Raw genomic sequence first — 49,698 nt, 5'->3', positions numbered from 1 at the left:
GTGGTGGCCATGCCCCGGGCGGAGGCGGCGTACGCGGTGACGTCGAGGCGCGCTACGCGTTCGCGTCGAGCAGGCCCTGCACTTCCGCCTTCAGCGCGTTGAGGCCCGACTGCACGTCGACCTGGCCCGCGAGGATGGTCGCGACGCCGGCACCGATCGCCGTGTCGATCTGCGCGGTCACGGGCACGCGGTCCCACGCGGCGCCGCGTGCGTGCTCGGAGACCTCGGTGCGGAACGCCGTCTGGAACTTGTCGGCGGCCAGCTCGGGGATCTGGTCGGCGACGGACTTCGCGGCCGGCGCCACGGCCGACTGCTTGTAGAAGGCCGTCGCGGCGTCGACGTTCGTCGCCGCGTACGTGATGAAGTCGCGGCTCGTGAGCTCGCCTTCGCCGGCGCTCGCGAAGAGGCCGCTGCCCCAGGCGCGGTTGTACGACTCGTTGCCGCCGGCCGTCGGACGCGAGATCGCGCCGATGTTGTCGATGATGTTCTGCGCGGCGCCGTTCGTCTTCACGAAGGTCGAGGCGAGCGGAGCATCGTCGTAGAGGGCGGCGCGCCCGCTCGCGAACAGGATGCGCGCATCGCTGCGGGCCACGTTCGTCTGCGTCAGGCCCTCGTCCTGCAGCGACTTGTACCAGGTGATCGCCTTCACGCTCTCCTTGTCGCCGATCGTGCACTCGAAGTCGTCGGTGACGACCGGGCTGCCGAAGCCCCACATCCAGTGCGTGGCATCCTTCAGGTCGGGGTTCTTCGTGACCGCCGCGTACGGGATCAGCGAGGAGTCCTGCGACTTGATCTTCTCGAGCGCGGTCGCGAACTGCTCGATCGTCATGCCCGACTTGATGCCGACGCTCTTGGCGATCTCGCCGTTCGTGATGATGCCGATGCCGGCCGCCGTGAGCGGCAGCACGAGGAGCTTGCCGTCCATCGTGTACGCGTCGAGCACGCCCTGCGGGATGCCGAGCCCCTTGGCGAGGTCGGTGAGGTCGGCGAGCACGTTCATCGGCGTGAGCACCTGCCATCCGCCCGACTGGCCGACGCCCATGAGCTTGCCGGCGCGACCGGTGAGGGCGAGCTGGGTCGCCGCCTGGTCGTAGGGATAGGTGACGGGCGAGACCGTGACGCCCTCCGCCTTGGAGAAGTCCTTGAGCACCGCCTCCCAAGCGGGCTTCAGCGCCTCCTCGCCGAGCGAGTTGCCGTAGAAGTTGATCGTCTTGGCCTTGGTCGCCGCATTGGCGGCGGCGGAGGCTCCGGGCGCGGCCGGGGTGGCGCAGCCGGCGAGGGCGAGTGCGCCGAACGCGGCGAGTGCAGTGCCACCGCCGAGGAAGGCGCGGCGGCTGAGCTGCGAGGTCGAGATGTTCATGGGGACTGCTCCTTCGTCGGGTGTGGATTCGATGCGGTTCGGTTGATCACGGGCTACCCCTTGACCGCCCCCGACGCGAGGCCGGAGACGAAGTAGCGCTGGAGGAGGATGAAGATGATGGCGAGCGGCAGCGAGGTGATGAGCGATGCCGCCATCAGCGCCGGCCAGTCGGCAGTGCCGTCGCGGATGAACGCCTGGGTGAGGCCGGCCGGCAACGTCTGCTTGTCGGGTCCGGCGAGCGTGAGCGCGAAGAGCAGGTCGCTCCAGCCGCGCATGAAGGCGAACATCGCCGCCGTGATGAGGCCGGGCACCACGAGCGGGAAGACGATCTGGAACATCGTCGCGATGCGCGAGAGGCCGTCGACCTTGGCCGCTTCGAGGATCTCGTCGGGCAGGCCGTCGATGATGCCCTTCAGGAGGAACACCACGAGCGGCAGCGTGAACGTCGTGAACGAGATGATGAGCGCCGTGTAGGTGTAGAGCAGGCCCGCCGAGCTCAGCATCAGGTACAGCGAGATCAGGAGCAGCGCACCCGGGATGAGCTGCCCGATGAGGAACATGAACATGATCGCGTTGCGCCCGCGGTAGCGGAACTTCGAGAGCGAGTAGGCCATGATGCCGCCGACGAGCACGGAGAGCACGGCCGTGCCCGTCGAGACGATGAAGCTGTTCGCGAGGTTCTGCAGCAGCGCGTCGTTCTGGAAGAACCCGATGAAGTTGTCGAGGGTGGGGTCGACCGGGAAGAGCGGACGGTCGAGCGCGAACACCGCCTCCTTCTTCATGAACGCCGTCGACGTCAGCCAGTAGACCGGCAGGAGGCCGAACAGGGCGAGCAGGATGAGCCCGATGCGCCCGGGGATCGACAGTCTCGGGCGGATGATCGCCTCTCCGATGTCGCGGGCGTGACTCATCGCTTCTCCAGACGTCGGTTGAGCAGCAGGTATGCGCTCGAGATGATCGCGAGCAGGATGAGCCAGAGCACGCCCATTGCGGAGGCCTTGCCGAGCTCGTAGCTGCCGAACGCGAGTTGATAGAGGCTGACGGCGAGCGTCGTGGTCGAATCTCCGGGGCCGCCGCCCGTCATCACGAAGATCGTGTCGAAGTTGCCGAAGTTGTAGATGAACTCGAGCGTCGCGACGAGGGCCACGGGGCCGACGATGTGCGGCAGCGAGATGTAGCGGAAGCGCTGCGAGCGCGTCGCCCCGTCGATCGTCGCGGCCTCGAGCTGCTCGCTCGGCAGGGTCTGCAGCACCGAGAGGGCGACGACCATGATCCAGGGGAACGAGTGCCAGGTCTTCGCGATGACCACCGCGGCCATCGCGCCGGTGGGGTTGCCGAGCAGGCTCACCTCGGGCAGGCCCACCATCGTCAGGAGGTGGTTCAGCACGCCGTAGCTGTCGTTGAAGATCCATGCCCAGAGGAAGGAGACGACGACGCCGGGCAGGAGCCACGGCAGCATGAGCGTGCCGCGCAGGATGTTCCGCCCGCGGATGCGCGCGTTCAGGAGCACGGCGAGTGCCACGCCGAGGAGCACGGGGAAGATCGTCGCGAGCGTCGCGAAGGTGAGCGTCGTGCCGAGGCGCGCCATGAACTCGCCGAAGATCGCCGTGTAGTTGTCGAAGCCGACGAAGGTGCGGTCGGGGCGCAGGAGCGACTGGTCGTAGAGGCTCGTGCCGATGCTCGAGACGAGCGGGTAGATCGCGATCACGAGGAAGAGCAGGACCGCGGGGAGTGCGATCATGAATCCGAAGGTGCGATCCTTCGCACCGAGTGTCGAGCGCCGCCCGGATCGCGGCTCGGTCGTCTCGCGTTTCGCGGGCCGGTCGAGGATGGCTTGCTGCATTGCGTTCACTTCCCGAGAGATGGCGACCCTGCTTAGGGCCCCTGTGCGTCGTCGTCACAAGTGGTCAACGCTGACGTGCGGCCAGTAAACCACAATGCGGATCTGAAATCCACAAAATGCATGACTCACCCATATTTGGATTGCCTCGGCCGATTCCGCTCACTACACTGACGGCAACGGCGCAGCCCGAGCGGCTCGGAACGACGCGCGGCAACTGCATGGAGAAGGAGAGTCCCGATGGCATCGGAATCGGTCGGCGGCACACAGACCGTCGAACGGGCTATGTCCCTGCTGGCGTGCTTCACCGAGGAGGCCGGCGAGCTGCGAGTCTCTGAGCTCTGCGCCCTCACCGGTCTCGGCCAGTCGACCGTGTCGCGCATGATGTCGGCACTCGACCGCATGCGGTTCGTCGTCCAGGACGACCGGACGGGCCTCTACCGGCTCGGCCCCGCCGCCGTCTCCCTCGGCACGATCGCGCTCAACGGCTCCCCGATCTTCCGCGCCTCGCGCCAGATCGCCCAGAACCTCGCCCACCGGCTCGGCATCGGCGTGAACGTCGCCGAGCTCAGCGGCTTCACCTTCACCTACCTCTGCAACTTCGAGGGCGCACTCGCACCGAAGTCGTTCGCGATGGCGGGCCGCACCGCGCCCCTGCACGCGACGGGGCTCGGCAAGGCGCTCCTGTCGGGCATGCCGTCCGCGCTCGTCGACGAGTACTTCGCGAACGGGCCCCAGCGGTTCACCCCGCACACGATCGTCGATCGCGACGCCATGGAGGTCGCGCTCGAGGAGACCCGCAGCCGCGGCTACGCCACCGAGATCGAGGAGCTCGCCTTCGGGCGGGCCTGCATCGCCGCACCCGTTCGCAACCGCGCCGGCGAGATCGTCGCCGGGCTCTCCGCGAGCGGCCCGCTCTCGGTGCTCGACCTGCAGGCCCCCCACCAGGAGATCGCGCTGCAGGTGATCGAGGCCGCCGACGAGATCTCCGTCGCCCTCGGCTACAGCCCCTCCCACTCCGCGACGGCGTTCGCGTCCCTCTGAGCCCCGGCCTGAATCCGACCTGAACCTCAGCCCGAACCTCCGCCGCGGCATCCGTCGACGGCGTTCTCGATCATCCACGTCACCGGAGACCCTGTGAGAATCGCGCGCGTCCAAACGTTCCCCCTCTTCATCTCGAAGGAGGATGCCGACGACTCCTACGCGGGCGAGGCCGCGGTCGAGCACCGCGGCTACATGATCCGGCCGCCGTGGCGGAGCCTCTACTCCCCCGGCTACGAGACGCTGATCGTGAAGATCGAGACCGACGACGGCCTGGTGGGCTGGGGCGAAGGACTCGCCCCCGTCGCCCCCGAGGTCGCTGCGGCGATCGTCGACCACCTGCTCACTCCGCTCATCATCGGCGAGGACCCGCGTTCGGTGCGCACGCTCTGGCACCGGATGTCGGAGTCGATGCGCGAGCGCGGACACCTCACCGGACATCAGGCCGACGCGATGGCCGCCGTCGACATCGCACTGTGGGACCTCTGGGGCAAGGCGACCGGGCTCTCGGTCTCCGAGCTCGCAGGCGGACGGTTCGCCGACGTGCTGCCGACCTACGTGTCGGGGGTGCGCGGCGCCGACGACGCCGAGATCGCCGAGAAGACCGCGGTGCTCGTCGAAGCCGGCGTCCGCCGGTTCAAGATGCACCTCGGCACCGATCTCCGCACCGACCTCGCGACCTACGACGCCGTGCGCGGCGCGCACCCCGACCTGCAGGTCGCGCTCGACGCGCACTGGAGCTACCGCCTCGGCGAGGCGAAGGCACTCGGCCGCGAGCTCGACGAACGCCACGCCTGGTTCTTCGAGGCGCCGCTCGCTCCCGAAGACGTCGTGGGCCACCGCGACCTCGCGGCATCCATCGAGACCCCGGTCGCAGTCGGCGAGGCGATGCGCAGCCGATTCGAGTTCACGGACTGGCTGGCCCGCAGGGCCGTCGGTCTCACCCAGCCCGACATCGGACGCACCGGCATCACCGAGGGGCTCGCGATCGCGGCCATCGCCGACGCCTTCCACGCGCAGGTGGCACCGCACCACTCGGCCGCGTTCGGCATCGCGATGGCCGCCGGCCTGCACGTCGCGGCGAGCTCGCCGTCGCTCCTCGCGTTCGAGTACCAGCCGCTCACCCTGCCGGTCGCGAACCGGATCCTCACGACCCCCCTCGAGGTCGCCGCCAACGGCGACTTCACGGTGCCGACCGGCCCGGGGCTCGGCGTGAGCGTCGACGAGGACTTCGTGCAGGAGTTCGTGCGCCGCTGACCAGCATCCGTCGCACCCTCTGGGGCAGCGCGCCGCCTCGCTCTCGCGGCGCGCGCCCCGGCTCGGGTTCGACCCCGTCCCCCACTGCGAAGATCGAGCGTGCGCGCGATCTTCGCCGCACGAATGGGGGAAACATGAACGACGTCCGACCGGGAACCGTGCTTCCCGTGCCCGACCGCCCGTATCAGGGACCGGTCGCGTACGACGCGAAGAAGCTCGACGAGAAGTTCCCGCCCATCGAGCCGGCGCGGCCGCCGGCCCAGGCGCCGAACGTGCTCGTGATCCTGCTCGACGACGTCGGCTTCGGGGCATCCAGCGCCTTCGGCGGTCCGATCCGCACGCCCACCGCCGAGCGCCTCGCGGGCGAGGGCCTGCGCTACTCGCGCTTCCACACCACCGCCCTCTGCTCGCCGACCCGCGCCGCACTGCTCTCGGGCCGCAACCACCACTCCGTCGGCATGGGCCACATCACCGAGACCGCGACGCCCGCGCCCGGTTACCGCTCGACACGACCGAACACCGCCGTGCCGCTGCCCGAGATCCTCCGTCAGAACGGCTACAACACCGCGCAGTTCGGCAAGTGCCACGAGGTGCCCGTGTGGGAGTCCGGCCCGACCGGGCCGTTCGACCACTGGCCCGCGCAGAGCGGCTTCGAGCGCTTCTACGGCTTCATCGGCGGCGAGACGAACCAGTACACGCCGGCGCTCATCGACGGACTCACGACGATCGAGCCGCCGACCGACCCCGACTACCACCTGATGCCCGACCTCGCCGACAAGGCGATCGACTACGTGCGCCAGCAGCAGAGCCTGACGCCCGACAAGCCGTTCTTCGTGTACTTCGCGCCGGGCGCGACCCACGCACCGCACCACGTGCCGAAGGACTGGATCGCCAAGTACGAGGGGCGGTTCGATCACGGCTGGGACGCGCAGCGCGAGCAGACCTTCGCCCGGCAGAAGGAACTCGGCGTCATCGCCGCCGACTCCGAGCTGACGGCCCGGCCCGACGGCCTGCCCGCCTGGGACGACGTGCCCGACGAGCAGAAGCCCGTGCTCGCACGCCAGATGGAGGTCTACGCGGCCTTCCTCGAGTACGCCGACCACCACACCGGCCGACTCGTCGATGCGCTCGAAGAGCTCGACATCCTCGAGGACACGCTGATCTACTACATCATCGGCGACAACGGCGCCTCGGCCGAGGGCGGCATCAACGGCGCCTACATGCTGACCACGGCCTCGAACGGCGGCGGCCAGTTCGAGACGGTCGAGTTCTGGAAGGAGCACCTCGACAAGGTCGGCGGCCCCGAGGCGTACAACCACTACTCGGTCGCCTGGGCGCACGCGATGTGCACCCCGTACCAGTGGACCAAGCAGGTCGCCTCGCACTACGGCGGCACCCGCAACGGCACGATCGTGCACTGGCCGAGCCGCATCGCGGCGAAGGGCGAGGTGCGCGAGCAGTGGCACCACGTCATCGACCTCGCGCCGACCGTGCTCGACGTGGCGGGCCTCGCCGAGCCGCACACCGTGAACGGCGTCACGCAGGAGCCGATGCACGGCGTCTCGATGGCGTACAGCTTCGACGACGCCTCCGCCGACGACCGTCACACCACCCAGTACTTCGAGCTCATGGGCAATCGCGGGATCTACCACCGCGGCTGGACCGCCGTGACCAAGCACCGCACGCCATGGGACGTCGTGTCCAAGGCCCCCGACTTCTCGCTCGACGTGTGGGAGCTCTACGACACCACGACCGACTGGACGCAGGCGAAGGACCTCGCGGGCGAGCAGCCCGAGAAGCTCGCCGAGCTGCAGCGGCTCTTCCTCATCGAGGCGGCGCGCCACAACGTGTTCCCGATGGACGACCGCGCCGCCGAGCGCATGAACCCCGAGATCGCGGGCCGTCCGACGCTCGTCAAGGGCGACCGCCTGCGGCTCTACCCCGGCATGGTCCGGCTCGGCGAGAACGTCGCGATCAACGTGAAGAACCGCTCGTTCTCGGTCACGTCCGAAGTGGTCGTGCCCGACGACGGCTCGCTCGAGGGCGCGATCGTCGCGCAGGGCGGTCGCACGGGCGGCTGGTCGTTCTTCGCCGAGGACGGCAGGCTCGGCTTCCACTACAACTACTGCGGCCTGCAGCGCTCGACCACCCTGTCGGAGGCCGCGCTCGGCGCGGGCGAGCACCAGGTGCGGGTCGAGTTCGCCTACGACGGCGGCGGTATCGGCAAGGGCGGCGACGTCTCGCTCTTCATCGACGGCAAGGCCGCGGGCACCGGCCGCGTCGAGCACACGCACGCGCTCTACTTCTCGTTCGACGAGGGGCTCGACACGGGTTGCGACACCGGCATGCCCGCGTACGAGGGCTACAAGGAGTGGGGCGGCGCGTTCAGCGGCACCCTCGAGTGGGCCGAGGTCGCACTCGGGGTCGACGACCACAACCACCTCGTCGACCCCGAGGCGCACCTGCAGGCGGCGTTGCGTCACCAGTAGCATCCGTTGCGTTCGCGCGCCGCATTCCACGTGAATACGGCGCGCGACGCAGGAATCGTGAGGCTTTTTTGCGGTTCCGTCGAGGTATGTGAAGATTTCCCGTGGCCCGCCGGCTCCCGGCCGGCCGAGCCGAAAGGGACCTCCCGATGCACCGCACCGAACTCGACCTCGCAGCGAACGAGCCGCGCGACCCCGCCACCCGCATGCACTCGACCTCCGACGAGACCTCGCACCTCGTCGACCTCGTGCTCGCGTACTCGCGCCGCCGCATCCTAAGCGACGACACCCCGCTCGACAAGCCGGTCACCGAGCCCGAGCTGCGTCGCCTCGCCGGCCGCACGATCGACGAGCAGGGCATCGGCGCCGCCCGCGCGCTCGCGCTCTTCGAGCACGTGCTCGCCCCCGCGTGCATCACGACCGACCACCCGCAGTACCTCTCGTTCATCCCGACGGCGCCGACGAAGGCCGCGACGGCCTTCGACCTCGTGGTCTCGGCGAGCGCCCTCTACGGCGGCTCGTGGCTCGAGGGTGCGGGCGCCGTCTACGCCGAGAACGAGGTGCTGTCGTGGCTCGGCCGCGAGTTCGGCCTGCCCGCCGGCGCCGGCGGCGTCTTCGTGCAGGGCGGCACGCTCGGCAACCTCTCGGCCCTCGTCGCTGCCCGCGAGGCCGCGCGCCACCGGCTCGGCGACGGCGCAGCGGATGCCGCGGTGCCCGCGCCGCCCGGCGGCCGCTGGAGGATCGTCTGCAGCGCCGAGGCGCACTCCTCGATCGCGTCGGCCGCCCGGGTGATGGACGTCGACGTGGTGCCCGTGACCCCGGCCGACGACGGCATGCTGCGGGGCGACGACGTTCGTGCGGCACTCGAGGAGCACGGGGCATCCGTCTTCGCCGTCGTCGCGACCGCGGGCTCGACGAACTTCGGCATCGTCGACGACCTCGCCTCGATCGCCGCGCTGAAGGCCGACTTCGACTTCTGGTTCCACGTCGACGGCGCCTACGGCCTGGCCGGCATGCTCTCGCCTCTTGCCCGACACCGCTTCGCGGGCGTCGAGCACGCCGACTCGGTGATCGTCGACCCGCACAAGTGGCTCTTCGCCCCCTTCGACGCGTGCGCCCTCATCTACCGCGACCCCGAGCAGGGTCGCCGCGCCCACACGCAGCACGCCGAGTACCTCGACACGTTGACCGAGGGCGGCGACTGGAGCCCGTCGGACTACGCCGCGCACCTCACGCGCCGCGCACGCGGACTGCCGCTCTGGTTCTCGCTCGCGACCTATGGCGGCACGGCCTACCGCAAGGCGATCTCGACCTCGATCGCGCTCGCGCAGCGCATCGCCGACGAGATCGATTCGCGCGAGGGGCTCAGCCTCGTGCGCTCACCGCAGCTGTCGGTCGTCGTGTTCGAGCGCGACGGCTGGACGAAGGCCGACTACGACACGTGGTCGGCGCGCCTCCTCGACGAGCAGCGGGCGTTCGTGACGCCGAGCTCGCATGCCGGCCGGCCGAACACCCGCTTCGCGATCGTGAACCCGAACACGACGTTCGAGCACCTCGTCGCGATCCTCGACACGATGTAACGGCCATCGTTCGCGATCATTGAACTATTCGGTTCAGTGTTGTACACTGAACCACATGGTTCAGCAATCAACCCTCGACGCATCGACGCTCGACCGGGCCTTCGGCGCCCTCGCCGATGAGACCCGGCGTGGCATCCTCACGAGGCTCGGCGCCGGGCCCGCGACGATCACCGAGCTCGCCGAACCGAGCGGCATGACCCTCACCGGCATCCGCAAGCACGTCGACGTGCTCGAATCCGCCGGGCTCGTCGCGACCGAGAAGGTCGGCCGCGTGCGGCAGGTCACCCTCGGCGCCGAACGATTGGACGACGCCATGGCATGGATCACCTTCTATCAGCGGCTCTGGGCACGTCGACTCGACGGCCTCGACGCCTACTTCACCCTCGCGAAAGGAACGGAATCATGAGCGACACGACGACGAACGAGACGATCGGCCTCCGACTCCAACGCCGGCTTCCCGCCACTCCCGAGCAGGTCTTCGACGCCTACACCGATGCCGAGCAGCAGAAGATCTGGTTCTCGATCCTCGACGAGGAGCCCGGCATCGTCGAGATCGACGTCGACCTCCGCGTCGGCGGCACGCAGACCGCGGTGTGGGGCCCGAACCGCGAGACCCTGTTCCGAGAGGTGCAGACCTTCCTCGAGATCGACCGCCCCCACCGACTCGTCACCGAGTCGACCGGCAGCGGACCCGACGGCGAGAGCATGACGACGCACGTCGTCGTCACGTTCGAGGCCGCCGACGGCGGCACGCTCGTGACGGTCGAGCAGACGGGCTTCCCGACGCCCCAGGTGCGCGACTTCTTCCAGACCGAGGTCTGGATCGGCGCCTTCGATCGCATCGAGGCGTACCTCACCCGCGGCTGACGCACGGCAGCGGGCGCTTGCGGGAACACCCCGTGGGCGCTCGTTCTGCGTCGCGTCAGACGCGAGCGACGGCGATGTGCGCCGCGAGCGCGCTCGTCGGCGCGACGTCGGCGAGCGCCGCAGCGCCGTCGAGGGGGTGCGCATCGCCGAGGCGGATCTCGGCGCCGGGAATCTCGGTACGGATCGCCGCGACGAACTCGCGCCCGAGCACCTCGCCGAGGAACAGGCCGCCGACCCCCCGCACGTGCGTGTCGTGAGCGCCCGATTCGCCGACCCGGCGGAGTCCTGCGAACGCGGATGCCGCGAGCTCCCGCGCCCCATCGGTGATGATCCGCTCGGCGACCGCATCGCCGGCGGCCGCGGCGTCGGCGACCGCCCGCGCATACGACGCGATGCGCTGCACGCGGCCGAGGTCGCCCTGCAGCTCGATGTACGCCGCTTCGAGGTCGGGGAAGTCGGCCTGCACGACCTCGGTCAGCGCGGTCGCGGCGCCGCGGCCGTCGTGGGCGCGCATGACGGCTTCGAGCCCGGCCCGCCCGAGCCAGTAGCCGCTGCCGGCGTCGCCCATGATGTAGCCCCACCCGTCGACCCGGGCGATCTCGTCGGCGCCGACCGCGAGCGTCACGACGCCCGTACCGGCCGCGACGACGACGCCGCGCTCGTCACCGAGGGCACCGAGGTAGGCGGTGATGGAGTCGTGCGCGAGGTGCACGCTGCGAGCGCCGATCGGCGCTGCGGCGGCAAGCAGGTAGCCGGCGTCGAACTCGTCGTCGGTCAGCCCCGAGACCCCGAGCCCGATGCGTTCGGCCGTTCGGCCGCCCTCGTGCGCCTGCTCGATGATGCGCGCGAGCTGGGGCAGCAGCGGCAGGTCGGTGCGGATGCCGGGGGCCGACCATTCACCGGAGCCCGAGGCATCCGTGTGCCTGACCTTGATGCCCGACTGGCCGGCGTCGATCGCGAGAGTGCTCGTCGAATTCACGGCTGCGACGCTACCAGCTCAGGGGCGCGCCGAACGTGGCGCGACGCTCATGCCGATCGGTCGGCGGTCGAAGCGTCGGGGTTCATGGGGTCGTCGAACCCCGCGGATGCCTCTGCGAGCAGCAGCTCGGTCCGCACCGTGTTCCATCGCGCAGTCGCGTTCAGCGCCCTCGAAGCCGAGATCAGCAGCACGATGAGGCAGACGAGCACGGCGAGCAGCGTGAGCGCGAACAGTACCCACGCCGCGGAGTACAGCAGGTCGAAACCGAACGGTCCATACATCCCTCGACGCTAGCGGCGATCGACGGTCGGGTCGCCGCTCGCGCGCAACTGTGGAGAACTCGCGCTACGGCGAGACGGGCACCGGCGCCGAGAGGTCGTCGATGATGCGGTCGATCTCGGTGAGCGCGTAGTGGGCGAGCTCGCGCTGCGCGACATCCGCTGCACTGCCCGGCTCCTCCTCGAGGTCGCCGATCACGATGATGTTCTCGTCGTTCAGGGTGTTGGCGGGCGCCGTGTAGTTGAAGCTGCCGACGATGATGAGCCGTTCGTCGATGACCATGAGCTTGTGGTGGAGCTTGCGCACGCCGGTGTTGCGGCGGTTCGCGAAGAGCTCGACGTCGCCGTGGCCGAGGTCGCTCGTCGCCGCCCACTTCGCGGCGCCCTGGTCGCGGTCGAGCACGCCGCGGATGCGCGACACGAGCGGGCGCAGGCGGATCATGGTGTCGTCGATGCCCGACGACTGCGCGAAGGTGAACATCGCGAAGTCGATCGAGTCCTTCGCCTTCAGCATCTGCTTCATGATCTCCATCTCGGGGCCGTGCCGCGGGGCGAACAGCGGCTTGACCCGCACCTCGGGCAGGTCGAACTCCTTCGGCTTCGGCTCGACGCGCTCGTGCAGGTCGCCGAACGTGCCCGAGCGCATCCGCTCGAACTCGCGCAGGTACTCGGTGGCGGCGAGCTGGCCGGTCAGCACGACGACGTGGTTCAGGTTCTGGCCGGCCCCGATGCCGACCTCCTCGTTCTTGCCCGTGTCGGTGAGCGTGAAGTTGGTCGAGCCCGTGAGCACTGCCGCCCTCGGCTTGCCCGAATCGCGCACGATGAACTTCTGGTGGAAGATCTTCGGATTCAGGTCGCTGATCACGTCGACGCGCGCCTTCAGCAGGGCGCCCATGATGACGCGGTTCTCCTCGTGGGCGCCGGTGACGCCCCACGGGTCCTCGAGCGCCTTCTCCTCGGTGAGGTAGTCGCCCTCGAGGATGACCCGCACCCGCACCCCGCGCAGCTTGGCCGCGAGGATCGCCTGGGCGATCGGCCGGGAGTCGATCTCCTGCACGGCGATGGCGAGATTGTGCTCGGCGTCGCCGATGAAGTCGCGGATCGCCTGGTCGAGATCGTCGGGGCCGCCGACCGCGGTCGGCCCCATGTAGAGCTCCACTCCCCCGATGCTGACCGACATGGCGCGCTCCTCTCGTGAGAGATTCTCAGGAATATCGTCGCCCTCGCGACGCGGTGCGGCATCAGTGCCCGCACGGAGCGACGGCGCAGTGCTGCCGCGACCGTCGCCGCCGTCGCCACCGCCGTCGCCGCCGGCGCCGGCGGCGCTACGCTGGCCAACCATGAGCGCATCCATCGTCATCTCGGGACCGGCCGCCTGGAACCGCATCGTGTACCTCGAGCACCTGCCCGAGCCCGTGCCCCACATGCAGTTCGCGCTCGACGACTACGAGACGATCGGCGGCACCTCGGCCGGCAAGGCGCTCGGACTCGCCGGCCTCGGCCGCCCCGTGCTGCTGCACACCCTCATCGGCGACGACGTCGAGGGCCGCCGGGTGCAGGGCGCGCTCGAGGCATCCGGCGTCGCGCTCTCGAGCCTCGCCGCCGCGCGCACCGAGAGCCACCTCAACCTCATGACGCGGCAGGGCGAGCGCGTCTCGCTCTACCTCAGCGCGCCCGCCGACCCGGGCACGCCGCCGTCGGCCGAACTGGCGCAGGCGATGGCGGATGCCCCGGCGATCGTGCTCGACCTCTCCGAGCGTTCGCGCGGACTCATCGATGCGGCGCGCGCCACCGGCCGGCCGATCTGGACCGACATCCACGACTACGACGGCAGCGCCGACTTCCACCGCCCGTTCATCGACGCCGCCGACTGGATCTTCATGAACGCCGACCGCATCGGCGACGACCCGCGGCCGTTCATGGAGCAGTGCGTGCGCGACGGGGCATCCGTCGTCGTCTGCACTCTCGGTGCGCAGGGCGCGATCGCGGTCGCGCGCGGCGACCGCGACGGCGAGCGGATGCCCCTGACCGAGGTCGCCGCCGTGCCCGTCGAGGTGCTCGACACCAACGGGGCCGGCGACGCCTTCATGGCCGGCGTGCTCGACGCGCACCTCGGCGGCGCCGCGCTCGGCGAGGCTCTCGAGGCGGGCGCCCGGCACGCGGCGTCGGTGCTGACGACGCGGCACCTGCATCCGGTGCTCGACGAGGTGCTCGCGGTCGCCTGAGCGACTCCCCCTCCACAGGCACCGCTCGGCGGAAGTTCTGCACAGGCAAACAGGCCGATCAGAGCAGATTTCCGGGCGATCCGAATGTCAGTGGTCACCCGTAGTGTCGATGACATGGAGCGCAGCCTCGCATCACTCGCCGCAGAGCTCGCCGATCGTGTCGGCGAGCTGCTCGATGTTGCGAGGGCGCCGGCTGCACTCGCGGGCGCGCACGATCGCGACGTGCTCGCGGCCGTCACCGAGATCGAGCGCCTGGGCCGCTTCACCGACACCCTTCGCGTTCATGCCGCAGGTGAGATCGAGCACCGCTCGCGCATCTCACTCGGTCGCGAAGGACTCGCGGCGAAGAAGGGGTGCACGAGCGCCGTCGAACTCCTCGAACACCTCACCAGGGTGTCGATGCAGACCGCGCGCACGCGCCTCAAGCTCGGTGCAGCGGTTCGACGTACCTCGACATTGCTGGGCGATTCGATGCCGCCCCGCTTCGAACGCGTCGCCGAGGGCCTTCGCACCGGTGAACTCGGCATCGACTCCGCATCCGTCATCACGAAGGCACTCGACGCGGTGCTACCTCGCCACGCCAACGGCGATCTCGACGGGGTGCGCGCCGCCGAGCACGAGCTCGTCTGCGCCGCGATCGGCGTCGCCGCAGCGCCCGGCGCCGCGGTCACCTCCCCGGCGACGGCCACCGAGACGCGCATGCAGGCCGCGGTGTGGGCCGAGGTCCGGCAGCCGACCGGGTTCCTGCCCATCGACGATCAGACCGTGACGCCGCCGGCCGGCACCGGCGCTGGCGCAGGCGCCGAGCAGTCCGGCAGGGCCGAGCACCCGGCGCCCGAGGCATCCGGTCGCAGAGACCCGCGCACGCGCGCCCAACGCCAGCACGACGCGATCGCCACCGTGTTCGACATCGCGGCACGGGCCGATGAGCTTCCGACGCTTGGCGGCGCGTCCCCGACGATCGTCGTCACGGTGCTCGCCGACGACCTCCGCACCGGGCACGGCGTCGGTCACGTCGACGGCATCGACGAACCGATCTCGATGCGAGCGGTCGAGCAGCACGCGAGCGCGAACGGCATCCAGCGCGTCACGCTCGCCGCCAACGGCCGGATCGTCGGCATCGGCACGACCGAACGATGCTTCAACCGCACCCAACGCCGTGCCCTCGCCGCACGAGATGGCGGCTGCATCATTCCGGGGTGCGACACCCCCGCGTGGGCGACCGAGGTGCACCACGTCATCCCCTGGTGGCACGGCGGCGCCACGCACACCGACAACGGAGTGCTGCTGTGCTGGTTCCATCACCGCAGCATCGACAGCTCGGGGTGGCGCATCCGAATGGCCGGCGGCGCGCCCGAGGTGATGCCGCCGCCGGGCATGGGGCCGCAGCAGTGGTGCGCGTCGACGGTGTCGCCGGCTCGGCGTGCCGCAGCGCTCGCTCGTCGACGGGCCGGCCCGACCGACTCGGCCAGCCCGACCGACCCGGCAGGCGCAGTTGCCGTCGCCGTCGCCTGACCGGCTGCGGCCAGCATGATCGGGCGAGGTGCCAGGGCGGTGGCGGCCCTGCGATGGCGACCCGGCGATGATGGCCGGGCGATGCGCCTGCGACGATGCTCCATGCGGCCGAACGACGCCGGGTGTACCGTGTGCCCTGCGAAAGCGAGGAGCACACCATGGTTCTGAAGCACCAGCGCAGCGGCGTGGCCGAAGACGACGTCTACTGGCACGAGTCGATCGAGGGCGCGACGATCGGTTCCGACGTGTCGCTCATCCTCACGTACAGCTCGAAGGTCGGCTCAGGGCCGCGCCTGCACCTGCATCCGTATTCGGAGACCTTCGTCATCCGGCACGGGCGCGCCCTGTTCACCGTCGGCGACGAACAGCTCGAGGCGGTCGGCGGCCAGGTGCTCGTCGTGCCGGCGCAGACGCCGCACAAGTTCGTGATCATCGGGCCCGAGGCCATGATCTCGACGCACATCCACGCCAGCCCGACGTTCATCACCGAGTGGCTCGAGTGACCTGAGTGCGGCCGAACCCTCGGGTATGGCCCGACTAGGCCGCGACGCGCTCCGCTCGCGCGAGGTTCGCCACGAGCTCCTCGCGGTTCTGCGGCGTGACGTACGCCGGCTGGTCCCGATCCACGCGCCAGCTCTCGGCGAGCGCGCCGATGACGACCGAGTCGAATCCGAGGTCGTCGAAGAGCGCGGTCACGAGCTCCGCGGCCTCGTCGAAGTCGCTCGCGGTCGACAGCGCTCGGCGACCCGGTGTTCCGGTGGGAGTGCCGTCGGTGAGGATCGCCGCCGCGGCGATGTTGTTGAAGCCCTTCACGACCTTCGAATCGGGCAGGTGCGCCTGCAGCAGGCCCGATACCGTGGCCTCACCCGAATCGAGTTCGGCGATGTGGCCGTCGCGCTCCCAGTAGTAGTTGTTCGTGTCGATCACGATCTTGCCGGCGAGCGGCTCGACGGGGATGTCGCGGTACGCCTTCAGCGGCACCGTCACGATGACGAACTCCCCGGCCTCCGCGGCCTCGGTCGGGGTGCCCGCCGTCGCGTTCGGGCCGAGCTCCGCCACGAGCTCGGCGAGCGTCTCGGGTCCGCGCGAGTTGGCGATGGTCACCCGGTGGCCGAGCTCGACGAGCCTTCGGGCGAGCGTGCCGCCGATGTTGCCGGCGCCGATGATTCCGATTTCAGTGGGTGCGAGGTTCGTCATGCTCGGGTGCAACGCGTGCGCCGCGGTTTGATTCCGCAGACGACGAATCGGGTCAGGCCGGCTCGATGTTCGCGTTGTCGCGGAACACGTTGTCCGGATCGACCTCGCCCTTGATCGCGCGCAGTCGCTCGAGGGTGGCGGGCGGGTAGGCGGCGGCCAGCGCGCTCGGCCCCGCCTCGGTCTCGAAGCTCACGTAGGAACCCGAGAAGTGCGGCGCCATGAGCTCGTTCCACCGCTCGCTCGTCCGGTGCCGGCTCGAGCCGAAGGCGACGACCGAGAATTCGGCCGATCGGTGCGCGAACGCCGTGGCGTCGGCGGGCACGTCGTGCACGGCGCCGCCGACGGCGCGCAGCTGGAAGAAGTACGTTGCGCCGCTCGCGATGAAGCGTGCGGCATCGGCGGCGAACGACGGCGTGATGCGGCCGATGAGGCCCGTGCGCGCCGTCGGCTCGCCCTCGGCGCCGTGGCTGCCATCGGCGGCGTTCGCCATGATCGACTCGTAGCTCGTGAGCCGCACGTCCTGGCCGATGAGCGGAGCGACCTCGGCGAGGGGCTGCAGACGAGCGATGACCGTGTCGGGGTCGTCGGAGTCGATCACCGCCATCACCTGCGCGACGGGCGGTTCGCCCGGGCGGGCCCCGCCCATGAGCAGGAAGCTCGTGACGTCGCGCGGCGACTCGACGACCCAGTCGCCCCAGGCCTGCAGGAACCCGGCGGTGTCGCTCGCGTCGAAGGCGAGCTGCGCGAACCCGAGCGGCCCGACCTCGTCGACCTCGAACTCGAAGGCGGTGACGATGCCCATGTTCGCCCCGGCGCCACGAACGGCCCAGAACAGATCGGGATGCCGCGTGGCATCCGCTCGCACGATGGAGCCGTCGGCCAGCACCATCTCGACCGCGCGCACGTGGTCGATCGTGAGCCCGTGCTCGCGCACGAGCCAGCCGATGCCGCCCGCCGTCGCGAGTCCGCCGACGCCCACTCCGCCGTAGTCGCCCGAGGAGAGCGCCCAGCCGTGCGGGGCGAGGAAGGCCGCGACATCCTGCCAGCGCGCGCCGGCTTCGACGCGAACCAGACGGTTCGCCTCGTCGAGCACCTCCATCGCAGTCAGCCGGGAGAGGTCGATGACGATGCCGCCGTCGTTCGTCGACCGGCCGCTGATGCCGTGACCGCCGCTGCGCACTCCGAGCGGCACGTCGGGGTTCGACCGCGCGAAGTCGACCGCCTCGGCGACCTGTGGCGCATCGGCCGGACGCAGCACGAGGCCGGGCGCTCCGCCGCGCATGTACGTCGACTTCACGCGCACGTAGCCGGCGTCGCCCGGCTCGATCGCACCGGCTGCGAGCGAGGCGGGCACGGCGTCGTAGTCGATGCCGTCGCGTCGCTTCGCGCGAACCGTCGAGCTGCGCACCGGCGCGCCGGCATCGCCCTGCGACGGCACAGCGATCGAGTCGACGGATGCCGCGGCATCCGTCGTTCGCAACTCCCGCGCCGCGGCTTCGCGAAGGGCCGGCGCGACCTCCTCGGCGAAGTGCACGATCGTGGCGGGGTCGTCGCTCGCGAGGATGAACGTTCCCACCCCGTCGTCGACGACGTAGGGCAGCAGCTGCTCGACCCACTGGCCCGCCGGGCCGTTCAGGAACCCGCCGCCGGCACCCGCGCCGAACCGGCCGCCGATGTTGACGAGGCGCCGGATCTCGCGGGGGTCCCGGCCAGCGCCGATCGCCGCTTCGTCGATGCGGGCGTTGCCCGCCGCGTAGTCGCCGGGCTGCATGTACCCGAGCGAGGGGAGCCAGCCGTCGCCCTTCCGGCCGATGAGCCGGAGCATGCGGGGCTTCAGCGCGCCGATGATGATCGGGATGTTGTGGGCCGGCGCGGGCCCGCGCTTCGCCCCGTCGACCCGGTAGTAGGTGCCGTCGACCTGGAAGCGGGCACGTTCGCCCTGGTCCCAGATGCCGCGGATCACGTCGATGCCCTCGGAGAGCGCGTCGACCGCCTGCCCCGGCGTGAGCCGGCGACCGCCCATGGCCTCGATCGCATCCCAGAATCCGCCGGCCCCGAGGCCGAGCTCGAAGCGCCCGCCCGAGAGCAGGTCGAGGCTCGCGGCGGCGCGGGCGAGCACGGCCGGCGGCCGCAGCGGGAGGTTCGTGACGTTGGCGGCGAGGTGGATGCGCTCGGTGCGCGCCGCGACCCACGTGAGCAAGGTCTGGGTGTCGTGGGACGCCGGCTGGTACGGGTGGTCCTGGAACGTGACGAGGTCGTAGCCCGATGCCTCACTGAGCTCGGCGAGTCGCACGGCGAACTGCGGCGGGTCGTTCTTCGGCGTGATGAACGTGCCGAACTGCAGGTCGTGGCCGTAGTGCATCGTGCTCCGATCGATCGTGGGCGCACGGGCATCCTGCGCCACTCCCCCATCCTGCGTCACGGATGACATCGGTGCACGATGCGGGTAAGCTACTTACCCATGGTAAGTCAGCCGGAACCGGATGCCGCGGCCGTCGCGATGCTCGACGAGCGCCGCGCCCGCCTGCACGAGCTCGGCCACATCGACGAGGCGGAGTGCCGGCGCTTCCAGAGCACGGTCGAGTTCGCCGGCCGCAAGTGGAACGCCGCGATCCTCCTCGCAGGGGTGCGTGGAGCCCGCCGGTTCTCGGAGTACCGGGGCGCCGTCACGGGCATCTCCGATCGGCTGCTCGCGGCGCGACTCAAGGAGCTCGAGGACGAGGGCATCGTCGAACGGCACGTGCGGGCGACGACTCCGGTGACGATCACCTACACGCCGAGCGCTGCGGGTCTCCAGCTGATCGAGCTGCTGCAGCCGCTCGTCGAGTGGAGTCGCGCTCGGCCGGCCGAGACGGAGCGCTCGGCCGGCTGAGGGCCGGCTACTTCTGCTCGGACTCCGGAGCGGCCTTGTCGGCAGCGGCGGGCGCTTCCTCGACGACGGTCTCCTCGACGACGACCTCTTCGACGACGGCGGGCGCCTCGGCGACCGGTGCGACGGCAGCGGCCTCAGCGGCGGCCTCAGCCTCGGCCTCGGCGCGGTCGAGTTCCGCCTCGAACGCGGCGTCCTCCGCGGCGACGAGAGCGGCGGCTTCCGCCGATGCGGCGCGGGCGCTCCAGCCGAGCGCGTGCACGGCGAGGGCGATGACCACCGACAGCGCACCGACGGCGAGCAGCAGGCCCGCGATCGTCGTGTTCGACTGCGCGCCGAGCAGTCCGGCGACGTCCTGCGAGCCCGAGGTGTAGAACTCGACCTGGGCTGCGGTCGACGAGCTCAGGAGCCAGTAGCCCCCGCCGATCAGCGCCACTGCCGCGACCCAGAGCAGGATCAGCGGCACGTTGACCTTGGAGGCAGTTGTATTCACGGTGTTCGTCCTTCGTCATCGGGAGAGGCCGGTTCGGCCTCAGGGCACGGTATTTGCTGAGCCTATGCGTGTCCTATGCGTCAGGGGAACATCCCCCGGGAGACCGATGAGGTCGCGACGCGACCGATCAGATCGCCCGATGGTCGACGAACGCCATGCGGGGTCCGCGCCGTGGCCGACCGGGCACCCCCGCGGCGCCGAGCAGCCGCACCACGCGATAGCGGTGACCGCGCCACGGCTCGAGCGTCTCGAGCATCTCGTCGTCGGTCATGTCCCGCCCGGCGAGGGCATGGCCGACGTAGTTCGCGAGGTGGTAGTCGCCGACCGAGAGGGCATCGGCGTCGCCCAGTGCACGCTGGGCCACCTCGGCCACGGTCCACGGGCCGACGCCGGGCATGAGGGTGAGGCGAGCCGCGGCATCCGCCGGGCTCATCGCGACGACGGCCTCGAGCTTGGGCGCGTACCCGGCTGCGTTCTGCAGGGCGCGCGCCCGCTTCGGGTCGACGCCGGCCCGATGCCACTCCCAGCTCGGAATCGTGCGCCACACCTCGGGCGACGGCACCACGCGCATCGGCCGGGGCGTCGGGCCTGGGGCCGGGGCGCCGAAGCGGGTCAGCAGCCGGCGCCAGGAATCGTGCGCCTGCAGCGTGATGACCTTCTGCTCGAGGATCGTCGCGGCGAGGGCCTCGAAGACCTGCCCCGTGCGCGGGATGCGCAGGCCGGGGTTGCGCCGGTGCGCATCGTCGAGGAGTGGGAGCCGCGGCTCGAACCCCGACGGGTCGTCGGCATCGCCGAGCAGCTCGGGCGCCTGCGCCGTCGCCGCGCCCGCACCGGGACCCCACGCCTCGCAGCGCAGCGTCTCGGAGTCGGGCTGGGTCAGGCGCAGGGTCGCGTCGCCCTCGACGGTGCGCGTCGTGCGCCACACGGCGCCGCTCGCGTCGAGCACGAACGCCGGGTCGCCCCCGCCGCGCCGCAGCGCGCCGAGCGTCTGCCGCAGGTCGGTCGGATGCCGCGGCCGCCAGCTGAGGGCATGGTCGGCGATCACGACTTCAGTGTGCCCCACGCACCTGACAGCCGCTTGCCGGCGATCGCGGCGCTCGGGTGCGGTGGGCCCTGCCGCGACTACTCGGCGGTCGGGGCGGCCGCGGCGATCGGCGAGGCGGCGGGCGCCACGATGCGGCTCCGGAGCGCGAGGAAGAGCAGCACCATGCCCGCGGCGAGGGCGATGTGGCCGAGACCCGCGATGCCGGCGATCGCCGACGTCGACTCCTCGCCCATGACCGTGAGCGAACCGTGCCAGATGAGCATCGCCGAGGTGACGATGACGCCGGCGTTGTAGACCCAGAAGAACCACTCGAAGAGGTGGCTCTTCGAGATCGTGAAGACCTTCTCGATCACGAGCACGATGAGCAGCACGATGAAGCCGAGCGTCAGCAGGTGCGTGTGCGCGAGGCCGAGCTGGGTGAACTGCCCCTCGGGGAAGTCGTTGGCCTTGGTGAACTCGCGGTAGAAGAGTCCGGAGCCGACACCGACGATCATGTACGCGAACGCTGCGTAGAACAGTTTCTGCATGGCGGTTCCCTTCGAAGATTGGCGAGGTGGTCGAGCCTCACCTCGATACTCCTCTCCTGGAGCGCATCGACGCATCGAACGAAAGGTTGAACCCTCAGCTCGGTCGGACGACGACCGTCTGCTCGCCGTCGGCCGCGTCGATCGTGAACCGGAGGATGCGGAGCTCCGGGTCCCACGAGACGACCTCGCCGCCCTCGACGACGCCGCCGTCGGGGAAGCCGCCGGCCGGCAGGTACACCTCGCTCGGCGCGGAGCCGGCGCCCGCTTCGCGGTCGGGAGCGACCACGATCTCGAGCGAGTCGGGCTCCGAGTTCCAGGTGCGCAGCTCGCCGGCGATCGCCCGGGGATACGGCCGGTCGAGCAGCGTGATGAGGTTGCGCGGCGTGCCGTCGACCTCGTACGGGCCCCATGCGCCCGGGTCGCGCGACCAGTACGCGATGCCGATGCCCGAGGCATCCGAGGTCGAATAGACGAGGTCGACGTAGTCGAGCGCGCCCGGCAGCGTGGTGTCGAGGCCGAACTCGCCGAGGATGATCGGCACGCCGCCGAGTGCCTCGGCCGTGCGCAGCGTGTTCGAGCGCCAAGCAGCGACCGTGGACTCGACGAGGTCGCGGGAGGTGCCGCTGAATCCGTCGCCGAGATCCATCGGCAGCGGGTAGAGGTGCGGGCAGAAAGCGATGCGCGGGTCGCCCTCGCGCGGATCGTCGATCGCGCCGATCGCGCTCGGCAGCCCCCAGTTGAATCCGAGGGCCTGCGGTTCGAGGCAGGCCCAGGTGTCGTCGTCGACCTCTCGGATCGCGTCGACGGACTTCTGGTAGAGCGCCGTGAGCGGCCCGGCCTCGAAGGCCGGCCCCTGCACGGTGCCGCCGTACGGCTCGTTCATGAGGTCGTACGCGACGACGGCCTCGTTGTCGGCGAATCGCTCGGCGACGGCCCGCCAGGCATCGGCGTAGTGATCGGTGAGCTCGGGGTGCTCGCCCGTGGTGTTCCAGAAGTTGTCGAACGCGTGGATCACCCCGGGCTCCAGGTAGTAGAGCTCCCACTGGTCGTGGTGCGCGACCGGGAAGCCGTCGAGGTAGGTCGCCCATTCGGGTGCGCCGTTGCCGTTGTCGCCCTCGGGCGTGATGCCCGTGCCCCACAGGTCCTGGTGCATGTCGAGCATGACGTGGTAGCCGCGCTCCTCGTACCAGCCCACCCGCTCCTCGACGTCGTCGAGGTACCCCTGGTCGTAGACGCCGGGGCTCGGCTCGACCTTGCGCCACGAGATGAGGAAGCGCACGAAGTTCGTGCCCATGTCGGCCTGCTCCTGCACGAGCTGGTCTTCAGTGAAGTCGGGCATGCCGTCGGGCACGATCTTCGCGCTGCTCGCGGTCGAGAACCCGTGCTGCACGAGCGCCCGGCCATCGGAGTCGGTGATGAACGAGGTGGCCGCCGCCGGCCCTGGAGTGCGCATCGCCGCGGCCGCTCCACCCACCACGAGCAGCACTCCCAACCCTGCAGCGACGGTGCTTCGAGCGGCGAACATCCGGTCCTCCTTGACGTATGTGAGGGGGAGGCTATCATCGATCGCATGCCGACTAGGACAGTTGACCCACATCGCCTTCGTCGCGTGGACTGGTCGGTGCTGGCGACGCTCGTCGCGCTCGCGATCCTCGTCGGCATCTGGCCGATCACCGGGGTGCTCACGACCTGGGTGCCACTGCTCGCGGTGCCCGCCGCAGCCGGACTCCCCTACCTCATCCCCGCACTCCGGCTGATGCCGCTCGGCGACACGACGTGGGCCTTCTGGTTCGCCGACGTCGCGGGCGTGCTCGTCATGCTGCTCACCGCGTTCGTGATGCTCCGCGCCCCGAAGCGCCGCGCAGCACCGAGCCCCGGCCGCGCGTTCGGCCGCGGGGTCTGGGTCACGATCGTCGCGGTCGTCGCCGGCAACCTCGTGCGCGGGGTGTTCACGAGCTTCATGGTGCACGCCGACCTCGGCACCTACCTCGGCACGCTCGCGGCGAACATCGTGGTCTCGGCGATCACGGGCGCGCTGCTCGGCCTCGTGGTCGGCGCCGTCGCGGCGATCGTCGCGGCCACGGGGCGCCGCGGCTCCGACGAGGCAGGCAGCGACAGCGACAACAGCAGCAGCAGCAATAGCGGCAGCAGCGACGAAGCGGATGCCGCGGCCGACGCCGAAGCGCCCGCCGTCGCGGACGACACCGATGCCGAGGCATCCGTCACCGCTTGACGCACGCCGCTCGCGTCAGCGCGGCGCGAACGCCGCGTGGAAGATCGCCCATGCCCGCTGGGCGACCCGCCGGCGGTCCTCGGCGCCGGTGCGCGCGAGCAGGTCGGCGAGCATCGACACCGCAAGCAACACATCGGCGTCTTCGACGGCCTCGCCGATGCGGCCCGCCGCACGTTCGCGCACGACGACCGCGCCGACGATGTCGGCGAGCCGCGACCCGAGGTGGGCGACCCGTTCGTCGTCCTGGTGCTGCCAGATGAGGTCGATGAGCGCGGTCGACACGACCGCCTGCCCGATGATCGCCTCGAGCAGGTCGTCGAGGGTCGCGCTCTCGGGCTCGACGGCGGCCTCGAGTTCGTCGATGTTCTCGTCGAAGACCGCGACCGCGAGCGAGAAGCGATCGGGGAAGTGGCGGTAGAGGCTGCCCTGCCCGACGCCGGCCTTCTTGGCGATCGCGTTGAACGGGCCCTGCAGGCCGTCAGCGGCGAAGACCTCCCGCGCGGCGGCGATGATCGCGCGGCGATTCTCGGGGCCGGCGCTCGGCCCTCGATTGGCCTTGCGGGCCTCGGAAGTTCCCTTCCCACGTTCAGGCACGGGTGCTACCTTACTACCGGACAAGGATGTCCGGTATGGGCTTCGCACCACATCGAAGAGAAGGAACGACACACCATGAGCACCCCCAAGACCCTCTCGGGCGACGACTCCATCAAGACCTGGCTCGAGCACCCCGTCGGCGGTCCGATCATCCGCGACCTGCTCGCGCAGGCCGGCCAGAACCCCGACGTGCTGAAGCCCGTGCAGCGACTCGCGATCAAGCGACTCGTCAAGCTCAGCAAGGGCCAGTTCAGCCAGGAGATGGTCGATCAGCTCGTCGCGCGCGCAGCGGCCGGCGAGGTGCCGGCGGGCGCAGCGGATGCCTCCGTCGAATCACCCGAGCCCACGACCGAATCGGCTGACGCCGTCGACGCCGCCCCCGAGGTCGAGCGCCCCGAGTGGGTCGAGCGCCTCGACCAGGGCCGCTTCGCGGGCAAGACCGTCATCGTCACGGGCGCCGGCTCGGGCATCGGCCGGGCCACGGCGTCGCGCGTCGCCCGCGAAGGCGGCCGCGTCATCGCCGTCGACGTCTCGCAGGAGCGCCTCGACGACTTCGCCTCGGAGCACGAGGGCGCCGAGATCGTGACCCTCGTGGCCGACATCACCGACGACACCAAGGTCGCCGAGATCGTCGCCGCGGCGGGCGACCGCATCGACGGTCTCGCGAACATCGCCGGCATCATGGACGACATGACGCCGATCGGCGAGCTCACCGACGCCGTCTGGAAGCGCGTCTTCTCGGTCAACGTCGACGGCACGATGAAGCTCATGCGCGCCGTCGTGCCCGTCATGCTCGCGCGCGGCACGGGCTCGATCGTCAACACCGCCTCCGAGGCGGCGCTGCGCGGTTCGGCCGCCGGCGTGGCCTACACGGCGTCGAAGCACGCGGTCGTCGGCCTCACGAAGTCGACGGCGTTCATGTACGGCCCGAGCGGCCTGCGCGTCAACGCGGTCGCCCCGGGCCCGACCATCACGAACATCGAGGCGAGCTTCGCCTCTCCGCTCGGTGCGGAGCGCGTGCAGCTGGCGATGACGATCCTGCCGGATGCCGTGGAGGCCGAGGCCCTCGCCGCGTCGATCACCTTCCTGCTCAGCGACGACGGCGTGAACATCAACGGCGTCGTGCTCGCGAGCGACGGCGGCTGGTCGGCGGCATGACGGCCGCAGCGCGCGACGAGCGCGACGTCCTCGTCGTCATCGGCGTCGGCGGCATGGGCGAGGCGATCGCCCGCCGTCAGGGCACCGGCCGCACCGTGGTGCTGGCCGACTTCAGCGAGGCGGCACTCGACCGCGTCGGCGGGACGCTGCGCAGCGACGGCTTCGAGGTCGTCACGCAACTCGTCGACGTGTCGTCGCGGGGTTCCGTCGCCGACCTCGCGGACGCCGCGGCCGAGCTCGGCCGGGTGACCCAGGTCGTGCACACGGCCGGGCTCTCCCCGGTGCAGGCGCCGCGAGACGCGATCCTCACCGTCGACCTGCTCGGCACGGCGATCGTGCTCGACGAGTTCGAACGCGTCATCGCCCCGGGCGGTGCGGGCCTCGTCATCGCGAGCATGGCCGGCCACTTCCTGCCGCCGCTGCCGCCCGAGGTCTCGCATGCCCTCGCAGCGACGCCGAGCGACGAACTGCTCGGGCTCCCGGTGCTCGCCTCGATCACCGAGGCCGCGGCGGCCTACCCGTTCGCCAAGCACGCCAACCACCTGCGGGTGCGCGCGGCGAGTACCTCGTGGGGTGCGAAGGGCGCTCGCGTCAACAGCATCAGCCCCGGCGTCATCTCGACCCCGATGGGCCAGCAGGAGCTCGCCGGCGAGTCGGGCGGGCAGATGCGCGCCATGATCGACGGGTCCGGCACCGGCCGTGTCGGCACCCCGTACGACATCGCGGATGCCGCGGCGTTCCTGCTGGGCCCCGATGCGAGCTTCATCACGGGCACCGACCTGCTGGTCGACGGCGGTGTGGTCGCCGCGGTCAGCACGGGGCGACTCGACCTGCGCGGCGGTCGGTAGCCGGCGCGTGCGCGGCTGCGGGGAGCGGGCGACCGCTCCCCGCAGTCATCCTGCCGAGGGGTGACGGCTCCGGCCCGCCCCCGTACGATTCCGAGGATGGGAACCCCTCGACCGTCGAACGCGGAACTCGTCGACGCAGCGCTCGACCACCTCGATCGCCTCTACGTCTTCCCCGAGGCGGCCGCCGCTGCGGGTGCCGCCGTTCGCGAGCTGGAGCGGTCGGGAGCCCTCGCCGACGTCGACGAGCCCGAGTTCTGCACCCGGCTGACCGCCGAACTGCAGGCCCGCACCCGCGACAAGCACCTGCGCGTGCGGAAGCGGCAGTCCGACGAGAACGCGGGGCGGAGCCAGGAGGAGGTCGTCGCCGCCCTCATCGCACGATTCCGCAGCGACAACTGGGGCATCGCCAAGGTCGAGCGGCTCGCCGGCAACATCGGCCTCATCGACCTCCGGATGATCGTGGACGCATCGCTCGCCGGACCGGCGATCGCCGCGGCGATGGAACTCGTCTCCCGCACCGACGCGCTCGTCTTCGACCTGCGGGCCTGCCTCGGCGGGTCGCCGAACGGCGTGCAGTCGTGGATCAGCCACCTCATGCCCGACGACGAGACGCAGCTGAGCTCCGTGGTGGAGCGCGAGGGCGCATCGACCCGCCAGTACTGGACGCTCGCCGACGTGCCCGGCCCCCGCTACCTCGACCGAGACGTCGTCGTCGTGACGAGCGGAGCGACCTTCTCGGGCGCCGAGCAGTTCGCCTACGACCTGCAGGCGATCGGCCGCGCGACGATCGTCGGCGAGACGACGGGCGGCGGCGCCCACCCCACCCGTTTCATCCCGATCTCGGACACGATCGAGATCACCGTGCCGTTCGCCCGCGCCGTCAATCCGATCACCGGCACGAACTGGGAGGGCGTCGGCGTCGTCCCCGACCTCGCGGTCGAAGCGGGCGATGCGATGCAGGCCGCCCTCGACGAGGCCCGTCGCCGAAACGGCGAGCGAGCCGGCGCGCCCGTCTGATCCGGCCGCTCCGCCCCGTCGGATCGCACCCCGGAACCCTCGGCGCTCGCGCGATCCACGCTCGTCCGCGGCATCCGCTCGGCACCGACTACGCTGCTCGGATGCGCTTCGGAACGCTCGACTTCACGCCCGCCGCAGACTCCCCCGACCTCCTCGCCGCGCCCACCGCCGTCGCGATCGGCGCGATGCCGGCTGCGGATGCCGCGGGCGTGCTGGTCTCGGCGATCGATCCGGGCCTCGCCGACACGGCCGCGTTCTGCGCGCACCACGAGATCTCGATGGGCGACGGCGCGAACTGCGTGATCGTGCAGGCCCGGCGCGGCGAGCGCACCTGGTACGCGGCCTGCCTCGTGCGCGGCGCCGACCGGCTCGACGTCAACGGCGCCGTGCGCCGGCACCTCGACGCGCGCAAGCTCTCGTTCGCCCCGATGGACGCCGCGGTCGAGCTCTCCGCCATGGAGTACGGCGGCATCACGCCGATCGGCCTGCCCGCCGACTGGCCGGTCCTCGTCGACGAGTCGGTCGCGTCGCATGAGCGGCTCATCGTCGGCAGCGGCATCCGCGGGTCGAAGCTGCTCGTCTCGGGTGCGCTGCTCGCGAGCCTGCCGAACGCCGAGGTGCTGCCGATCGCGCAGGCCTCGGCGTAGCGCGCGGCTCGCCCGCGGCTCGGGTCGACTGCGCTGCCGACGGGACCGGTCAGCCGTGCGTCTCGGCGCCGCGTCGGCCGCGCCGCCGCGCGATGAGCAGGGTCGCGACCGAGCCTCCGATCGCGACGAGGAGTGCCGCGACGGCGACGCCCAGGTAACGCCACTCGGATGCCTCGCTGTAGGGGAACGTATCGGCCCAGTCGAGCCCGAGGCGCACGATGACCGCGCCGAGCACCCAGCTGAGCAGGATGCCGCCGATGACGAACAGTGCGCGACGCATCCCATCATCGTAGGAGCCAGCGCTGTCGGCGCCGGGCGCTAGCCTCATTGCGGTCCGCGATCACGGGCCGCAGACAGAGGACGCCATGCCGAAGTACACTCGACCCAAGCCGCCCCGCATCGACGAGATCGTGCTCGCCGACCTCGTCGACGGCGAGATCGACGAGCTGGCCGCGGGCGACCGGGTCGAGGGCCGGCGCTATCGCGGCGGCGACGTCTCGGAGCGCGACCTCACCGGCGTCGCCATCGGCGAGTGCGAGCTCGTCGGGGTGTTCGCGCACGACACGCTGCTGCGCGGAGCGGTGCTGACCGAGACCGTGATCGAGCGGCTCGAGGCCCCGGTGCTGCGCGCGCCCCGCGCGACGCTTCGCGACGTGCTCGTCTCGGGCTCCCGCATCGGGTCGGTCGAGTTCTACGACAACCACTGGCAGTCGGTGCGCTTCGTTGGCTGCAAGCTCGGCTTCGTGAACCTGCGGGGGGCGGAGGTCCGCGACATCCGCTTCACCGACTGCACCATCGAGGAGCTCGACCTCGGCAACGCCAAGGCCGAACGCGTCGCGTTCGAGCAGTGCGACGTGCGCTCGCTCGACGTGACGGGTGCGCGGCTCGGCGACGTCGACCTGCGGGGGCTCGACCTCGCCGCGATCGCCGGTATCGAGGGCCTGAAGGGCGCCACGATGGACGGAATGCAGGTCGCGCTGCTCGCGACGACGCTCGCGAGCCACTTGGGCATCCACGTCGTGGACTGACCCGCGGACCGGCGGCCGTCGCCATCGATGCAGTGTCGTGATCGACCGGCTCTTCCCCGGGCCGCCGTTGGAAGCTAGGGTTGGCCGAACTGGGTCAAGCGACCCAGTTGGAGACAGCGAGGTTCCCGATGCACGACGCCCCCACGATGCAGCCGAACGACCAGGCGGATCGCTCGACGCCCGAGGCCGCCGCGGGCCGTCCCGATGGCCGTCGTTCCGCCCGTCGCCCCATCGTCGCCGTCGCCGCGATGCTCGCCCTGATCGTCGTCCAGGCCGTTGCCGACCCCACCGGACTGCTGGCGCTCGTCGGCTGGTCGGGTGCGATCCCGCAGGCGAGCGCCGGCGTCTGGCCGTTCGCCCCGTACCTCGTCTTCGTGCCCGTCGTGCTCGGCGTCGTCTGGTGGGTCGCGGTGCGCGCGGGCGACCGGTTCTGGACGCTGACGGCGGGCGTCGTGCTCGCGGTGCTGCTCGCCCAGGCCGCGGCCTGCTTCGTCATGACGTGGGATCTCGCGGTGGCCGCGTGGGCGGCCGGCTTCGTGACGGCGAAGGCCGTGCCCGCGGCCCTCATCGTCGCCGCGCTCGCGCGCTGGCTCGGCGGCCCGACGACGCGTCGGTCGTACGACCGCGGCTCGATCTGGCCGGCCGCGGTGGTCTTCGCAGTCGTCTCGCCGCTGCTCGCCGGCCTCTGGTGGACGGGGGCCGTCTACGCCGACGGCATCCCGGTCGCGCGTCTCGACCGCGGCATCCTCTCGATGGTCGTCGCGGTGGTGCTCATCGCCGGCGCGACCGCTCTGTGCCTGCACTGGATGCGGGTGCGCGTGCCCGGCGTGCTCGGCGGCTGGCTCGCCGCGCTCGTCGCCGGCGGCCTCGTCGGCGTCGTGCAGGCGATCGTCGCGTTCCTGGTCGACGGCGGCTTCGCGGGCGACATCTGGCCGCTGATGGCGGGCTACGTGACGGTCGCCGACGGACTCGCCTTCGGCGCCTGCCTCGGCTGGATCGTCGGAGCGAGCGCGGTCGTCTTCGACCGCGTCAGTGCCGCGCGCACGGCTCGTGCCGCACGGGCACCCGAGCTCGTCGCCGCCGCGGTCGCGGTGCTCGCCCTGGGCGCGGTGGCCGCGACCCTCGCGGTGCCGAGCGCCGAGGCTGCGGCCGGGGCGGCCGGCACGACGACCGAGACTTCCCCGCCCGAGGGGTTCCTCCGGGCGGAGGGCTCGATCATCACCGACGGCGCCGGCAACCAGGTGCTGCTGCGCGGCGCCAACGTCAACCAGCTCGTCGACTTCTACCAGCACCAGCCCGACGTGCCCGCGACCCGGCCGCTGACCGAAGACGACTACGCCGGCATGGCCGAGTACGGCTTCAACGTCGTGCGCCTCAACATCTCGTGGTCGGCCCTCGAGCCCGAGCGCGGCACGCTCGACCCCGAGTACCTCTCCCAGATCGAGGACGCGGTGGAATGGGGTGCCGAGCACGGCATCTACACGGTGCTCGACATGCACCAGGACGGCTGGTGGAACGGCCCCACCGAGGAGGGCACCGCGTGCCGCCCCGGCACCGAGGAGATGTGGGGCTTCGACGGCGCCCCCGAGTGGGCGACGTTCACGGATGGCGCACCGCGCTGCCAGTTCACCGGTCGCGACATCTCCCCCGCCGGCGACCGGGCCTTCCAGAACTTCTACTTCGACACCGATGGCGTGCAGACCGCCCTCGCCGAGACCTGGGGCGAGCTCGCCGCCGAGTTCGCGGACGAGCCGATGGTCGCCGGCTTCGACCTCATCAACGAGCCCGGCTTCGGCGAGACCGCGCCTGTGACGACGTCGCATCAGCTCGGCAAGTTCTACGACGCGGCGATCGACGAGATCCGCGACGCCGGCGCCCCGCAGATCGTGTTCTTCGAGCCGAGCATCCTCTGGTCGGGCCTCGGCTTCGACACCGGCCCCACCCCCGGCTTCACGGAGGACGACAACATCGTCTTCTCGCCGCACCTCTACGCCGAGTCGATCACGATGGACCGCGACCTCGGCATTCCCCCGATCGTCGGCATCGAGCGCCAGTTCGCACTCGCGCAGCGCGTCGCCGACATCTACGACGCACCGCTCTGGTCGGGCGAGTACGGCTACTGGGGCGGCGAGGAGAGCTTCTGGGGCGAAGACGCCGACTCGCTCTCGCGCCTGAACCGCTACGCCGACACCGAGGACGAGCGCATGCTCGGCAGCGCGTACTGGGTGTGGAAGCAGGCCTGCGGCGACCCGCAGAACGGCATCGGCCCCTACGGGAACGCCCTCATGATGCAGGAGTGCGAGACCGGCGGCGACGCCCCGCCCAAGACGGGGCTCCTCGAGATCCTGAGCCGCGCCTACCCGCAGTCGGCGCCGGGAGCGCTCACGTCGCTCGAGGCCGAGGGCGGCGTCGTCGACCTCGCCGGAACGGCGGCGGGCCGCAGCTGCGACCTCGAGGTGTGGGTCCCCGGCACGGCGAAGCCCGACGTCGAGGTCTCCGGCATCACGAAGGTCGAGACGACCGAGGTGCCCGGCGGATGGATCGTGACGGGTTGCGTCGACGGCGACTACACGCTCTCGACCAGGGGCTAGCCTCGGAGGCATGACCCCCGAGTACGCGCAGAGCGGGCCCGACGACGGCCGTCGTGCCTCGCTCACGGCCATGATCGCGGCGGAGCCCGACCGGCTCCGCCGCCGGAGCATCTCGCTCGGCGTCGCGCCCGATGACGCAGAGGATGTCGCGCAGACCGCCCTGCTCCGGGCCTGGCGCTCGATCGACCGCCTGCACGCGGCGGAAGCCGGTCAGATGTGCTCGTGGCTCGACGCCATCGCCCGGAACGCCGCGGCGGACCTCGCCCGCCAGCGAGCCCGTCGCCCCGTGGCCGTGCTCGATGCCGACCTGCCCGATGGAGCGAGCGTCGCCGGCGACGTCGAGATGCGCGTGATCCTCGACGGAGCCATCGACGCGATCCAGCGCCTTCCCGACTCCCTTCGCGAACCGCTGCTCCTCAGCGTCGTCGACGAGCTCTCGGCTCCCGAGATCGCCGGACGCCTCGGGATCACGCCCGCCGCGGCGCGGCAACGCATCTCCCGCGCGCGGAAGTCGCTCGCCGAGTGCCGGGAATCCGGCATGGCCGAAACCTCCTGACGTTCTCCCCGACGGGAGAGCCGGCCCTGTTCCCCCAGCGACCGGCCCTCCCGTGAGTCGCGTCAGGCGGTGCCGAACGGGTTGTCGACGGCGTAGCGCCATCCGTGCTGCTCGTCGTGCACCGCGACATCCGCGGTCGTGCCGGCCAGCGCGACCTCCGAACCGTCGGGGCCGGTGCCCGAGATCGTCCAGTCGGCGATCGCGAGGCCCGTGTCGCCGCTCTGGAAGACGTGCCGAACCGTCATCGTGATCGGAAGGTTCAGGCCGAGGAACTGCTCGAGTGCGCCGCGCACGCCCTCCGCGCCTCGCACGGGATGCCCCGGCGCCGGCACGAACACGACGTCGTCGATGTTGAGCGCCATCAGGCCGTCGAGGTCGCGCGCGTTGAACCGGTCGGCGAACGCGAGGTTCAGCTGGTCGAGTGAGGTGACGGGAGACGCCATGCGGAAGGGGCCCTTCTTCGTGAGGCCGGCCTCGTGCAGGCCTCTACTGAGAAAGACGTCGCCGCACGCGAAGTGTGACATGCGGGTGGTGACGGCCCGGCCCCCCAACGAGAACGGCCCGGGTCTCAGTGAGACCCGGGCCGATTCGATCGTGGTGCGCGAGGGGGGACTTGAACCCCCACACCCTTGCGAGTACTGGCACCTGAAGCCAGCGCGTCTGCCAATTCCGCCACTCGCGCACGTGTGGTCGCACCTCAGTGCGTCCAACCACGAGAGACTAACATCTCGCGCCCCGCAAAGCCATTCGAGGCCAGCGGATGCCACGCGCCGCACGCCGAGTCGGAGGACGAACGCCGCGACACGCCGACGGCCCGCGGCGTGTCGCGCGTTCTCTCCTGCGACTCGGCGCGCGCGGGGCCCGCCCGCGCCTCCACGATTCCTCCGAGTCCGGCTCGCACCTCGCGCTCCGCCGCCACCCGGGAATAGCATCGATCTGCGGGTTCCGTTGCCCCGACCGTCGCGACGAAAGGACCGCCTTGTGACCACCCCCAGCGAGTCCGGCCAAGCCCAGGACCGCACCAGCACCCAGGCCAGCACCGACGCCACCCCCACCGGGTCCAGGCACGACCTCAGCGGCATCCGTGCCTATCTCTTCGACCTCGACGGCGTGCTGACGCCGACGGCGACGGTGCACATGCACGCGTGGACGCGCCTGTTCACCCCCTACCTCGAGCAGCACGGCGCCGCGCCGTACTCCGAGGCCGACTACTTCTCGTACATCGACGGCAAGCCCCGCTACGACGGCGTGCGCAGCCTGCTCGAGAGCCGCGGCATCCGCGTGCCAGAGGGCGAGGTGACCGATCCGCCCGAAGCCGACACCGTGCACGGACTCGGCAACCGCAAGAACGAGGCCTTCAACGCGACCCTCGCAGAGGAGGGCGTCGCGGCGTACCCGGCGAGCGTCGCCTTCCTCGACGCCGTCCAGGCGAGCGGATGCCTCGTCGCCGTCGTCTCGAGCTCGAAGAACGCCCCATCGGTGCTGGCGGCGGCGGGGATCGCCGACCGCTTCGAGGTCGTCGTCGACGGTGCGGTCGCCGCGCGCGACGGCATCCCCGGCAAGCCCGCGCCCGACACCTTCGCGCGCGCGGCCGAGCTGCTCGGCGTGCCGACCACCGCATGCGCCGTCGTCGAAGACGCCGAGTCGGGCGTCACCGCCGGCGCGACGGGTGACTTCGGCGTCGTGATCGGCGTCGATCGGGGCGTCGGCCGGGCGGCACTCGAAGCGCTCGGCGCCGACATCGTCGTCGACGAGCTCGACGAGCTGATCCCCCTGCTCCCCACGAACACGATCACCCCACGAGAGGACAGCGAATGAGGTTCGCCGACCACGACCCGCTGAACCGCACGCGCTTCCCGATCGACGAGTGGGCGCTCGTCGAGACCGAGTTCGGGGGCGACGCCGACATGGGCCGCACCGAGACGATCTTCGCCGTCGGCAACGGGTACCTCGGCCTCCGCGGCAACGTGGAGGAGGGCCGCGACGGCCACATGCACGGCACCTTCGTGAACGGGTTCCACGAGACGTGGCCGATCCGTCACGCCGAAGAGGCGTTCGGCTTCGCCCGCGTCGGCCAGACGATCGTGAACGCACCCGACGCGAAGGTCATCCGCCTCTACGTCGACGACGAGCCGCTCGTGCTCACGGTCGCCGAGCTCCTCTCCTACGAGCGGCGGCTCGACTTCCGTCTCGGCGCGCTCAGTCGCTCGATCGTCTGGCGCACCCCGTCGGGCAAGCGCGTGCTCATCACGAGCCGCCGCATGGTGAGCTTCACCGACCGCCACCTCGCGGTGCTCGACTACGAGGTCGAGCTGCTCGACGCCGATGCCGCGGTCACGATCTCGAGCCAGATCCTGAACCGCCAGGACGGGCGCGACGAGTACCGTTCCGGCGTGCCCGAGGCCGTCGGCAGCTTCGACCCGCGCAAGGCCGAGATGTTCAACGACCGGGTGCTGCAGCCGCGGGTGAACCGGGCCGAGGGCGGCCGCTACATCCTCGGCTACCAGACCACGAACTCGGGCATGACGATCGCGGTCGGCGCCGAGCACCAGATCGCGACCGAGAACCAGTTCAGCGAGTCGAGCTCGATCGGCGACGACCTCGCGAAGCACATCTACCGGGTGCACGCCAAGCAGGGCCGTCCGATCCGCGTGACGAAGACGATCAGCTACCACACGGCCCGCACGGTGCCCACGCGCGAGCTCGTCGACCGATGCGACCGCACGCTCGACCGCGCCGCCGAGCTCGGCGTGGCCGAGCTGTTCGAGCAGCAGCGCTCGTGGCTCGACGACTTCTGGGCGCGATCCGACGTCGAGATCGAGGGCCAGGCCGCGATCCAGCAGGCCGCGCGGTGGAACCTCTTCCAGCTCGCGCAGGCGACGGCGCGCACCGACGGCGACGGCGTCGCGGCGAAGGGCGTCTCGGGTTCCGGCTACGGCGGCCACTACTTCTGGGACACCGAGGTCTACGTGATGCCGTTCCTCAGCTATACGGCACCGGTCGTGGCGCGCAACGTGCTGCGGTTCCGGCAGCGGATGCTTCCGGCAGCCCGCGCCCGCGCGCTCGAGCTGAACCAGCTCGGGGCGCTGTTCCCGTGGCGCACGATCAACGGGCAGGAGTCGAGCGCCTACTACGCGGCCGGAACCGCGCAGTACCACATCGACGCCGACATCTCCTATGCGCTGAACCAGTACGTACGCGCGACCGGCGACCAGGACTTCCTGGCCCGGGGCGCGATCGACATCCTCGTCGAGACGGCGCGCATGTGGGAGGACCTCGGGTTCTGGCGCTCGAACACCGACGACGTGTTCCACATCCACGGCGTCACCGGACCCGACGAGTACACGACGGTCGTCAACGACAACCTGTACACGAACGTGATGGCGCGGGCGAACCTCGCCGCAGCGGCATCCGCCGTCGACGACCTGCAGGTGCAGGACCCCGCGGCGTACGACCGCCTCGTCGAGCGGCTCTCGGTGACGCCGGCCGAGGTCGCGAGCTGGCGGCGCGCGGCCGCCCACATGCACATCCCGTTCGACGAGCAGCTCGGCATCCACCCGCAGGACAGCGCGTTCCTGCAGAAGGAGCTGTGGGACCTCGAGGCCACGCCCGACGACCGGCGCCCCCTGCTCCTGCACTACCACCCGCTCGTCATCTACCGCTTCCAGGTGCTGAAGCAGGCCGACGTCGTGCTCGCCCTCTACCTGCAGGGCGACCGCTTCTCGACCGAGGCGAAACGGGCCAACTTCGAGTACTACGACCCGCTGACGACGGGCGACTCGACCCTGTCGGCGGTCGTGCAGTCGATCATCGCGGCGGAGGTCGGCTACCACGAGCTCGCGATGCGGTACTTCCGCTCCGCGCTCTTCGTCGACCTCGCCGACCTGCACAACAACACCGCCGACGGCGTGCACGTCGCATCGACCGGCGGCGTCTGGAGCGCGCTCGTCTCGGGCTTCGGCGGCTTCCGCGACCACAACGGGGTCTTCACGTTCGATCCGCGGCTGCCCGACGGCTGGCAGCGGCTGACGTTCCGCATCACGCTCCGCGGCACGCGGCTGCGCGTGGCCCTCAACGCGGATGCGATCTCGTTCGCCGTCGAGGACGGCGGCGAGGCACGGGTGCGGGTGCGCGGCGCCGAGGTGGTCGTGGGCCCCGATTCGGATGTCTCGGTGCCGCTCGACGGCCACGGTCCGCGCCTCTACGGCGCGCCGACGATGCGGGATGTCACGGGCTCCCGCCGCGCCGACGGAACCCTGCTCACCGCGTCGATCCCGACCCTGTCGCTCGACGTCGACGAAGCCGACTCGGCGATCCAGGTGGACTGATCACGAGTCTTCCCAGCCCTTCGGGCTACCATGTCACAAGTCACGACGGCGTCGGTGAGAAACGACGACGTCGGCGCAAATCTGGAGCGGGAGACCTGTGGGCCTACTGGACAACTTCGAGAAGGGTCTCGAGCGCGCCGTCAACGGCGCGTTCGCGAAGACCTTCCGCTCGGGGCTGCAACCCGTCGAGATCACCTCGGCCCTGAAGCGCGAGATCGACACGAAGGCTGCGGTCGTCTCGCGCGACCGCGTGCTCGTGCCGAACAGCTTCGTCGTGCGCATGGCACCCGACGACTACGCGCGCATGTCGGGCCTCGGGCCGGCGCTCATCGACGAGCTCGTCGACCTCGTGCAGAAGCACGCCGCGAGCCAGCACTTCCAGTTCGCCGGCGGCATCACGCTCTCGCTGCACCCCGACCCCGGCCTCGCCGTGGGCATGGTGCAGGTGGACTCGCAGAACGTGAAGGGCCAGGTCGCCTGGACCCCGGTGCTCGACGTGAACGGCAAGCGCTACCCCATCATGAAGGGCCGCACGGTCATCGGCCGCGGCAGCGAGGCCGACGTCACGCTCGACGACTCGGGTGCGTCGCGGCGCCATGCGGAGGTGCAGTGGGACGGCAGCCGTGCACGCGTGCGCGACCTCGGCTCGACGAACGGCACCCAGCTCAACGGCTCCCCCGTGAAGGACGCCATCCTCGAACCCGACTCGGTCATCTCGATCGGCCGCTCCCGCATCACGTTCCGCGTGCTGGCGCAGGCGTCGAACGGGCCCTCGGGCTTCCGCGGCCGCACCGACCCGGCCACCGAACGCCACGACATGGGCGGGTTCTGGGGGCCCGGCGAATGAGCGAACTCACCCTCCTCGTGCTCCAGCTCGGCTTCCTCGTGCTGCTCTGGGTGTTCATCTTCGCGATCGTCTACGCACTGCGCAGCGACCTGTTCGGCCAGCGCGTGCGCAAGCTGCGGCCCGAGGCTGCGGGGGCCGCTGCCGCTGCCGCGGCGCCGGCGGCGGCTTCCGCGTTTCCGAGCGCCCCCGTCGCGGCGGCGGCCCCGACCGCTCCCGTCTCGCATGCCGCGCCGAGCGGCGGCGGATCCGGTGAGCTCGCCTCGAGCGAGAACGCCACCCGGCTCGTCATCACGAGCGGCACGAAGAACGGCGCCGAGTTCCCCCTCGGCCACGACGAGATCACGATCGGCCGCTCGAGCGACTCGGCCATCATCATCCGCGACGACTACACCTCGACCCACCACGCGCGTCTCATGCAGTGGAACGGCCGATGGATGCTGCAGGACCTCGATTCGACGAACGGCACCTTCCTCAACGGCTCCCGAGTGACCGTGCCCACCCCGATCCCGCTCGGAGCCACCGTGAAGGTCGGAGCGACGACGTTCGAGCTGCGGCGGTAGCCATGGCGAACATCAAGGCGAGCGCTGCGGTCTCGCACGTCGGACGGATCCGCTCGAACAACCAGGACTCCGGATACGCCGGACGCCGCCTGTTCGTCGTTGCCGACGGCATGGGCGGGCACGCGGGCGGCGACGTCGCGAGCGCGATCGCCACCCGGCGCATCGCCGAGGCCGACGTCGACTACGAGAACACGACCGAGGCGTCGGCCTCGCTCGAGGGCGCGCTGATCGCGGCGAACCGCCAGCTCGCTGCGACCGTCGCCGACCACTCCGAACTGACGGGCATGGGCACCACGGTCAGCGCCGTACTGCTCGTCGGCGACCGCGTCGTCATCTCGCACATCGGCGACTCCCGCATCTACCTGCTGCGCTCGGGCGAGCTCAGCCAGATCTCCACCGACCACACGTTCGTGCAGCGACTCGTCGACGCCGGCCGCATCACCGCCGAAGAGGCCATGGTGCACCCCCGCCGATCGGTGCTCATGCGCGTGCTGGGCGACGTCGAGGCCTCGCCCGAGATCGACGCGCTCGTGCTCGACACCCGCGACGGCGACCGCTGGATGCTCTGCTCCGACGGACTCTCGGGCGTCGTCTCCTTCGACGACATCCACGAGCTCATGTCGGCCGACGCCGGCGCCAAGCAGGTCGCCGATCGACTCGTCAAGGCCTCCCTCGACGGCGGTGCTCCCGACAACGTCACCGTCGTGATCCTCGACATCGGCGAACCGCCGGCACCGGCGACCCCGCCGCTCATCGTCGGTTCCGCGGCGGCCCCGCCGGCGTTCGGCCAGGCGTCCGAGCCGGTGCGACCCCGCGGCATCCGACTCACGCCCTTCCGTCCGCACCCGGTGCAGGAGACGCACTTCGAGCCGGACTCCGAGGACTACTTCGACGAGATCATCGAGGAGGACGCGCGCCGCCGCCGCCGACGCCGCTGGGTGTGGAGCTTCTGGATCGTGCTGCTGATCGGGGCGATCGTGGCGGCGTTCGCACTCGGCTACCAGTGGACGCAGACGCGCTTCTACGTCGGCGAGTCCGACGGACGGGTCGCCATCTACCAGGGCATCCAGCAGAACCTCGGTCCGATCTCGCTGCACGAGCTGTACACCGAGACCGAACTCGACGTCGCCGACCTCCGCACCTACGATCAGCAGCGCGTCCAGCAGACGATCAGCGCCGGTTCGTACGCGGAGGCCTATCGCATCGTGCAACGCCTGGAGGAATCCGTTGAGTGACCTCCAGTCCCCGGCCCTCACCGGCACGCCGCCTGAGGGCATCCGGCGCATCCGCATCCCGCAGAAGCTCCGCAACCTCGAGTTCTGGCTGCTCGTCGTGGCGTGCTTCATCAACGCCTCCTCGATCGTGCTCGTACAGCTCGGGGCGCTCGGCCGCGTCGACACGCAGCTCGTGCTGCTCGGAGCGGGACTCTCGCTGCTCGTGTTCGGCCTGCACGTCACGATGCGATTCACGGCCCGCGACGCCGACCCGTTCCTGCTGCCGATCGCGACGGTGCTGAACGGCCTCGGCATCGCCATGATCTACCGCATCGACATCGCAGAGGGCGATGCCGGTTGGGAGAGCGCCGCGGTCAGGCAGATCGCCTGGAGCGCGATCGCGATCATCTGCGCGATCGCGACGATGCTCGTCATCCGCAACCACCGCGTGCTGTTCCGCTACACCTACCTCGCCGGGCTCCTGGCGATCATCCTGCTGCTGCTCCCGCTCGTGCCGGGCCTCGGGCGCGAGGTCTACGGGGCACGGGTCTGGATCGGGATCGGCGACATCGCGACCTTCCAGCCGGGCGAGATCGCGAAGATCGCGCTGGCCGTGTTCTTCGCGGGCTACCTCGTGCGCAACCGCGACTCCCTGTCGATGGTCGGCACGAAGTTCCTCGGCATGCAGTTCCCGCGTGCCCGCGACCTGGGCCCGCTCCTCATCGTGTGGGCCCTGTCGATGGCCGTCATCGTCTTCCAGCGCGACCTCGGCACGGCGCTCCTCTACTTCGGCCTGTTCCTCGTCATGCTCTACGTCGCGACGAGCCGGCTCTCGTGGGTCGTGCTCGGGCTCAGCCTCTTCATCGGCGGCGCGATCATCGCGAGCCAGACGCTCGACTACGTCGGCAATCGCTTCGCGAACTGGCTCGACCCGTTCAGCGCCGAGCGCTTCGACGCCGAGGTCGGTGGCAGCTACCAACTCGTGCAGGGCCTCTTCGGGCTCGCCAACGGCGGGTTGATCGGCACCGGCTGGGGCCAGGGCCGACCCGACCTGACGCCCGTGCCGCAGAGCGACTACATCATCGCGAGCCTCGGTGAGGAACTCGGTCTCGCGGGGGTCTTCGCGATCCTCGCGCTCTACCTGCTCTTCGTCGCGCGCGGCTTCCGCATCGGCTTCGCCGGCCAGGACGACTTCGGCAAGCTGCTCGGCGTCGGGCTCGCGTTCGTCGTCGCGCTGCAGGTCTTCATCGTCGTCGGCGGCGTCACCCGCGTCATCCCCCTGACCGGCCTCACGACCCCGTTCCTCGCGGCGGGTGGTTCGTCGCTCGTGGCCAACTGGATCATCGTCGCGTTGCTGCTGCGGCTCTCCGACACGGTCCGCAACCATCCGAGGCTGGTGATCGACGGATGAATCGAGAACTCAAGCGCGTCTCCATCGTCGCGTTCCTCATGTTCCTGACGCTGCTCGTCTCGTCGACGATCATCCAGTACGTGCAGGCCGATGCCCTCGCCGCCGACCCGCGCAACTCCCGCACGCTCTACGAGAGCTACTCGATCGAACGCGGCCCGATCCTCGTCGGCGGTGAACCGATCGCGTACTCGCAGCCGTCCGACGACGACTACAAGTTCCAGCGCGTGTACGCGAACGGCCCCCTCTACGCGCCGATCACCGGATACCTCCCCGTCAACGGAGAGGCGACGGGGCTCGAGCGCTCGCTCAACGACTACCTGAGCGGCCAGTCGTCGAGCCAGTTCTTCGACTCGCTCAATCGCCTCATCTCAGGGCAGGACCCGATGGGCGCCTCCGTCGAGGTCGCGATCGACCCGGTCGCGCAGCAGGCCGCGTGGGACGCACTCGGGGACTACACGGGCGCGGTCATCGTGACCGAGCCGTCCACGGGTCGCATCCTCGCGATGGTGACGAAGCCCACGTTCGACCCGAACACGCTCGCGGTGCACAACTCGGCCGAGGTCACGGCGACCTACGACGGGCTCCTCGCCGACCCCGCCGACCCGCTCTTCAACCGTGCGACGGGCGGCGACATGAACCCGCCCGGATCGGTGTTCAAGCTCGTGACCGTCGCCGCGGCACTCGAGTCGGGCAAGTACACGCCCGAGAGCCAGCTGCCGAACCCGTCCTCCTTCACGCTGCCCGGCACCGACTCCGTCGTGCGCAACACCGAGGGCGGCAACTGCGGCGGCGGCGAGACCGTCAGCATCGCGACCGCCCTGCGGCTCTCGTGCAACATCCCGTTCGCCGAACTCGGCATCGAGCTCGGCGACGCCGCGATCCGCGAGCAGGCCGAGAAGTTCGGTTTCAACGACGAGTTCCTGATCCCGACGATCACCGAGGCGAGCGTCTACCCGCGTGCGCTCGACGACGCGCAGACGGCGCTGACGGCGTTCGGCCAGTACGAGGTCCGCGCGACGCCCATGCAGATGGCGATGGTGTCGGCCGCGATCGCCAATGGCGGCATCGTGATGAACCCGAATCTCGTCGACCAGATCACGGCGCCCGACTTCACGCCGCTGCAGGAGTTCGAGGCCAAGGAGTTCGGCCGAGCGATCAGCGAGGAGACGGCGAACACGATGGTCGGCATGATGGTCAACGGCGTCGAGAACGGGGCCGCGAGTAATGCAAGAATAGACGGCGTCAGCGTGGCCGGTAAAACGGGTACAGCGGAGAACGGAGAGAGTGACCCCTACACTCTCTGGTTCACCGGTTTTGCCCCCGCCGACAATCCTCAGTATGCAATCACGGTACTCGTTGAGGATGGCGGGGGACTTGGCCAGGAGGGGTACGGCAATCTCATCGCCGCACCCATCGCAAAGCAGGTACTAGAGGCGGTGCTGAACAAATGAGACCGAGCGCAGGGCTCACCTTCGGAGGGCGCTACGAACTGCAATCCCGCATCGCGATCGGCGGGATGGGCGAGGTGTGGCAGGCCACAGACCTCGTCATCGGCCGACAGGTCGCGATCAAGATCCTGAAAGACGAGTACCTGGGCGACCCGGGCTTCCTCGAGCGCTTCCGCGCCGAAGCCCGTCACGCCGCACTCGTCAACCACGAAGGCATCGCGAACGTCTTCGACTACGGTGAGGAAGACGGCAGCGCCTACCTCGTCATGGAGCTCGTCCCCGGCGAGGCCCTGTCGACGATCCTCGAGCGGGAGCACGTGCTCTCGACCGACAAGGTGCTCGACATCGTCGCGCAGACGGCCGCTGCGCTGCAGGCCGCGCATGCCGCGGGCCTCGTGCACCGCGACATCAAGCCCGGCAACCTTCTGATCACGCCCGACGGGCGCGTCAAGATCACCGACTTCGGCATCGCGCGCATCGCCGACCAGGTGCCGCTGACGGCCACCGGCCAGGTCATGGGCACGGTGCAGTACCTCTCGCCCGAGCAGGCTTCGGGTCACCCGGCCTCGCCGACCACCGACATCTACTCGCTCGGCATCGTGGCCTACGAGGCCCTCGCCGGCCGTCGCCCGTTCACCGGCGAGTCGCAGGTCGCGATCGCGATGGCGCAGATCAACGAGACGCCGCCCGACCTGCCCGTCACGGTCTCCGAGCCGGTGCGCAACCTGGTCTACGGATGCATCGCGAAGAACCCCGCCGATCGGCCGCAGTCCGCCGCGCACCTCGCGCGTGCCGCGACGGCCCTTCGCCGGGGCGACGTGCAGGCCGCAGCAGCAGCCGTGCCCGCCGTGCTCGGCGCCGCCGGAGCCACCGCCGCGACGATGCTCATGCCCACGGCCGGTGCCACCGCGGCGACGACGGTGCTGCCGTCGGCCGCTGGTGCGCCGCTCGACGGCGAGGAGCCCGTCGAGGAGGAGAAGAAGAAGCGCAGTCCGTGGACGTGGCCGCTCATCGTGCTCATCGCGTTGCTCGCGATCGTGCTGATCGGCACGATCATCGCGCTCGCGCTCAACGGCGGAGAGAAGGAGGCGCCGTCCACGGCACCGTCGACGGCACCGTCGAAGACGGCCACGACTCCGCCGCCGCCGCCCACCACCGAGGCGCCCACGAACGCGCAGGTCAACCGCGAGGACTACCTCGGCCTCACGGTCGATGAGGCTCGCGCGAAGCTCGAGGGTCTCGGCATGGTCGCGAACGCCGTCGAGGGCAACCCCGCTGCAACGGGCGACGAGGCGGGCCGCGTCTACGACGTCAACCCGACGGGCAACATGAAGATCGGCTCCGAGGTGACGATCACGTACTACGCCTCCCCTGAGACGCCGAGTGCGCCGACCTCTGCGCCGACCGCGAACCCGAACCCGTTCACGCCGTCGTCCGACGTCAACGCGAAGGTGCCGGTCACCATCTCGTGGACCGCGCAGCAGTGCCCCGCGGGGCAGGAACTGACCGGCTACTCGGTCCAGGTCACGGGCGATGCGACGGCACCAGGTCCGGTTTCGGCGGGAACGACGAACGCGCAGGTGATGGCTGGTCAGCAGGAGTTCCAGGTGACGTTCCTGTACTTCTGCGGTCCGGTGAGCTCGCCGGCGTCGCCGGCGCTCACGGTCAAGGTCGACAACTGACCCGAGCTGCGGGACACGAGAAAGGGCATGGAGCTGCACGGTGAACGATGAAGGACGAGTGCTCGCGGGTCGATACCGCGTCGGCGCTCTCATCGGGCGCGGCGGCATGTCCGACGTCCACGTCGGCACGGACACCCGGTTGGGGCGCCAGGTCGCGATCAAGCTGCTGAAGCCGCAGCTCGCGACCGACCCCGCGTTCCGCATGCGCTTCCGTCAGGAGGCGCAGTCGGCCGCTCGCATGGCGCATCCGACGATCGTGCGCGTCTTCGACGCCGGTGAAGAGACGGTCGTCGACGCTGCGGGGCAAGAGGTGCAGCTGCCGTTCATCGTCATGGAGTTCGTCGAGGGGCGCCTGCTGAAGGACATCATCCACGACGGGCCGCTCGAGGCATCCGCCGCGGTGCGCGTCATCGACGGCGTGTTGACCGCACTCGAGTACTCGCACCGAGCGGGAGTCGTGCACCGCGACATCAAGCCCGGCAACATCATGATCACGACCACCGGCCAGGTGAAGGTCATGGACTTCGGCATCGCGCGTGCCGTCTCCGATTCCTCGACGACCGTGGCGCAGACCACGGCGATCCTCGGCACCGCGTCGTACTTCTCGCCCGAACAGGCGAAGGGCGAGACCGTCGATGCCCGCACCGACCTGTACTCGACCGGCGTAGTGCTCTTCGAGATGCTCACCGGTCGCCCGCCGTTCCGCGGCGACACCCCGGTCGCGGTGGCCTACCAGCACGTCAGCGAGCGCCCGGTCAAGCCGAGCGTGATCAACCCGAAGGTCTCACCGGCCCTCGACTCCGTCGTGATGCACGCCCTCGCGAAGAACCGTGACCAGCGCTATCAGACGGCAGCCGAGTTCCGCACCGACGTCGACACCGCCGCAGCCGGTCGCGTGCCGGTGCACCGCGAACCCGATCAGGCCACGATGCTCTTCGGGGCACCCACCGGTTCGCTCTCGAGCTCCGAACTGGCCCTGCGCCAGCTCGCCGAAGACGAGACGATGACGAGGACCCAGCGACGCCCGCCGGCGATCTGGATCTGGTCGGGCATCATCGGCGTGATCGTCATCGTCATCGCCGTGATGTACTGGGCCTTCAACCTGGAGCCGAGTGCCGACCTGCCATCGAACGTCAGGGAGATCCCCGTACTCACCGGGAGCACCTACGAGGAAGCGGTCGACGCGCTGCAGGAGTTGGGGCTGCCGGCGACCCGAGTCGACAAGTCCGACGACACCGTGCCGGCGGGTGAGGTGATCAACACCGACCCGCCCGCGCACGAGATCGTCGACAACGGCACCGCTGTGACCGTGTTCGTCTCGACGGGCAGGCAGGCGGTCGCCATACCCGACCTCCGGAACAAGACCCTCGAGCAGGCGAAAGCCGATCTCACCGCACTCGGCCTCGTGCCCGGCGTCGAGACCCGCGAGTCGTCACCGACGGTTCCGGGTGACACCGTTCTCGGCACCACCCCCGAGGCCGGCGCATCGGCGGAGCTCGGCACTACGGTCGACTTCCGCATCTCGAGCGGCATGGTCACGCTCACCGACGTGACCGGTCAGACACTCGAAGCGGCGACCTCGTATCTCGCGGCGGAGAACCTGCAGCTCACGGCCGTGCCCAAGCCCGATGCCTCATGCAAGGCCGAGCCCGGCTCCCCGGTCACGAGGCAGTCCCTGGCGCCCGGAGACGTGCCCCAGCACTCCACGGTCGAACTCACCTACTGCGCGGGTTGACGACAGACCGGTCAGCTCGCCGTCGCCCGCACGAGCGGGCTGAGGCCGACCGCGCGTTCGCGCGCCTCGGGCAGCCCCGCGACCGCGAGCCAGTTGCCGAGCATGCGGTAGCCGCCCTCGGTCAGCACCGACTCGGGATGGAACTGCACCCCGAAGATGGGGGCGCTCTCGTGGCGCACGCCCATGATGACCCCGCCCTGGGTACGACTCGTCACGACGAGTTCGTCGGGCACGGTGCCGTCGACGACCGCGAGCGAGTGATAGCGCGTCGCCGTGAACGGCTGCGGTACTCCCTCGTAGAAGTCGCTGCCGTCGTGGGTGATGAGCGAGGTCTTGCCGTGCATGAGCTCTTCGGCGTTCGTGACGACCGCGCCGAACGCCTCGGCGATCGCCTGGTGGCCGAGGCACACGCCGAGGATCGGCTGCCCCGAGGCGAGGGCGGCCTCGACGATCGGGATCGACACGCCGGCATCCGAGGGCTTGCCCGGCCCGGGTGAGATGAGCACGGCATCGTACTCGGCGATGCGCGAGGGCACGTCGGCGACGTCGAACGAGTCGTTGCGCACGACGTCGGTCTCGGCACCGAGCTCCTGCAGGTACCCGTTCAACGTGTAGACGAAGCTGTCGTAGTTGTCGACGACGAGCACACGTGTCGAGGGTCGTTGCATGTCAGTTCACTCCACCGTGACGTTGATCGGGTTCAGGACGCCGTCGACCCATGGGAACACCCACGTGAAGAGGGCGAAGACGGCCGCTGCGACGAGCAGCAGCACGAGGATGATGCGCAGCCACACGGGGCCGGGCAGCACCCGCCAGAGTGCACCGTACATCTCTCAGCTCCCCCAGGTTGCGACGATCGGCGCGATCTCGGCAGGAGCGCCGGCCGCGGCCGGCTGCCAGGACTCGAGCACGCCGTAGGCGATGATGCGTTCGGCCGTCGAGTACAACGGATTGCAGCTCGTGAGCGTGACGATGCGGTCGGTCGGTGCGAGGTCGGGGTGGTGCGGTACCGGCGCCAGCACGTCGACCGTCTGCGGGGTCACGTACTCGAAGTCGCGGAAGCGGTAGGTGAACCAGCCGTCCTTCGTCTGGATGTAGATCGCATCGCCGAGCTGCAGTTGCTCGATCTCGTGCATGCCTCCGCCGTAGGCGCTGCGGTGCGACGCGATCGCGAAGTTGCCGACCTCTCCGGGTCGCTGCGTCTGCGGGTAGTGCCCGACGCCGAGGTCGAAGCTGTTGAGCACGTCGAGCCCGTACCCCTCGGCGATGTTGCGCTGCGAGTCCTCACCGAAGCGGGGCACGTACATGACCGCGAACGCGTCGCCGTTGGCGTACTCGCTCGTGTCGACGACGGGGTCGCCGTAGTCGGCCGGGTCGGGCGGAGGGGTGGTTCCCTGCGTCGCGCGAGCCTGCGCCTGCCATTCACTGCTGAGCTCGGATGCCGCGGAGGACTGCTGACCGGCCATGATGGCGTCGTTCCACCAGAGCTGCCATCCGAGGAACAGGAGGATCAGCACGCCCGCGGTGAGCAGCAGCTCCCCGAGCACGCCGACGACGCTGACTCGAGGGCGACGACCGTCCGAGGAGCGGCGTGCGCGTTGCGCATCGGCCTGGGACTCGGACATGAGGGCGATTCTAGCCCGCCGAGCAGGGAACCGAATGTGTCTGCAGGCCTTCCCTCGGCTAGAATCACCCGCATGGCACGTACGAAATCATCGAAGCCCGCGCGCGCAGAACAGGCGAGCGGCGAAGAGGCTCCGAACCCGGTGTGGTTCAAGCCCGTCATGTTCGGCTTCATGCTCGTCGGGCTCGCCTGGATCATCGTGTTCTACGTGAGCCAGGGCGCGTTCCCGATCGCCGATCTCGGCTCGTGGAACATCCTCATCGGCTTCGGCATCGCCTTCATCGGCTTCCTCATGACCACACGCTGGCGTTAGCCGGCGCGACAGACACACGAGAGGGGCGGATGCTGCGGCATCCGCCCCTCTCGTCGTACCCGCCGTTCGCGGTTGCACGTGCCGCTGCGATGCAGAGTTCTCCACAGGGTGTGGAGAACTCGGTGAGCCCGTGTCCCCCGTAATGACGACAATTACACGGGTGTAACTCTCCCCAGCTGTGGAGAGCGCTGTGGATAACTTCGAACGGCGTCAGACGATCGGGAAGAACGTCAGACGATCGGGAAGAAGATGTAGCGCAGGCTCAGCAGCACGAGCACGGCGCCCACCGCGATCAGCAGCCAGAGCTGCAGGCGCTGCTGCGACCGCTTGCGCGTCTCGACCAGGATGAAGCCGATGAGCGCGCCGGCGGCGAGACCGCCGAGGTGCGCCTGCCAGGCGACGTTCATGCCGGGGATGAAGCCGATGACGAGGTTGATGCCGAGCAGCACGAACAACTGCGTCGCCTGCCCGCCGAGCCGGCGCTGGATGACGAGGAACGCACCCATGAGACCGAAGATGGCACCGGATGCCCCGACGACCGGCACGTTCGGCGGTGCGAGCCAGAGCACGCCCACCGAGCCGGCGAATCCGGCCAGGAGGTAGAGCGCGAGATAGCGCCACCGGCCGAGCAGACCTTCGAGCAGTTGGCCGAAGATCCACAGGGTGTACATGTTGAGCAGCAGGTGCAGGATGCTGCCGTGCGCGAACACCGACGTCATCATGCGCCACGGCTCGAGCAGGCCCGGGTGGGAGTAGACGCCCGCGTAGCGGATCGCGTTCGTGACGGCGAGGCCCGGAATCAGCTGCAGGAGGTACACCGCGACGGAGATGCCGATGAGGGCATACGTGACCACGGGTGCACCGCGGCCGGCCGCCGAGCGCACGCGCGTCAGCACGGCCGGCTTGGTGCGCGGCGCGCTCGCGCGCTGCTCGCGCATGCACTCGGGGCAGATGACCCCGACCGGGGCCTGGGTCTGACACTCGGGGCAGATCGTGCGCCCGCACCGTTGGCAGAGGATGTAGCTCTGCCGATCGGGATGCCGGTAACAGAAGTTCGCCCGATCAGGCCCCGAGTCGCTCACCTGCGGGTCAGACCTGCTCGACGGTGATGCTCTCGATGACGATGTCCTCGAGCGGCTTGTCGCGACCGTCGGTCGCCACGGCGGCGAGCTTGTCGACGACGGCCTGGCTCGCGGCGTCGGTCACCTTGCCGAAGATGGAGTGCTTGCCCTGCAGCCACGTGGTGGGGCCGACGGTGATGAAGAACTGCGAGCCGTTGGTGCCGCGGCCCATCTGGATGCCGGCGTTGGCCATCGCGAGCACGTACGGCTCGGTGAAGTCGAGCTCGGAGTTGATCTCGTCGTCGAACTGGTAGCCGGGGCCGCCGACGCCCTGACCGAGCGGGTCGCCGCCCTGGATCATGAAGCCGGGGATGATGCGGTGGAAGATGACGCCGTCGTACAGCGGGGCGGTGGACTTCTCGCCGGTGGCGGGGTGGGTCCATTCGATCTCGCCGGTGGCGAGGCCGACGAAGTTCTTGACCGTCTTCGGGGCGTGGTCGCCGTAGAGGTCGACCTTGATCGGTCCGTGGTTGGTGTTGAGCGTCGCGACTGCGGTAGGAATCGGCATCCTCATATTCTGTCACGGGTGGATTCGTCAAGCGGCATGCCGGATTCGGACTCCCACCTCGCTTCCAGCCGTTTCGGTGGCAAGATGGAGTGGTTCGCTGCACATCGATGGAGGTCGAGATGAGCCTGTCACGCAAGCGCCGGAAGGAACTCAAGCGACTGCAGAGCAACGCTGGGGAACTCTGGGAGAACCAGCAGCACGTGCTCGAGCACGCCAACGCCGTCGCCCGTGAGGCCAGCCGTCAACTCGGCCACCTCACGCGCGAAGAGGTCGTGCCACGCGTTCGCACGGGGTACGACAGCTATGTCCGTCCCAACGTCCAGCGGGCCGGCACCGTCGCGCGCGTGGCCGGTGACACCATGGAACGCACGGTCGGCAACGCGCTCGGTTCGGTGCTCTCGATCGGCGACATCGCCAACGACGCCCGTGTGCGCCGCGCTCTCGAGCGCGTCTCGCCTCGAGCGGCCGTGGTCGTCAAGGAGAAGAGCGGCCCGGGCTTCGGCACCTACCTCGCGATCGGCGCGGGAATCATCGCCGCCGCGGGCGTCGCCTACGCCGTCTGGCAGACCTTCCGGGCCGACGACGAGCTCTGGGTCGCCGACGACGAGCCGACTCCGGGTCCTGCCACCGCGGCCTGACCCGCGCGAGTTTCCGATGGCCCCGCCTGATCCAGGCG

Annotated in this window: 49 protein-coding genes and 1 tRNA gene; 29 read left to right on the top strand and 21 right to left on the bottom strand. The window is 70.2% G+C overall.

Annotated features, from left to right (window positions below; genetic code table 11):
- Window positions 1-52: 52 nt before the first annotated feature.
- Genes ACFTQE_RS09055 through ACFTQE_RS09045 form a run of 3 tightly spaced genes read right to left on the bottom strand, consistent with a single transcriptional unit; the run spans window position 53 to window position 3,203 of the window.
- Window positions 53-1,360 carry an extracellular solute-binding protein gene (locus ACFTQE_RS09055; protein WP_376924738.1) on the bottom strand — a complete coding sequence of 436 codons (1,308 nt, stop codon included), beginning with the start codon at window positions 1,358-1,360 and terminating at the stop codon, window positions 53-55.
- Window positions 1,361-1,413: 53 nt separating this feature from the next.
- Window positions 1,414-2,271 carry a carbohydrate ABC transporter permease gene (locus ACFTQE_RS09050; RefSeq protein ID WP_376924737.1) on the bottom strand — a complete coding sequence of 286 codons (858 nt, stop codon included), beginning with the start codon at window positions 2,269-2,271 and terminating at the stop codon, window positions 1,414-1,416.
- The gene (locus ACFTQE_RS09045) at window positions 2,268-3,203 is read right to left on the bottom strand and encodes a carbohydrate ABC transporter permease (RefSeq protein ID WP_376924736.1); all 936 of its coding nucleotides are present in this window, start codon (window positions 3,201-3,203) and stop codon (window positions 2,268-2,270) included. Before ACFTQE_RS09045 ends, ACFTQE_RS09050 begins: the two co-directional genes overlap by 4 nt.
- Before the next feature lie 237 nt (window positions 3,204-3,440).
- Here ACFTQE_RS09045 and ACFTQE_RS09040 point away from each other — a divergent pair, with 237 nt between their 5' ends.
- The 6 genes from ACFTQE_RS09040 to ACFTQE_RS09015 all read left to right on the top strand — a co-directional run bounded on the left by ACFTQE_RS09040 (window position 3,441) and on the right by ACFTQE_RS09015 (window position 10,431).
- The gene (locus ACFTQE_RS09040) at window positions 3,441-4,244 is read left to right on the top strand and encodes an IclR family transcriptional regulator (protein WP_376924735.1); all 804 of its coding nucleotides are present in this window, start codon (window positions 3,441-3,443) and stop codon (window positions 4,242-4,244) included.
- A gap of 93 nt (window positions 4,245-4,337) precedes the next feature.
- Window positions 4,338-5,498, top strand: a complete 1,161-nt coding sequence (locus ACFTQE_RS09035) for a mandelate racemase/muconate lactonizing enzyme family protein (protein ID WP_376924734.1) — start codon at window positions 4,338-4,340, stop codon at window positions 5,496-5,498.
- 134 nt (window positions 5,499-5,632) lie between these two features.
- Window positions 5,633-7,987: an arylsulfatase gene (locus ACFTQE_RS09030; RefSeq protein ID WP_376924733.1), complete on the top strand. Its 2,355-nt coding sequence runs from the start codon at window positions 5,633-5,635 to the stop codon at window positions 7,985-7,987.
- 146 nt (window positions 7,988-8,133) lie between these two features.
- Entirely contained in the window at window positions 8,134-9,564 is a 1,431-nt protein-coding gene (locus ACFTQE_RS09025) for a pyridoxal phosphate-dependent decarboxylase family protein (RefSeq protein ID WP_376924732.1), read from the top strand.
- Between the two features lie 55 nt (window positions 9,565-9,619).
- Window positions 9,620-9,970, top strand: coding sequence for an ArsR/SmtB family transcription factor (locus tag ACFTQE_RS09020; protein ID WP_376924731.1), 351 nt, complete (start codon window positions 9,620-9,622; stop codon window positions 9,968-9,970).
- Window positions 9,967-10,431, top strand: coding sequence for an SRPBCC domain-containing protein (locus tag ACFTQE_RS09015; RefSeq protein WP_376924730.1), 465 nt, complete (start codon window positions 9,967-9,969; stop codon window positions 10,429-10,431). Before ACFTQE_RS09020 ends, ACFTQE_RS09015 begins: the two co-directional genes overlap by 4 nt.
- Before the next feature lie 55 nt (window positions 10,432-10,486).
- On the opposite strand, the gene ACFTQE_RS09010 is transcribed toward ACFTQE_RS09015, so the two are convergent.
- The 3 genes from ACFTQE_RS09010 to ACFTQE_RS09000 all read right to left on the bottom strand — a co-directional run bounded on the left by ACFTQE_RS09010 (window position 10,487) and on the right by ACFTQE_RS09000 (window position 13,030).
- Window positions 10,487-11,410, bottom strand: a complete 924-nt coding sequence (locus ACFTQE_RS09010) for a BadF/BadG/BcrA/BcrD ATPase family protein (RefSeq protein WP_376924729.1) — start codon at window positions 11,408-11,410, stop codon at window positions 10,487-10,489.
- Between the two features lie 47 nt (window positions 11,411-11,457).
- Window positions 11,458-11,691 carry a hypothetical protein gene (locus ACFTQE_RS09005; protein WP_376924728.1) on the bottom strand — a complete coding sequence of 78 codons (234 nt, stop codon included), beginning with the start codon at window positions 11,689-11,691 and terminating at the stop codon, window positions 11,458-11,460.
- Between the two features lie 64 nt (window positions 11,692-11,755).
- Window positions 11,756-13,030 carry a phosphatidylserine/phosphatidylglycerophosphate/cardiolipin synthase family protein gene (locus ACFTQE_RS09000; protein WP_376924727.1) on the bottom strand — a complete coding sequence of 425 codons (1,275 nt, stop codon included), beginning with the start codon at window positions 13,028-13,030 and terminating at the stop codon, window positions 11,756-11,758.
- Between ACFTQE_RS09000 and ACFTQE_RS08995 the strand changes: the two genes are divergently transcribed.
- The 3 genes from ACFTQE_RS08995 to ACFTQE_RS08985 all read left to right on the top strand — a co-directional run bounded on the left by ACFTQE_RS08995 (window position 13,029) and on the right by ACFTQE_RS08985 (window position 15,931).
- Window positions 13,029-13,913, top strand: a complete 885-nt coding sequence (locus ACFTQE_RS08995) for a carbohydrate kinase family protein (protein ID WP_376924726.1) — start codon at window positions 13,029-13,031, stop codon at window positions 13,911-13,913. The two genes, ACFTQE_RS09000 and ACFTQE_RS08995, sit on opposite strands and share 2 nt — an antisense overlap.
- Window positions 13,914-14,027: 114 nt before the next feature.
- Window positions 14,028-15,428, top strand: a complete 1,401-nt coding sequence (locus ACFTQE_RS08990) for a DUF222 domain-containing protein (protein WP_376924725.1) — start codon at window positions 14,028-14,030, stop codon at window positions 15,426-15,428.
- 158 nt (window positions 15,429-15,586) lie between these two features.
- The gene (locus ACFTQE_RS08985; RefSeq protein WP_376924724.1) at window positions 15,587-15,931 is read left to right on the top strand and encodes a cupin domain-containing protein; all 345 of its coding nucleotides are present in this window, start codon (window positions 15,587-15,589) and stop codon (window positions 15,929-15,931) included.
- Window positions 15,932-15,965: 34 nt separating this feature from the next.
- Here the strand turns inward: ACFTQE_RS08985 and ACFTQE_RS08980 are convergent, their stop codons facing one another.
- Both ACFTQE_RS08980 and ACFTQE_RS08975 read right to left on the bottom strand, forming a co-directional pair.
- Window positions 15,966-16,664 carry an NADPH-dependent F420 reductase gene (locus ACFTQE_RS08980; protein WP_376924741.1) on the bottom strand — a complete coding sequence of 233 codons (699 nt, stop codon included), beginning with the start codon at window positions 16,662-16,664 and terminating at the stop codon, window positions 15,966-15,968.
- 13 nt (window positions 16,665-16,677) lie between these two features.
- Window positions 16,678-19,056, bottom strand: coding sequence for an LLM class flavin-dependent oxidoreductase (locus tag ACFTQE_RS08975; protein ID WP_376924723.1), 2,379 nt, complete (start codon window positions 19,054-19,056; stop codon window positions 16,678-16,680).
- Between the two features lie 30 nt (window positions 19,057-19,086).
- Here ACFTQE_RS08975 and ACFTQE_RS08970 point away from each other — a divergent pair, with 30 nt between their 5' ends.
- On the top strand, window positions 19,087-19,497 hold the full coding sequence (locus tag ACFTQE_RS08970) for a winged helix-turn-helix transcriptional regulator (RefSeq protein WP_376924722.1): 411 nt from the start codon (window positions 19,087-19,089) through the stop codon (window positions 19,495-19,497).
- 7 nt (window positions 19,498-19,504) lie between these two features.
- Here the strand turns inward: ACFTQE_RS08970 and ACFTQE_RS08965 are convergent, their stop codons facing one another.
- The 4 genes from ACFTQE_RS08965 to ACFTQE_RS08950 form a co-directional block, all read right to left on the bottom strand.
- Window positions 19,505-19,987: a hypothetical protein gene (locus ACFTQE_RS08965; RefSeq protein WP_376924721.1), complete on the bottom strand. Its 483-nt coding sequence runs from the start codon at window positions 19,985-19,987 to the stop codon at window positions 19,505-19,507.
- 127 nt (window positions 19,988-20,114) lie between these two features.
- Entirely contained in the window at window positions 20,115-21,032 is a 918-nt protein-coding gene (locus ACFTQE_RS08960) for a DNA-3-methyladenine glycosylase family protein (protein WP_376924720.1), read from the bottom strand.
- Window positions 21,033-21,109: 77 nt separating this feature from the next.
- Window positions 21,110-21,559, bottom strand: a complete 450-nt coding sequence (locus tag ACFTQE_RS08955) for a DUF2871 domain-containing protein (RefSeq protein ID WP_376924719.1) — start codon at window positions 21,557-21,559, stop codon at window positions 21,110-21,112.
- 94 nt (window positions 21,560-21,653) lie between these two features.
- Complete coding sequence (locus ACFTQE_RS08950; protein ID WP_376924718.1) at window positions 21,654-23,084, bottom strand: cellulase family glycosylhydrolase; 1,431 nt, start codon at window positions 23,082-23,084, stop codon at window positions 21,654-21,656.
- Between the two features lie 84 nt (window positions 23,085-23,168).
- Between ACFTQE_RS08950 and ACFTQE_RS08945 the strand changes: the two genes are divergently transcribed.
- A complete protein-coding gene (locus ACFTQE_RS08945) occupies window positions 23,169-23,792 on the top strand; it encodes a hypothetical protein (RefSeq protein ID WP_376924717.1) in 624 nt (207 codons plus the stop codon).
- Between the two features lie 15 nt (window positions 23,793-23,807).
- Here the strand turns inward: ACFTQE_RS08945 and ACFTQE_RS08940 are convergent, their stop codons facing one another.
- The gene (locus ACFTQE_RS08940) at window positions 23,808-24,386 is read right to left on the bottom strand and encodes a TetR/AcrR family transcriptional regulator (RefSeq protein WP_376924716.1); all 579 of its coding nucleotides are present in this window, start codon (window positions 24,384-24,386) and stop codon (window positions 23,808-23,810) included.
- A gap of 75 nt (window positions 24,387-24,461) precedes the next feature.
- On the opposite strand from ACFTQE_RS08940, the gene ACFTQE_RS08935 reads away from it, so the two are divergent.
- The 4 genes from ACFTQE_RS08935 (at window position 24,462) to ACFTQE_RS08920 (ending at window position 28,056) form a co-directional block, all read left to right on the top strand.
- Window positions 24,462-25,544, top strand: a complete 1,083-nt coding sequence (locus ACFTQE_RS08935; RefSeq protein ID WP_376924715.1) for an SDR family NAD(P)-dependent oxidoreductase — start codon at window positions 24,462-24,464, stop codon at window positions 25,542-25,544.
- Entirely contained in the window at window positions 25,541-26,392 is an 852-nt protein-coding gene (locus ACFTQE_RS08930; protein WP_376924714.1) for an SDR family oxidoreductase, read from the top strand. The genes ACFTQE_RS08935 and ACFTQE_RS08930 overlap by 4 nt, the downstream gene beginning before the upstream one ends.
- Before the next feature lie 96 nt (window positions 26,393-26,488).
- A complete protein-coding gene (locus ACFTQE_RS08925) occupies window positions 26,489-27,409 on the top strand; it encodes a S41 family peptidase (RefSeq protein WP_376924713.1) in 921 nt (306 codons plus the stop codon).
- A 101-nt stretch (window positions 27,410-27,510) separates the two neighbouring features.
- Window positions 27,511-28,056, top strand: a complete 546-nt coding sequence (locus tag ACFTQE_RS08920; RefSeq protein WP_376924712.1) for a YbaK/EbsC family protein — start codon at window positions 27,511-27,513, stop codon at window positions 28,054-28,056.
- A 49-nt stretch (window positions 28,057-28,105) separates the two neighbouring features.
- Here the strand turns inward: ACFTQE_RS08920 and ACFTQE_RS08915 are convergent, their stop codons facing one another.
- Window positions 28,106-28,336, bottom strand: a complete 231-nt coding sequence (locus tag ACFTQE_RS08915; RefSeq protein ID WP_376924711.1) for a hypothetical protein — start codon at window positions 28,334-28,336, stop codon at window positions 28,106-28,108.
- An 85-nt stretch (window positions 28,337-28,421) separates the two neighbouring features.
- Here ACFTQE_RS08915 and ACFTQE_RS08910 point away from each other — a divergent pair, with 85 nt between their 5' ends.
- The 3 genes from ACFTQE_RS08910 to ACFTQE_RS08900 all read left to right on the top strand — a co-directional run bounded on the left by ACFTQE_RS08910 (window position 28,422) and on the right by ACFTQE_RS08900 (window position 32,231).
- Window positions 28,422-29,084, top strand: a complete 663-nt coding sequence (locus ACFTQE_RS08910) for a pentapeptide repeat-containing protein (protein ID WP_376924710.1) — start codon at window positions 28,422-28,424, stop codon at window positions 29,082-29,084.
- Between the two features lie 128 nt (window positions 29,085-29,212).
- On the top strand, window positions 29,213-31,675 hold the full coding sequence (locus ACFTQE_RS08905; RefSeq protein ID WP_376924709.1) for a glycoside hydrolase family 5 protein: 2,463 nt from the start codon (window positions 29,213-29,215) through the stop codon (window positions 31,673-31,675).
- Window positions 31,676-31,685: 10 nt separating this feature from the next.
- A complete protein-coding gene (locus tag ACFTQE_RS08900; protein ID WP_376924708.1) occupies window positions 31,686-32,231 on the top strand; it encodes an RNA polymerase sigma factor in 546 nt (181 codons plus the stop codon).
- Between the two features lie 62 nt (window positions 32,232-32,293).
- Here ACFTQE_RS08900 and ACFTQE_RS08895 read toward each other — a convergent pair whose 3' ends face one another.
- Both ACFTQE_RS08895 and ACFTQE_RS08890 read right to left on the bottom strand, forming a co-directional pair.
- Window positions 32,294-32,755, bottom strand: a complete 462-nt coding sequence (locus ACFTQE_RS08895) for a YybH family protein (protein WP_376924707.1) — start codon at window positions 32,753-32,755, stop codon at window positions 32,294-32,296.
- 71 nt (window positions 32,756-32,826) lie between these two features.
- Window positions 32,827-32,913 (bottom strand) — tRNA-Leu (locus tag ACFTQE_RS08890).
- Between the two features lie 398 nt (window positions 32,914-33,311).
- Between ACFTQE_RS08890 and ACFTQE_RS08885 the strand changes: the two genes are divergently transcribed.
- The 9 genes from ACFTQE_RS08885 to pknB all read left to right on the top strand — a co-directional run bounded on the left by ACFTQE_RS08885 (window position 33,312) and on the right by pknB (window position 45,456).
- Window positions 33,312-34,049, top strand: coding sequence for a beta-phosphoglucomutase family hydrolase (locus ACFTQE_RS08885; RefSeq protein ID WP_376924740.1), 738 nt, complete (start codon window positions 33,312-33,314; stop codon window positions 34,047-34,049).
- Window positions 34,046-36,559: a glycoside hydrolase family 65 protein gene (locus tag ACFTQE_RS08880; RefSeq protein ID WP_376924706.1), complete on the top strand. Its 2,514-nt coding sequence runs from the start codon at window positions 34,046-34,048 to the stop codon at window positions 36,557-36,559. Before ACFTQE_RS08885 ends, ACFTQE_RS08880 begins: the two co-directional genes overlap by 4 nt.
- Window positions 36,560-36,656: 97 nt before the next feature.
- On the top strand, window positions 36,657-37,406 hold the full coding sequence (locus ACFTQE_RS08875; protein WP_376924705.1) for an FhaA domain-containing protein: 750 nt from the start codon (window positions 36,657-36,659) through the stop codon (window positions 37,404-37,406).
- Window positions 37,403-37,966, top strand: a complete 564-nt coding sequence (locus tag ACFTQE_RS08870) for an FHA domain-containing protein (protein WP_376924704.1) — start codon at window positions 37,403-37,405, stop codon at window positions 37,964-37,966. The genes ACFTQE_RS08875 and ACFTQE_RS08870 overlap by 4 nt, the downstream gene beginning before the upstream one ends.
- A gap of 2 nt (window positions 37,967-37,968) precedes the next feature.
- Window positions 37,969-39,201, top strand: a complete 1,233-nt coding sequence (locus ACFTQE_RS08865) for a PP2C family protein-serine/threonine phosphatase (protein WP_376924703.1) — start codon at window positions 37,969-37,971, stop codon at window positions 39,199-39,201.
- Window positions 39,194-40,591, top strand: coding sequence for an FtsW/RodA/SpoVE family cell cycle protein (locus ACFTQE_RS08860; RefSeq protein ID WP_376924702.1), 1,398 nt, complete (start codon window positions 39,194-39,196; stop codon window positions 40,589-40,591). The genes ACFTQE_RS08865 and ACFTQE_RS08860 overlap by 8 nt, the downstream gene beginning before the upstream one ends.
- The gene (locus tag ACFTQE_RS08855) at window positions 40,588-42,042 is read left to right on the top strand and encodes a peptidoglycan D,D-transpeptidase FtsI family protein (RefSeq protein ID WP_376924701.1); all 1,455 of its coding nucleotides are present in this window, start codon (window positions 40,588-40,590) and stop codon (window positions 42,040-42,042) included. The genes ACFTQE_RS08860 and ACFTQE_RS08855 overlap by 4 nt, the downstream gene beginning before the upstream one ends.
- Window positions 42,039-43,721, top strand: a complete 1,683-nt coding sequence (locus ACFTQE_RS08850) for a protein kinase (RefSeq protein WP_376924700.1) — start codon at window positions 42,039-42,041, stop codon at window positions 43,719-43,721. The genes ACFTQE_RS08855 and ACFTQE_RS08850 overlap by 4 nt, the downstream gene beginning before the upstream one ends.
- Before the next feature lie 40 nt (window positions 43,722-43,761).
- Window positions 43,762-45,456 (top strand): Stk1 family PASTA domain-containing Ser/Thr kinase, encoded by a 1,695-nt coding sequence (pknB, locus tag ACFTQE_RS08845; RefSeq protein WP_376924699.1) that lies wholly within the window; start codon window positions 43,762-43,764, stop codon window positions 45,454-45,456.
- An 11-nt stretch (window positions 45,457-45,467) separates the two neighbouring features.
- Here the strand turns inward: pknB and ACFTQE_RS08840 are convergent, their stop codons facing one another.
- The 3 genes from ACFTQE_RS08840 to ACFTQE_RS08830 are packed head-to-tail and all read right to left on the bottom strand — an operon-like array spanning window position 45,468 to window position 47,081.
- The gene (locus ACFTQE_RS08840; RefSeq protein WP_376924698.1) at window positions 45,468-46,124 is read right to left on the bottom strand and encodes an anthranilate synthase component II; all 657 of its coding nucleotides are present in this window, start codon (window positions 46,122-46,124) and stop codon (window positions 45,468-45,470) included.
- A gap of 6 nt (window positions 46,125-46,130) precedes the next feature.
- Window positions 46,131-46,286, bottom strand: coding sequence for a hypothetical protein (locus ACFTQE_RS08835; RefSeq protein WP_375836213.1), 156 nt, complete (start codon window positions 46,284-46,286; stop codon window positions 46,131-46,133).
- 3 nt (window positions 46,287-46,289) lie between these two features.
- Window positions 46,290-47,081: a class E sortase gene (locus tag ACFTQE_RS08830; RefSeq protein ID WP_376924697.1), complete on the bottom strand. Its 792-nt coding sequence runs from the start codon at window positions 47,079-47,081 to the stop codon at window positions 46,290-46,292.
- A 63-nt stretch (window positions 47,082-47,144) separates the two neighbouring features.
- Here ACFTQE_RS08830 and ACFTQE_RS08825 point away from each other — a divergent pair, with 63 nt between their 5' ends.
- Window positions 47,145-47,393 (top strand): cell division protein CrgA, encoded by a 249-nt coding sequence (locus tag ACFTQE_RS08825; RefSeq protein WP_376924739.1) that lies wholly within the window; start codon window positions 47,145-47,147, stop codon window positions 47,391-47,393.
- Window positions 47,394-47,623: 230 nt separating this feature from the next.
- Here ACFTQE_RS08825 and ACFTQE_RS08820 read toward each other — a convergent pair whose 3' ends face one another.
- Complete coding sequence (locus tag ACFTQE_RS08820; RefSeq protein ID WP_376924696.1) at window positions 47,624-48,331, bottom strand: rhomboid family intramembrane serine protease; 708 nt, start codon at window positions 48,329-48,331, stop codon at window positions 47,624-47,626.
- Window positions 48,332-48,482: 151 nt separating this feature from the next.
- Window positions 48,483-49,022 carry a peptidylprolyl isomerase gene (locus ACFTQE_RS08815; protein ID WP_375836209.1) on the bottom strand — a complete coding sequence of 180 codons (540 nt, stop codon included), beginning with the start codon at window positions 49,020-49,022 and terminating at the stop codon, window positions 48,483-48,485.
- Window positions 49,023-49,141: 119 nt separating this feature from the next.
- On the opposite strand from ACFTQE_RS08815, the gene ACFTQE_RS08810 reads away from it, so the two are divergent.
- A complete protein-coding gene (locus ACFTQE_RS08810) occupies window positions 49,142-49,660 on the top strand; it encodes a hypothetical protein (protein WP_376924695.1) in 519 nt (172 codons plus the stop codon).
- The last annotated feature ends 38 nt before the right edge of the window (window positions 49,661-49,698 follow it).

The sequence above is a fragment of the Agromyces sp. NPDC056965 genome (assembly GCF_042673425.1).
Lineage (GTDB): Bacteria > Actinomycetota > Actinomycetes > Actinomycetales > Microbacteriaceae > Agromyces.
The sequence above is the reverse complement of the archived record's forward strand: the minus strand, read 5'-3'. Positions and strand labels throughout refer to the sequence as shown.

Excerpts from the sequence above, each read along its gene's own strand:
- ACFTQE_RS09020 (WP_376924731.1), top strand. The coding sequence starts at position 9,620 with ATGGTTCAGCAATCAACCCTCGACGCATCGACGCTCGACCGGGCCTTC.
- ACFTQE_RS08995 (WP_376924726.1), top strand. The coding sequence starts at position 13,029 with ATGAGCGCATCCATCGTCATCTCGGGACCGGCCGCCTGGAACCGCATC.
- ACFTQE_RS09040 (WP_376924735.1), top strand. The coding sequence starts at position 3,441 with ATGGCATCGGAATCGGTCGGCGGCACACAGACCGTCGAACGGGCTATG.
- ACFTQE_RS09050 (WP_376924737.1), bottom strand. The coding sequence starts at position 2,271 with ATGAGTCACGCCCGCGACATCGGAGAGGCGATCATCCGCCCGAGACTG.
- ACFTQE_RS08970 (WP_376924722.1), top strand. The coding sequence starts at position 19,087 with ATGGTAAGTCAGCCGGAACCGGATGCCGCGGCCGTCGCGATGCTCGAC.
- ACFTQE_RS09015 (WP_376924730.1), top strand. The coding sequence starts at position 9,967 with ATGAGCGACACGACGACGAACGAGACGATCGGCCTCCGACTCCAACGC.
- ACFTQE_RS08835 (WP_375836213.1), bottom strand. The coding sequence starts at position 46,286 with ATGTACGGTGCACTCTGGCGGGTGCTGCCCGGCCCCGTGTGGCTGCGC.
- ACFTQE_RS08820 (WP_376924696.1), bottom strand. The coding sequence starts at position 48,331 with ATGCGCGAGCAGCGCGCGAGCGCGCCGCGCACCAAGCCGGCCGTGCTG.
- ACFTQE_RS08930 (WP_376924714.1), top strand. The coding sequence starts at position 25,541 with ATGACGGCCGCAGCGCGCGACGAGCGCGACGTCCTCGTCGTCATCGGC.
- ACFTQE_RS08955 (WP_376924719.1), bottom strand. The coding sequence starts at position 21,559 with ATGCAGAAACTGTTCTACGCAGCGTTCGCGTACATGATCGTCGGTGTC.
- ACFTQE_RS08925 (WP_376924713.1), top strand. The coding sequence starts at position 26,489 with ATGGGAACCCCTCGACCGTCGAACGCGGAACTCGTCGACGCAGCGCTC.
- ACFTQE_RS09030 (WP_376924733.1), top strand. The coding sequence starts at position 5,633 with ATGAACGACGTCCGACCGGGAACCGTGCTTCCCGTGCCCGACCGCCCG.
- ACFTQE_RS08920 (WP_376924712.1), top strand. The coding sequence starts at position 27,511 with ATGCGCTTCGGAACGCTCGACTTCACGCCCGCCGCAGACTCCCCCGAC.
- ACFTQE_RS08830 (WP_376924697.1), bottom strand. The coding sequence starts at position 47,081 with ATGTCCGAGTCCCAGGCCGATGCGCAACGCGCACGCCGCTCCTCGGAC.
- ACFTQE_RS08990 (WP_376924725.1), top strand. The coding sequence starts at position 14,028 with ATGGAGCGCAGCCTCGCATCACTCGCCGCAGAGCTCGCCGATCGTGTC.
- ACFTQE_RS08810 (WP_376924695.1), top strand. The coding sequence starts at position 49,142 with ATGAGCCTGTCACGCAAGCGCCGGAAGGAACTCAAGCGACTGCAGAGC.
- ACFTQE_RS09000 (WP_376924727.1), bottom strand. The coding sequence starts at position 13,030 with ATGGTTGGCCAGCGTAGCGCCGCCGGCGCCGGCGGCGACGGCGGTGGC.
- ACFTQE_RS08865 (WP_376924703.1), top strand. The coding sequence starts at position 37,969 with ATGGCGAACATCAAGGCGAGCGCTGCGGTCTCGCACGTCGGACGGATC.
- ACFTQE_RS09055 (WP_376924738.1), bottom strand. The coding sequence starts at position 1,360 with ATGAACATCTCGACCTCGCAGCTCAGCCGCCGCGCCTTCCTCGGCGGT.
- ACFTQE_RS08935 (WP_376924715.1), top strand. The coding sequence starts at position 24,462 with ATGAGCACCCCCAAGACCCTCTCGGGCGACGACTCCATCAAGACCTGG.
- ACFTQE_RS08915 (WP_376924711.1), bottom strand. The coding sequence starts at position 28,336 with ATGCGTCGCGCACTGTTCGTCATCGGCGGCATCCTGCTCAGCTGGGTG.
- ACFTQE_RS08900 (WP_376924708.1), top strand. The coding sequence starts at position 31,686 with ATGACCCCCGAGTACGCGCAGAGCGGGCCCGACGACGGCCGTCGTGCC.
- ACFTQE_RS08910 (WP_376924710.1), top strand. The coding sequence starts at position 28,422 with ATGCCGAAGTACACTCGACCCAAGCCGCCCCGCATCGACGAGATCGTG.
- ACFTQE_RS08895 (WP_376924707.1), bottom strand. The coding sequence starts at position 32,755 with ATGTCACACTTCGCGTGCGGCGACGTCTTTCTCAGTAGAGGCCTGCAC.
- ACFTQE_RS09025 (WP_376924732.1), top strand. The coding sequence starts at position 8,134 with ATGCACCGCACCGAACTCGACCTCGCAGCGAACGAGCCGCGCGACCCC.
- ACFTQE_RS08985 (WP_376924724.1), top strand. The coding sequence starts at position 15,587 with ATGGTTCTGAAGCACCAGCGCAGCGGCGTGGCCGAAGACGACGTCTAC.
- ACFTQE_RS08905 (WP_376924709.1), top strand. The coding sequence starts at position 29,213 with ATGCACGACGCCCCCACGATGCAGCCGAACGACCAGGCGGATCGCTCG.
- ACFTQE_RS08870 (WP_376924704.1), top strand. The coding sequence starts at position 37,403 with ATGAGCGAACTCACCCTCCTCGTGCTCCAGCTCGGCTTCCTCGTGCTG.
- ACFTQE_RS08855 (WP_376924701.1), top strand. The coding sequence starts at position 40,588 with ATGAATCGAGAACTCAAGCGCGTCTCCATCGTCGCGTTCCTCATGTTC.
- ACFTQE_RS08975 (WP_376924723.1), bottom strand. The coding sequence starts at position 19,056 with ATGTCATCCGTGACGCAGGATGGGGGAGTGGCGCAGGATGCCCGTGCG.
- ACFTQE_RS08950 (WP_376924718.1), bottom strand. The coding sequence starts at position 23,084 with ATGTTCGCCGCTCGAAGCACCGTCGCTGCAGGGTTGGGAGTGCTGCTC.
- ACFTQE_RS08880 (WP_376924706.1), top strand. The coding sequence starts at position 34,046 with ATGAGGTTCGCCGACCACGACCCGCTGAACCGCACGCGCTTCCCGATC.
- ACFTQE_RS09005 (WP_376924728.1), bottom strand. The coding sequence starts at position 11,691 with ATGTATGGACCGTTCGGTTTCGACCTGCTGTACTCCGCGGCGTGGGTA.
- ACFTQE_RS08815 (WP_375836209.1), bottom strand. The coding sequence starts at position 49,022 with ATGCCGATTCCTACCGCAGTCGCGACGCTCAACACCAACCACGGACCG.
- ACFTQE_RS08850 (WP_376924700.1), top strand. The coding sequence starts at position 42,039 with ATGAGACCGAGCGCAGGGCTCACCTTCGGAGGGCGCTACGAACTGCAA.
- ACFTQE_RS09045 (WP_376924736.1), bottom strand. The coding sequence starts at position 3,203 with ATGCAGCAAGCCATCCTCGACCGGCCCGCGAAACGCGAGACGACCGAG.
- ACFTQE_RS08840 (WP_376924698.1), bottom strand. The coding sequence starts at position 46,124 with ATGCAACGACCCTCGACACGTGTGCTCGTCGTCGACAACTACGACAGC.